The organism is Klebsiella sp. 2019SCSN059, from assembly GCF_021739525.1.
In the GTDB taxonomy this organism is placed as follows: domain Bacteria; phylum Pseudomonadota; class Gammaproteobacteria; order Enterobacterales; family Enterobacteriaceae; genus Klebsiella; species Klebsiella quasipneumoniae.
In genome coordinates, this window is record NZ_JAKKOM010000015.1 from 1 (window position 1) to 57,671 (window position 57,671).

A 57,671-nucleotide genomic window follows, 5' to 3' on the forward strand; every position below is an offset into this window, starting at 1 on the left:
AGCGGCGCGTAGCGCCTTATCCGGGCTACCCGACGGTCTGGAACCGTAGCCCTGCTAAGCGTAGCGCGAGCAGGGAATACCCCGGATAGCGGCGCGTAGCGCCTTATCCGGGCTACCCGACGGTCTGGAACCGTAGCCCTGCTAAGCGTAGCGCGAGCAGGGAAGCCGGTATCTATGCTACAACTTCTTACGCAATAACCGCAGCGCGTTAGCCGTTACCAGTACGGTGGCGCCGGTATCCGCCAGCACCGCCAGCCACAGGCCGGTCAGGCCGAGCAGGGTGGTGACAAGGAAAATCCCCTTCAGCCCTAAGGCAATCGCGATGTTCTGGCGAATATTCGCGTGGGTCGCCCGCGCCAGGGAGATCATCTGCGCCAGGCCGGTCAGACGGTTGTGGGTCAGCGCGGCGTCGGCGGTCTCCAGCGCCACGTCGGTGCCGCTGCCCATGGCGATGCCGATGGTCGCCGCCTTCATCGCCGGGGCGTCGTTGATGCCGTCCCCGACCATCGCCAGCGGCGCATCGGCATTCAGCGCCATCACCGCTTCGACTTTGTCCGCCGGCAGCAGGCCGGCGCGGAATTCCAGACCCAGTTCGCTGGCGATGGCCGCCGCGGCGCGCGGGTTATCCCCGGTAAGGATCACCCCCTGCACCCCCAGCTGGTGTAAGGCATCCACTGCCTGACGCGCGTCGTCGCGCAGGGTGTCGCGCAGCGCCAGGATGCCGAGAAGCGTCTCGCCGCGCATGACCAGCACCACCGTTTGACCGGCGCTCTCCAGCTGCTGGATCTGCGCCTCATGCTCTGACGGGGCGGCTTTGCTGGCCGCGCAGATTACGATACGGCTGCCGTTGACCTCGGCTTCAATACCGGAGCCGGCCAGCGCCCGCTGGCCGCTGGCCTGCGGAATACTCAGCTGACGCCGCTGCGCTTCGCGGACGATAGCCTGCGCCAGCGGATGGCTGGAGCCTTGCTCAACCGCCGCCGCCAGCGCCAGCAGCGTGTTATCGTCATTCTCAGCCGTGGCGATGACCGTGGTCACCTGCGGCTGGCCGACGGTCAGGGTGCCGGTTTTGTCGAACGCCACCTGGCGCACCTGGCCCAGCTGTTCCAGCGCCGCGCCGCCTTTAATTAACGCTCCGCGTCGGGCGGCGACCGCCAGGCCGGAAGTGATGGCTGCCGGGGTGGAGATAACCAGCGCGCACGGGCAGCCGATCAGCAGCAGCGTCAGCCCTTTATAAATCCACGGCAGCCAGGCGCTGGCGAAGAGCAGGGGCGGGACAATGGCGACCAACAGGGCCACCACCATAATGGCCGGAGTGTAGATCCGGCTGAAGCGATCGATAAAACGCTCGATCGGCGCCCGACGCTCCTCCGCCTCTTCAATCAGCTTCAGGATGCGGTCGATGGCGCTGTCGCCCGGTTCGGAGATCACGGTCAGCTGCACCAGGCGGTCGACGCTGGTGGCGCCCGCCGCTACCCGTTCTCCGGCCAGGCGCTCCACCGGCACCGACTCGCCGGTCAGAGCGCTTTCATCAAAGCTGGCAAATGGCGACAGCAGCTGACCATCCGCCGGCAGACGCCCGCCGGCGGCCACTTCGATCACATCCCCGGGGCGCAGATCGCGCTGGGCGACGGTTTCCCGCACGCCGTTGCGCAGGCGAATGGCGGTGTCGGGCTTCAGCGCCATCAGCGCGCTCACCCCCTGCCGCGCGCGGCTGGCGGCCCAGCCTTCGAGACGCTCGCCGATCAGGAACAGCAGCAGGACCATCGCCGCCTCTGCGGTGGCGCCGATAAACAGCGCCCCGATGGCGGCGACGCTCATCAGCGTTTCAATGGCGAACCAGCTCCCGCTCTTGATCAGGCGCAGCGCCTGGCGGGCAACCGGCCACAGGCCGACCAGGGTGGTGGCAATAAAGGCTAACTGACCGGCAGGGTGGTTGGCCTGCTCCATCCCCCAGCTCAGGGCCATCATCATGATCAGCGTCAGCAACGGTAAATTGTCGCGCAGCCGCGAGCCCTGAGTTTTCTCTGACGCGGGGGCATCGGCATCGCGCAGCGTATAGCCTGCCTGACGTACCGCCTGCTCAACCTGAGCCCGAACGTCGCCCTCGGCGTTAACCAATAATTTTTCAGTGGCGAACAGCACCTGAACCTGACTGACGCCGGGCACCTGACGAACCGCCGTTTCCACCTTGCGGGCGCAGGCGGCGCAGTCCATGCCTGCAACCTGCCAGCTGTAGCGGACGTCGCTGAGCGCTTCGGCGGCAGGCGCGGTCTCTGCGGCGCAGGCGTGGTCTGTGCAGCAGCTTTCCGCCGGGGCGGGCGCTGGCCGCATGGTGAATGACGAGAATTGTGGGACTTTTTTATCCTGCGCGTCTGGAGTCGACATGGCACCCTCCGGTAAATGATAATTTTCTCATTAGCCGTAGGATACACTCTGGAGTCGACTCCAGAGTCAAGGACTAAATTACAGGTACAGCGCGCGCACGATGAGGAAGTGGCCGGCAAAGTAAAACGCGGCTGCAATGGCGTTATCGGCGCGGAAACGGCGGCGATAGTGGCTCACCAGCCACACGGCATTGCTCAGCAGCAGCAGAGCGGCGCCGGCGAATCCGGACAGCGCGGTGTTGGTAGGGCGGGCAAACCACAGCTCACCGGCCAGCCAGACCATCACCAGCGTCATGCCGATAAAGGTCAGCACCGGCATTTTCATCTCTTCCAGCCGGCTCCAGATCACCGCCATCAGCAGGGCGCCGAATACCAGCAGCACCAGCGGCAGCGGCCAGAAGAACGACAGCGTCAGCTGGCTGGCGAACCAGATGGTATACAGCAGATGCGACAGGAAGAAGGCGCCCACCGCGTACATCATCCGCTGGCGCGGCAGCAGGGTCAGGGCGTCGCCGAGCAGTGAGGCGCACAGGCCGGCCAGCACCAGGTAGCTGATGGCATTGAACATCGGCGCCTGCCAGGCCAGCAACAGCAACAGAATCAGGGTGACAGGTTTAAATACCCAGCGTCGCCAGGCCGGCCCGCGATAGGATGCATCGACATAAAGCCATGCGGAGAAACAGACAGCAATAAATGACCAAAGCATAGTAAGTCCCTGTATCTGTTATCATAAGGAAAGTTACGGATGCGTGAAGCTACCACTCAGTGTAGTGGTTTGGCGCAGCAGATGACAATGTTATTCCAGTCGCAGTATGCTGATTCCTGATATTTTTTATGGGTAACCTTAATGAGTAAAATGCCGCTCTTTTTTGTTCTGGTCGTCGCGGTGATTGTGGTGGCGGCTTCGTTTCGCTATGTGCAGCAGCGCCGCGAAAAACTGGCGAACGACGCCGCGCCGGTGTTGCAAAAGCGGGTGATCGTCAGCAATAAGCGGGAAAAAGTGATTAACGATCGGCGTTCGCGGCAGCAGACGGTGACGCCTGCGGGCAGCGAGATGCGCTATGAAGCGAGCTTTCGCCCTGAGAACGGCGGGCTGGAGGTGGTGTTTCGCCTTGACGCGCCGCAGTATCATGCGCTGAGCGTCGGCGATCGCGGGATGTTGAGTTATAAGGGCACAGCGTTCGTGGCGTTCACGCCCGATCCCTGAGCCCTTGTCAGGACTATTTCTTCAGCGTCGCCTTCAGTTTTTTCTGCCAGGCGACGAGCTCAAACACGCCGAAGATAAAAATGCGGATTTGCTCAAAGCGGCCCAGCGGCGGGGCATCCTTCGGCTGCGTCGCCTTGAGCAGCGTCAGCTGCAGACCGTGCATCAGGATCATAAAAATCAGCGCGACGTTGACGAAGATATTCAGCGGCTTCGGGAAGGGCTGAAACAGATTCAATAACAGAAAGGCCCAGACGCACAGCATCAGCAGGCGGCCTAAATTAATCAGCATGGTTCTCTCCTTGGGCCTCACGTTGGTAAAGACGGTACGCGACCTGTCCGGCCACTTTTTCACGATACAGATGCCAGTTCGCCGGTACCGGCGGTAAACCGTTTTCGACTTCGCTTTCGACGTACACCAGGGCCTCGTCGGCCAGCCAGCCCTGCGTTTCCAGCAGGCGCAGCGTCTCCTCCAGCAGCCCCTGACGGAACGGTGGGTCGACAAACACAATCTGATGCGGCGTGCCCGGTTGGCTCAGGAAGCTGAGGGTGTTAGTCGCGATCACCTTGCCGCGATCCGCTTTCAGGGTGGCCAGGTTTTTTTGCAACTGCTGAGCGACGCCGCGCTCCATCTCCAGTAGCGTGGTGCTGGCCGCATAGCGGGACAGCGCCTCAAGCCCCAGCGCGCCGCTGCCGGCAAAGCAGTCGAGGCAGTGCGCGTCAACGATGGACGGCGCCAGCCAGTTAAAAAGGGTTTCGCGAACCCGGTCGGTGGTCGGCCGCAGGCCCGGGCTCTCCGGCACCGGTAATTTACGGCCGCGCCATTGCCCGCCGATGATGCGGATCTGGCCGTTGCCCGCGTGGTTTGGTTTTTTCATCTCTCTGCTCAAGTCTCAACTTCCGGCCTGCTATTCTAGCGATCGACGGCGGTTGACGAAACCTTAATCCGGGGGCGGTGCTGCGAGTTAAGTTAAGTGATAGACTATCCAACTAATTTCATCATTTTTTCAGCTTCTGATGAAGCTGCGCCATGAATAAACAGCGAGGAGTGTGGTCGCAAATGGCAAAAGAGAAAAAACGTGGCTTCTTTTCCTGGCTGGGCTTTGGACAGAAAGAGCAGGCACAGGAAACCGAGACTGAACAAAAAGTAGAAGAACAACAAGCGGTTGCCCAGGAGACGCCGGCGGCGGAAACCCCTGCTGAGCCGAGCGCGCCGAAAGCGGACCCGGAGGCGTTTGCCGAAGAGGTCGTCGAAGTCACCGAGACGGTGGTCGAAAGCGAAAAGGCCCACCTCGCGGAGCCTGCCAGCGCGCCGGAAGAAGAGGCGGCGCCAGCGCCTGCTTTGGTTGAAGAGGCGCCGGTCGTCGCGCCGGAGCCTGCGGTCAGCGAACCGCTGAAGGCGGAGGAACAGCCGGCAGTGGTTGAGTCGCTGGTGGAGGACGTTATCGCCGAACCGGTGGCGGCGGAGGCCGTGGCTGAGCAGCCTGTAGAGGATGTCGTCGCCCAACCTCAGGAGACGGAAGCGCCGGAAGAGGACGCGCCGTTAAGCGATGAAGAGCTGGAAGCGCAGGCGCTGGCGGCCGAGGCGGCGGAAGAGGCGGCGGTGGTGGTGCCGGCGCCAGAGGAAGAGGCGCCGGTGGAAGCGCTGGTCCAGGAGCAGGAAAAACCGACGAAAGAAGGCTTTTTCGCCCGCCTTAAGCGTAGCCTGCTGAAAACCAAACAAAATCTCGGTTCCGGATTTATCAGCCTGTTCCGCGGTAAGAAGATCGACGACGATCTGTTTGAAGAGCTGGAAGAGCAACTGCTGATCGCCGACGTCGGGGTGGAAACCACCCGCAAGATCATTACTCATCTCACCGAGGGCGCCAGCCGTAAGCAGCTGCGCGATGCGGAAGCGCTGTACGGCCTGCTGAAAGAAGAAATGGGCGATATCCTCGCCAAAGTGGATGAGCCGCTGAATGTTGAAGGCAAAACGCCATTTGTTATTCTGATGGTCGGCGTGAACGGGGTGGGGAAAACCACCACCATCGGTAAGCTGGCGCGTCAGTTTGAGCAGCAGGGCAAATCGGTGATGCTGGCGGCGGGGGATACCTTCCGTGCGGCGGCGGTGGAACAGCTGCAGGTCTGGGGCCAGCGTAACAATATCCCGGTGATCGCCCAGCACACCGGCGCCGATTCCGCCTCGGTGATTTTCGACGCCATTCAGGCGGCGAAGGCGCGCCATGTTGATGTGCTGATTGCCGATACCGCCGGGCGTCTGCAGAATAAATCGCACCTGATGGAAGAGCTGAAGAAGATCGTCCGGGTGATGAAAAAGCTGGACGTCGACGCGCCGCATGAGGTGATGTTAACCATCGACGCCAGCACCGGGCAGAATGCCATTAGCCAGGCCAAACTGTTCCATGAAGCGGTAGGTTTGACCGGGATCACCCTGACCAAGCTGGATGGCACCGCCAAAGGCGGCGTGATCTTCTCGGTGGCCGACCAGTTCGGCATTCCGATTCGCTATATTGGCGTCGGCGAGCGTATTGAGGATCTGCGTCCGTTTAATGCGGGCGACTTTATTGAGGCACTTTTTGCCCGAGAGGATTAAGAATGATTCGCTTTGAACAAGTCAGCAAAGCCTATCTCGGTGGGAGACAAGCGCTGCAGGGGGTGAACTTCCACCTGCAGCCGGGCGAGATGGCGTTTCTGACCGGCCACTCCGGCGCAGGGAAAAGTACCCTGCTGAAGCTTATCTGTGGTATCGAACGGCCCAGCGCCGGGAAAATCTTCTTCAGCGGTCATGAAATCAGCCGCCTGAAGAGCCGTGAGGTGCCGTTCCTGCGCCGCCAGATCGGCATGATTTTCCAGGACCACCATTTGCTGATGGATCGTACCGTGTATGACAACGTGGCGATCCCGCTGATTATCGCCGGCGCCAGCGGCGATGACATACGTCGCCGGGTCTCGGCGGCGCTGGATAAGGTCGGGCTGCTGGACAAAGCGAAGAACTTTCCGATTCAGCTCTCCGGCGGCGAGCAGCAGCGCGTGGGGATCGCTCGCGCGGTGGTCAACAAGCCGGCGGTGCTGCTGGCGGATGAACCGACCGGTAACCTCGACGAGGCGCTCTCGGAGGGGATTTTACGTCTGTTTGAAGAGTTTAACCGCGTCGGGGTGACGGTACTGATGGCCACGCACGATCTGGGGCTTATCTCCAGCCGTCCGTACCGCGTGCTGACGCTCAGCGACGGCCATCTGCATGGAGGCATTCGGGGTGAATAAGCGCGACGCAATGAACCAAATCCGCCAGTTCGGCAGCAAGTTCGATCGCCTGCGCAACGCGGCGGGCGGCGGCGGCGGCGGGCGCAATGCGCCAAAACGGCCGAAAGCGGCGCCTAACCCGGCCTCGCGTAAGAGTAACGTGTTCAACGAGCAGGTGCGCTACGCCTGGCACGGCGCGCTCCAGGATTTAAAAAGCACGCCGCTGGCGACCTTCCTGACGGTGATGGTTATCGCCATCTCGTTGACCCTGCCAAGCGTCTGCTACATGGTCTACAAAAACGTCAGCAGCGCGGCGTCACAGTACTATCCCTCGCCGCAGATCACCGTGTATCTGGAAAAAACGCTGGATGACGATGCCGCGGCGCGGGTGGTCGGCCAGCTGCAGGCGGAGCAGGGCGTCGACAAGGTGAACTATTTGTCACGTGACGAGGCATTGGGTGAATTCCGTAACTGGTCCGGCTTTGGCGGCGCCCTGGATATGCTGGAAGAGAACCCGCTGCCGGCGGTCGCCATCGTGGTGCCGAAGCTGGATTTCCAGAGCACGGAAGCGCTGAACACCCTGCGCGAGCGGGTATCGCGGATCCAGGGGGTCGATGAAGTACGGATGGACGACAGCTGGTTTGCCCGCCTCTCCTCGCTCACCGGGCTGGTGGGCCGCGTGTCGGCGATGATCGGCGTGCTGATGGTGGCGGCGGTGTTCCTGGTGATCGGCAACAGCGTGCGCCTGAGCATCTTCGCCCGCCGCGATACCATTAACGTGCAGAAACTGATCGGCGCCACCGACGGCTTTATCCTGCGTCCGTTCCTCTACGGCGGGGCGATGCTGGGCTTCTCCGGCGCGTTTTTATCGCTGATCCTGTCGGAGATTCTGGTGATGCGCCTCTCGTCGGCAGTGACCGAGGTGGCGAAGGTGTTCGGCACCCAGTTTGAGCTGAGCGGCTTAGGCTTTGACGAGTGTCTGCTGATGCTGATCGTCTGCTCGATGATCGGGTGGGTGGCCGCCTGGCTGGCGACAGTGCAACATTTACGTCACTTTACTCCCGATTAAAAAAAGCGTGATATAATCTTTCCCTGCTGCAATGAGTTCCTGTTCGCAGGGAAAGATACCGCAAGCTTGTTCTCCTTTTCCTGCCCTCACTTTTTCATCGTGGTGTCACATTTTGTGCGTAATTTATTCACACCGTTGCAGGGAACTTGTGGATAAAATCACTGTCTGATACTAATGTGAGTGATATTCTCGTTGCTCATGAATGCTGGCATGCTTGTTGCCTGATGGGGACAAGACCACGTCAGAAGATATCAATTGAGAGGATTTGAATGACCAAAGAAATGCAAACTTTAGCTTTAGCCCCCGTTGGTAACCTGGAATCGTACATCCGGGCCGCTAACACTTGGCCGATGCTGTCGGCTGATGAAGAGCGGGAGCTTGCTGAAAAGCTGCATTACCAGGGCGATCTGGAAGCAGCGAAAAAGCTGATTCTGTCTCACCTGCGCTTTGTTGTTCACATTGCTCGTAACTACTCGGGCTATGGCCTGCCGCAGGCGGATCTGATCCAGGAAGGCAATATCGGCCTGATGAAAGCCGTGCGTCGCTTCAACCCGGAAGTGGGTGTGCGCCTGGTCTCCTTCGCCGTGCACTGGATTAAAGCCGAAATTCACGAATACGTGCTGCGCAACTGGCGTATCGTGAAGGTCGCTACCACCAAAGCACAGCGTAAGCTGTTCTTTAACCTGCGTAAAACCAAACAGCGTCTGGGTTGGTTCAACCAGGATGAAGTGGAAATGGTGGCCCGTGAGCTGGGCGTGTCGAGCAAAGACGTCCGCGAGATGGAATCCCGTATGGCGGCCCAGGACATGACGTTCGACATGTCGTCGGACGATGAATCCGACAGCCAGCCGATGGCGCCGGTTCTTTATCTGCAGGACAAAACGTCAAACTTTGCCGACGGCATCGAAGACGACAACTGGGAAGAGCAGGCGGCGAATAAGCTGACTGACGCGATGCAGGGCCTGGACGAGCGTAGCCAGGATATCATCCGCGCCCGCTGGCTGGACGAAGACAACAAGTCCACGCTGCAGGAGCTGGCTGACCGCTACGGCGTCTCCGCAGAGCGCGTGCGTCAGCTGGAAAAGAACGCCATGAAAAAACTGCGTGCCGCGATCGAAGCCTGATACGCCACCCCTGCCTGACGCCAGGCACCCCGATAACGCCCCGCCTCAGGTTGGGGCGTTTTGTTTTTCTGCGCCATCCATGGGCAGCAGTACCTCTGGACAGTGCGTCCGCAGGCAGCCTATCAGCACGCTGAACGCCGGCGCCATCTGCTCCTCGGGCTGGCTGGCAAATCCCATCAATAATCCTTTCTTACGCGCCGCCGTCAGGTAGTAGCGCGAGAGCGGCCGCACCAGAATGTGGCGCGCATTGGCCTCGCGGGCGATCGCCACATCGTCCGCCTCCTCCGGTAAATTGAGGATCAAATGCAGTCCGGCATTATCGCTGAAGTCCGACAGGGCGTCGGGCATACAGTGCCGCTGAATCAGCTCGGTTAAAAAGGCGCGACGACGGCTGTAGAGCAGCCGCATGCGGCGGATATGCGCCGAGTAGTGACCAGCGGTAATAAACTCCGCCAGCGCCATCTGGATCAGCGAATGGCCGCCGCGATAAAGCTCGGCGTGGGCGTGCTTCAGATCGCTGACCAGCGGGCGGGGGATCACCACATAGCCCAGGCGCAGGCCGGGATAGAGCGTCTTGCTGAAGGTGCCGATATAGACCACCGGCGCATCGGCCACCAGCCCCTGCAGGGCGGGGATGGGCTGGCCGGAAAAGCGAAACTCGCTGTCATAATCATCTTCGACGATCCAGCTGCCCTGCTGGCGGGCGAGCGCCAGCAGCCGCTGACGGCGTTCAAGGCTCATCACTGCGCCCAGCGGATACTGGTGAGAAGGGGTGACGAAGATGAGTCGCGGCGCATCGTCAACCGTTTCCGGCGGGCACAGCCCATTGGCATCGACGGTGATGGGGGCCGCCCGGACGTCGTTCATCGCCAGCACATGGCGAATGCCCCAGTAGGAAGGTTCCTCCACCCACGCCAGATCGCCGTTGTCGCACAGCATGCGAGTGACCAGGTCAATCGCCTGGTGGATCCCCTCGGTGATAAGAATTTGATCTGCCTGACAGTGGACGCCGCGCGATACCCGCAGATAATCCACCAGCGCCTGCTGTAGCTCCGGGGTACCGCCGTTGCAGCTGTAGCTGAGCCGCTCCGGCTTTGGCCGACGGCTGATGCGGGCCTGGATCTTGCTGAACAGCGGATGGGGAAAGGCGTTAACGTCCGGTACGCCGGGAATAAACGCTCCCCACTGGCGTGGGCTGGCGCTGACCTGGCCGAGCAGGTGCTGGCCGCGGCGTGAAAGGTGCGCCGTCGAAGTCGCGATACTGCTGTTTTCCCGCTTCCCCTTAGCGGTCAATGAACTTTCAGGCGCGGTTTGGGCAACGAATGTTCCGCTTCCCCGACGGGAAACCACATATCCTTCCGCCAGTAATTGTTCATAAGTTGTTAATATGGTGTTTCTTGATACGCCGAGTTCTCCCGCCAGGTCCCGCGACGGCGGCAGGCGGCTTTGCGGCGCCAGCGAACCGTCAAGGATCGCGCGGCGAAGCGCGTTGTATAAGCGTTTGTGCAGAAGAGGGTCGCGCTCTTCCTGCAGACGGACCAGCACCAGGTCACCCACCAGCGAACGCAATTGGATCCCTCAGATATTCAAAATTGGTACTCGATTATAGGGCCAACTCCTGTGTAAATAAACGACATCGTTTCTAATTTGTTGCGATAACGTGACATACACGACAGGAGATTCGCAGGTGAAAAGCTCAGAACTGAATCAACGTCGCCAGCAGGCGACGCCGCGCGGCGTAGGCGTAATGTGTAACTACTTTGTCGAGAAGGCGGAGAACGCCACGCTGTGGGATATCGAAGGCAATGAGGTGATCGATTTCGCCGCCGGTATCGCCGTGTTAAATACCGGTCACCGTCATCCGAAGGTGGTTGCCGCGGTCGCTGACCAGCTGCAGGCGTTCACCCACACCGCCTATCAGATTGTGCCGTACGAAAGCTATGTCACGCTGGCGGAACGTATCAACGATCTGGCGCCGATTGACGGGCCGGCAAAAACGGCCTTCTTCACCACCGGCGCGGAAGCGGTCGAGAACGCGGTGAAAATTGCCCGCGCTTACACCGGCCGTCCGGGGCTGATTACTTTCGGCGGCGGCTTCCACGGCCGTACCTTTATGACCATGGCGCTCACCGGTAAGGTCGCGCCCTACAAAATCGGCTTCGGGCCCTTCCCGGGCTCGGTGTATCACGGTGTCTACCCGAATGCGGCGCACGGTGTCTCCACCGCGGATGCGCTGAAAAGCCTGGAGCGCATTTTCAAAGCGGATATTGCGCCGGACCAGGTCGCGGCCATCATCCTCGAGCCGATCCAGGGAGAAGGCGGCTTTAACGTCGCGCCAGCCGATTTCATGCAGGCGCTGCGCGATCTGTGCGATACCCACGGCATTCTGCTGATCGCCGATGAAGTGCAGACCGGTTTCGCCCGTACCGGCAAGCTGTTCGCCATGCAGCACTATGATGTGAAACCGGATCTGATGACGATGGCGAAAAGCCTCGCCGGCGGTTTCCCGCTGTCGGGCGTCGTTGGTCGCGCCGAGGTGATGGATGCCCCAGCGCCAGGCGGCCTGGGTGGAACCTATGCCGGTAACCCGCTGGCGGTAGCCGCGGCGCACGCGGTGCTGGATGTGATTGCTGAAGAGCAGCTGTGCCAGCGCGCTGAACAGCTGGGTAGCCATCTGCAGGAAGTGCTCAACCAGGCGCGCGCCACCTGTCCGGCGATTGTTGATGTCCGCGGTCGGGGGTCGATGGTGGCGGTGGAGTTTAACGATCCGCAAACTGGCGAGCCGTCGCCGGAGTTTACCCGCCAGGTGCAACAGAAAGCGCAGGAGAACGGCCTGCTGCTGCTGAGCTGCGGCGTCTACGGCAACGTGATCCGCTTCCTCTATCCGTTGACGATTCCGGACGCCCAGTTCTCGAAAGCGCTGGATATTCTGGCGCGCGTACTGAAGAGCTAACGTCTCCCCGGTGGGCTGCGGCGGCAGGGAAGCCGAACAGAAACAGGAAGCCGCAGCCGGCTGTTCATGCTCAGCGTGAGTGGTTTATCACCCTGATATCACCTTTTTTCCGGCGGAGAAAACCGCCGGAGTAAAACGGAAAGTATTATGTCTGAAAACTCCACCTTTTCTCCCGCCCTCACCGGCCGGGAACGTACGGCTGTCCCTGCAAAATCTCTGAGCTTCGTCGAAGGGGTATCGATGATTGTCGGTACCAATATCGGCGCGGGTGTCCTCTCCATCGCCTATGCGTCAAGCAAAGCGGGCTTCTTACCGCTGCTGTTCTGGCTGGTGCTGGTGGGCAGCCTGACCACGGTGACCATGCTCTATGTCGCGGAATCTACGCTCCGCACGCGTAAACATCTGCAGCTCAGCGGATTATCAAAGCGCTACGTCGGCGGCTTTGGCGCGCTGATGATGTTCCTCTCCGTCTGCGTCAACAGCGTCGGCGCATTGACGGCTTATATGACCGGCAGCGGCAAGCTGCTCTACTCCCTGTTTGGCATTTCGCCGGCGCTGGGCAGCGTGCTGTTTTTCGTCCCGGCGGCAGGGGTGCTTTATCTGGGGCTGAAGGCGATCGGCCGCGGCGAGAAATTTATCAGCATCGGTATGGTGGTGATGATCTCGGTGCTGGTGATTGCCACGCTGTTGAAAGAGACCACCCGCGTGGGCTATCTGCTCGACGGCAACTGGCTGTATATGGTTCCGGTCTTCAACGTCGTGGCGTTCTGCTTCTCGGCACAGTATATCGTCCCGGAAATGGCGCGAGGCTTCGCCGACAAACCGGAAAAATTGCCTAAAGCCATTATGGTCGGTATGGCGCTGACCTTTACCCTGCTGGCGCTGGTGCCGCTGTCGGTGATCTCGCTTAATGGCCTGGACAATATTTCGGATGTGGCCACCATCTCCTGGGGCAGGGCGCTTGGCGAATGGGCCTTCTTCTCCGCCAACCTGTTTGCGCTGTGCGCGATGCTGACCTCCTACTGGGGACTGGGCGGCAGCTTCCTGACCAATATCTTCGATCAGTTCCGCCTGGGGAATGATGAACAGCCTGCCCGCCGCTTGATGGTGCTGCTGGTGGTGGCGATCCCGCCGTTCGTGCTGGCCTACAGCGGTATGGTCTCTTTCGTCAACGCGCTCTATTTTGCCGGGGTGTTCAGCGGCGTTATTTTATCGATTATGCCGATCCTGATGCTCAAGGGCGCCCGCCAGCGTGGCGACCTGACGCCGGGCTGGACCTGTCCGGCCTGGATGACCCATCCGCTTATCCAATGCTTCATTGTGTTGTTGTATCTTTGCAGCGCCGTCTACGCGGTAGCGTCCGCGGTAGGCTACCTGCCCGCTGGCTGGTAATTAGGGCCTGTTTTGCACCGCGTCCGGTTCATGCTGGCGCGGTTTTTTTATTTGTCACTTATCTGTTACATAGCCCGCAATTTAGTCGTTTCAAATTCCTCAGAATGACGGTATGTTTAGCATAGTGTGCTGCAAAAGCGCGAGCAGCCCCCGGTTGGTTAGCTATCATATGCTTTTCCTATCGATATAAACAAAATAATGCGCTAACAAACAACATCACAACAAATGCAAAAACCATAATAATGGGGAGCCTCAGGATGAATATGAAGGGTAAAGCGTTACTGGCAGGATGTATTGCCTTAGTTATGAGCAGCGCGGCGCTGGCGGAAGATATCAAAATCGCGGTAGTCGGGGCGATGTCCGGCCCGGTGGCCCAGTACGGCGATCAGGAGTTTACCGGCGCCGAGCAGGCGGTAGCGGATATCAACGCGAAGGGCGGCATTAAGGGCAATAAGCTGCAGATCGTAAAATATGATGACGCTTGCGACCCGAAACAGGCGGTAGCGGTTGCCAACAAAGTGGTCAACGACGGGATCAAATACGTTATCGGCCACCTGTGCTCCTCTTCCACTCAGCCGGCGTCTGACATCTATGAAGACGAAGGCATTCTGATGATCACCCCCGCTGCGACCGCGCCTGAGCTGACCGCGCGCGGCTATAAGCTGATCCTGCGCACCACCGGGCTGGACTCCGACCAGGGACCAACCGCGGCGAAATACATTCTCGACAAAGTGAAGCCGCAGCGTATCGCAGTCGTGCATGACAAACAGCAGTACGGCGAAGGTTTGGCCCGTGCGGTGCAGGATGGCCTGAAAAAAGGCGGGGCGAACGTGGTCTTCTTCGACGGGATCACCGCTGGTGAGAAAGATTTCTCCACTCTGGTGGCGCGCCTGAAGAAAGAGAATATCGACTTCGTCTACTACGGCGGTTACCACCCGGAAATGGGCCAGATCCTGCGTCAGGCCCGCGCTGCCGGTCTGAAAACCCAGTTTATGGGCCCGGAAGGCGTAGCGAACGTCTCCCTGTCTAATATCGCCGGCGAGTCGGCGGAAGGCCTGCTGGTGACCAAGCCGAAGAACTACGACCAGGTGCCGGCGAACAAACCGATCGTGGATGCGATCAAGGCGAAGAAACAGGATCCGAGCGGCGCCTTCGTCTGGACCACCTACGCGGCGCTGCAGTCGCTGCAGGCGGGCCTGAATCAGTCTGACGATCCGGCGGAAATCGCTAAATACCTGAAAGGGGCGACGGTAGACACCGTGATGGGCCCGCTGTCGTGGGATCAGAAAGGCGACCTGAAAGGCTTCGAGTTCGGTGTCTTTACCTGGCATGCTAACGGTACGGCGACCGACGCCAAATAATTTAACCGGCGCCTTTCACGCTGCAAATGCGTTGTCTGCGCCCCTCAACCCCGGTCACTTACTGATGTAAGCTCCCGGGGATTTCGGGTCTTGACGCCTTTTTGCAACGCGAAATGCTGGGTTAAATGGGTGGGCGCCTTTCACGCTGCAAATGCGTTGTCTGCGCCCCTCAACCCCGGTCACTTACTGATGTAAGCTCCCGGGGATTTCGGGTCTTGACGCCTTTTTGCAACGCGAAATGCTGGGTTAAATGGGTGGGCGCCTTTCACGCTGCTAATGCGTTGTCTGCGCCCCTCAACCCCGGTCACTTACTGATGTAAGCTCCCGGGGATGTCGGGTCTTGACGCCTTTTTGCAACGCGAAATGCTGGGTTAAATGGGTGGGCGCCTTTCACGCTGCAAATGCGTTGTCTGCGCCCCTCAACCCCGGTCACTTACTGATGTAAGCTCCCGGGGATTTCGGGTCTTGACGCCTTTTTGCAACGCGAAATGCTGGGTTAAATGGGTGGGCGCCTTTCACGCTGCAAATGCGTTGTCTGCGCCCCTCAACCCCGGTTATTTACTGATGTAAGCCAGGTAACCCGGCTAAGCGAAGCGCCGCCGGGTTCTTCCTTGGCCATGCTCCGCTTATTGGGGCTACGGCTTAATGCTTTTCCCAACCGGTCTGCTGGGCGCTAAAGCCGAGCGCCTGCATAAAGGCCGCCATCACGCCGCGGTCTTCCACCCCGCGGTCGGCGATGCGCCAGCTATTGATCGCCGGGTTATCACGCAATGTCTCTTCCACTAAATATTGCCCGACGCCGCGGCGGCGGGTCACTTCACGCACGCACAGATCGCTGAGCTCACCTTCGACGCCGCGCAGGGTAACGCGCACAGCGCCCAACAGGCGCTCGTTAAAGCGGGCGGCATAGAGACGATGGTTTTCATCCAGGGTCAGCGTCGACAGATCCTGCGACGGCCAGATTTTCCCCAGATCAATGCGATCCTGATCGCTGAAGTGCTGTAAACGGATAATAGTCAGTTTCATGGGCGGCAAGTCCAGTGCAAAACAGAGGCGCCAGTGTACCCAAAATTGCTGTCTGGCGGAGCGCTGTTTTTTGCGCATACATCAGGGGATTCGTTTTCCTGGCGTTGTTGGGGTAGCGCAATCCGTCATGGATCGAAAAATAAGCAGGATTTTAACCTAATGTGCAGCGTTTTATTCCGCCTTATGTATCGTTATTTTATGCTGCCGCATGGACTTTTTTTTGTTTATCTTCAGCAAAATACAGAATATTATCTTTGCTTAATCGACTGAAAAATAGAGATTTTAATCTGTTTTTTAGTGAAAAGCTGCGCTAAACCATTAAACTCAATGGTAAAAATGGCGTTGTTTAATAAAAGCACAGAATGCTTTTTAACCATAAAAATACAAAACATTTACACCACATCACGAACGGGGTTCTGCAGCATGAAAAGGAACGCGAAAACCATCGTCGCGGGCATTGTCGCATTAGCGATGTCGCACGCGGCGATGGCCAAGGATATTAAGGTCGCCGTGGTCGGCGCGATGTCGGGTCCGGTGGCCCAGTGGGGCGACATGGAGTTCAACGGCGCGCGTCAGGCGATTAAAGACATCAACGCCAGCGGCGGTATTAAGGGCGACAAGCTGGTGGCCGTCGAATATGACGACGCCTGCGATCCGAAGCAAGCGGTCGCGGTGGCCAACAAAATCGTCAACGACGGTATTCAGTACGTTATCGGCCACCTGTGCTCCTCTTCCACCCAGCCGGCTTCCGATATCTATGAGGATGAAGGCATCCTGATGATCTCCCCGGGAGCGACCAACCCGGAGCTGACCCAGCGCGGCTATCAGTACATCATGCGTACCGCCGGCCTCGACTCCTCGCAGGGGCCGACCGCGGCGAAATATATCGTCGAGAACGTCAAACCGCAGCGTATCGCCATCATTCATGACAAGCAGCAGTACGGCGAAGGGCTGGCGCGTTCGGTGCAGGACAACCTGAAAAAAGCCGGGGCCAACATCGTCTTCTTTGACGGCATCACCGCGGGCGAGAAAGATTTCTCCGCGCTGCTGGCGCGCCTGAAGAAAGAGAACATCGACTTCGTCTACTACGGCGGTTACTACCCGGAAATGGGGCAGATGCTGCGCCAGGCGCGCTCCGTGGGGCTGAAAACCGTGTTTATGGGGCCGGAAGGGGTCGGCAACGCCTCGCTGTCCAATATCGCGGGCGCCGCGGCGGAAGGGATGCTGGTGACGATGCCAAAACGCTACGATCAGGACCCTGCCAACAGCGCCATCGTCAACGCGCTGAAAGCGGAGAAGAAAGATCCGAGCGGGCCGTATGTCTGGATCACTTACGCCGCGGTTCAGTCGCTGGCGCAGGCGATGGACAGAACCGGCAGCCAGCAGCCGCTGGATTTAATCAAAGATTTGAAAGCGCACGGGGCGAAAACCGTGATTGGGCCGCTGACCTGGGATGAAAAAGGCGATCTGAAGGGATTTGAGTTTGGTGTCTTCCAGTGGCACGCCGACGGCTCTTCGAGCGCGGCGAAATAAGCGCTGAAGATGAGTTATCCCTCCGCCCGCGAGCCGCGGGCGGTTTGAAAAAGGTTACCTTATGTCCGAGCAGTTTCTCTATTTTCTGCAGCAGATGTTTAACGGCGTCACGCTGGGCAGTACCTACGCGCTGATCGCCATCGGCTATACGATGGTGTACGGCATTATCGGCATGATCAACTTCGCCCATGGCGAGGTCTACATGATTGGCAGCTATGTCTCCTTCATGATCATCGCCGCGCTGATGATGATGGGTATCGACACCAGCTGGCTGCTGGTCGCCGCCGGCTTCGTGGGCGCCATTGTGATTGCCAGCGCCTACGGCTGGAGCATTGAGCGCGTGGCCTATCGGCCGGTGCGTAATTCCAAGCGTCTGATTGCGCTGATCTCCGCTATCGGGATGTCTATCTTCCTGCAGAACTACGTCAGCCTGACCCAGGGCTCCCGCGACGTGGCGCTGCCGAGCCTGTTTAACGGCCAGTGGGTCGTCGGCCACAGCGACAGCTTCTCCGCGACGATCACCACCATGCAGCTGGTGATCTGGGTGGTGACCTTTATCGCCATGCTGGCCCTGACGCTGTTCATTCGCTACTCGCGGATGGGGCGCGCCTGCCGCGCCTGTGCCGAAGACCTGAAAATGGCGAGCCTGCTCGGCATTAACACCGATCGCGTCATTGCCCTGACCTTTGTCATCGGCGCAGCGATGGCGGCGGTGGCGGGCGTGCTGCTGGGTCAGTTCTACGGCGTGATTAACCCCTACATCGGCTTTATGGCCGGGATGAAGGCCTTCACCGCCGCCGTGCTCGGCGGTATCGGCAGTATCCCCGGCGCGATGATCGGCGGCCTGATCCTGGGTATTGCCGAGGCGCTCTCTTCTGCCTATCTCAGCACCGAATATAAGGACGTGGTTTCCTTTGCGCTGCTGATTCTGGTGCTGTTAGTGATGCCGACCGGCATTCTGGGCCGCCCGGAGGTGGAAAAAGTATGAAACCGATGCAAATTGCAATGGCGCTGCTCTCTGCTGCGATGTTCTTCATTCTGGCGGGCGTCTTTATGGGCGTGCAGCTGGAGCTGAACGGCACCAAACTGGTGGTGGATACCGCCGCCGATATTCGTTGGCAGTGGATCTTCATCGGCACCGCGGTGGTCTTTTTCTTCCAGCTGCTGCGGCCGCTGTTTCAGAAAGCGGTTAAGAACGTCTCCGGGCCGAAGTTTATTATGCCGGCGATTGACGGCTCGACGGTGAAGCAGAAGTTGTTCCTGATAGCCCTGCTGGTGATTGCCGTGGCCTGGCCGTTTATGGTGTCGCGCGGTACGGTGGATATCGCCACCCTGACGATGATCTATATCATTCTCGGCCTTGGGCTGAACGTGGTGGTCGGCCTTTCCGGCCTGCTGGTCCTGGGCTACGGCGGGTTCTACGCCATCGGCGCGTATACCTTCGCGCTGCTGAACCACTATTACGGTCTCGGCTTCTGGACCTGTCTGCCGCTGGCCGGCCTGGTCTCCGCGGCGGCTGGCTTCCTGCTTGGCTTCCCGGTGCTGCGTCTGCGCGGCGACTACCTGGCGATCGTGACCTTAGGCTTCGGCGAGATCGTGCGTATTCTGCTGCTCAACAATACCGAAATCACCGGCGGGCCAAACGGCATCAGCCAGATCCCGAAACCGACCTTCTTTGGCCTCGAATTCAGCCGCAGCGCCCGCGAAGGCGGCTGGGATACCTTCAGCAACTTCTTCGGCGTCAAATACGATCCCTCCGACCGGGTCATTTTCCTCTATCTGGTGGCGCTGCTGCTGGTGGTGCTGAGCCTGTTCGTTATCAACCGCCTGCTGCGGATGCCGCTGGGTCGGGCGTGGGAAGCGCTGCGTGAAGATGAGATCGCCTGTCGTTCGCTGGGCCTGAGCCCGACGCGCATCAAGCTGACCGCCTTTACCATCAGCGCCGCGTTTGCCGGCTTCGCCGGGACGCTGTTCGCCGCGCGCCAGGGCTTCGTCAGCCCGGAATCCTTTACCTTCGCCGAGTCCGCCTTTGTACTGGCGATCGTCGTGCTGGGCGGGATGGGCTCGCAGTTTGCGGTGATCCTGGCGGCTATTCTGCTGGTGGTGTCGCGTGAGCTGATGCGTGACTTTAACGAATACAGCATGTTAATGCTCGGCGGTCTGATGGTGCTGATGATGATCTGGCGTCCGCAGGGGCTTCTGCCAATGACGCGCGTGCAGTTGAAGCTGAAAAACGGTCAGGCGAAAGGAGAGCAGGCATGAGTCAGCCATTATTATCCGTCAGCGGCCTGATGATGCGTTTCGGCGGTCTGCTGGCCGTCAACAATGTGTCGCTGGAGCTCAAAGAGCGCGAGATCGTCTCGCTGATCGGCCCCAACGGCGCCGGGAAGACCACCGTCTTTAACTGCCTGACCGGTTTTTACAAGCCCACCGGCGGCACCATTCTGCTGCGCGACCAGCATCTGGAAGGGCTGCCGGGCCAGCAGATTGCCCGGATGGGCGTGGTGCGGACCTTCCAGCACGTGCGCCTGTTCCGCGAAATGACGGTCATTGAAAACCTGCTGGTGGCGCAACATCAGCAGCTGAAAACCGGGCTCTTCTCCGGCCTGCTGAAAACGCCGGCCTTCCGTCGGGCGCAGAGCGAAGCGCTGGACCGCGCGGCCACCTGGCTTGAGCGTATCGGCCTGCTGGAGCACGCTAACCGGCAGGCCAGCAACCTGGCCTATGGCGACCAGCGCCGGCTGGAGATTGCCCGCTGCATGGTCACCCAGCCGGAAATTCTGATGCTCGATGAACCGGCGGCGGGGCTGAACCCGAAAGAGACCAAAGAGCTGGACGAGCTTATCGCCGAGCTGCGTAACCATCACAACACCACCATCCTGCTTATCGAACACGATATGAAGCTGGTGATGGGCATTTCCGATCGCATCTACGTCGTGAACCAGGGGACACCGCTGGCCAACGGGACGCCGGAAGAGATTCGTAATAACCCGGACGTGATCCGCGCATACCTTGGTGAGGCATAAGATGGAAAACGCGATGTTAACTTTTGACAACGTCAGCGCCCACTACGGCAAGATTCAGGCGCTGCACAACGTCAGCCTGCATATCAAACAGGGCGAGATCGTCACGCTTATCGGCGCCAACGGCGCGGGGAAAACCACCCTGCTCGGCACGCTGTGCGGCGATCCGCGCGCCTCCAGCGGGCGTATTGTCTTTGACGGTAAGGATATTACCGACTGGCAGACGGCGAAGATCATGCGCGAGGCGGTGGCGATCGTCCCGGAAGGGCGGCGCGTCTTTTCGCGAATGACGGTGGAAGAGAACCTGGCGATGGGCGGTTTTTTTGCCGACCGCGATCAGTTCCAGACCCGCATCAAATGGGTGTATGAGCTGTTTCCGCGTCTGCACGAGCGCCGTATCCAGCGCGCCGGCACCATGTCCGGCGGCGAACAGCAGATGCTGGCCATCGGCCGCGCCCTGATGAGCCAGCCGCGTCTGCTGCTGCTGGATGAACCGTCGCTGGGGCTGGCGCCGATCATCATTCAGCAGATCTTCGATACCATCGAGCAGCTGCGCGAGCAGGGGATGACTATCTTCCTGGTTGAGCAGAACGCCAACCAGGCGCTGAAGCTGGCCGATCGCGGCTACGTGCTGGAGAACGGCCACGTGGTGCTGGAGGATACCGGCGACGCGCTGCTGGCCAACGAGGCGGTGCGCAGCGCCTATCTCGGTGGTTAATTCATCGCAACCCGGCGTCATTCACTTCGCCGGTTTGTAGCCCGGGTGAGGCGCTTGCGCCGACCCCGGGAGCCGATCGCACAACTATTATCCGTGTCTCAGCTCCCACTTTACTTCCCCCGTCCTTTCATCGGCTTGTCATCTCTCTGACCCGTTACTATCTTTTTTTTGTAATAAAAAAGTTATTTTTCTGTAATTCGAACATGTCATGTTACCCCGCGAGCATAAAACGCGTGAAATCGCGCATCCGGCACAACAAGAGAGATAACCGATGATATCGTTACGACATACAGCTTTAGGACTGGCGCTGAGCCTGGCTTTTGCCGGTCAGGCCCTGGCGGTTACCACCATCCCGTTCTGGCACTCAATGGAAGGCGAACTGGGTAAAGAAGTGGATTCTCTGGCGCAACGCTTTAACGCGGCCAATCCTGATTACAAAATCGTTCCGGTATACAAGGGCAACTATGAACAGAGCCTGAGCGCCGGTATCGCCGCCTTCCGTACCGGCAATGCGCCGGCGATCCTGCAGGTGTATGAAGTGGGTACCGCCACCATGATGGCGTCAAAAGCCATTAAGCCGGTCTACCAGGTGTTCAGCGAGGCGGGCATCACGTTTGATGAATCGCAGTTTGTGCCGACGGTCGCCGGGTATTACACCGATTCGAAAACCGGCCATCTGCTCTCCCAGCCGTTTAACAGCTCCACGCCGGTGCTGTACTACAACAAAGACGCCTTCAAAAAAGCCGGTTTAGATCCAGAGCAGCCGCCGAAGACCTGGCAGGATCTGGCGGCCTACACCGCGAAGCTGAAAGCCGCCGGAATGAAGTGCGGCTACGCCAGCGGCTGGCAGGGCTGGATCCAGATTGAGAACTTCAGCGCCTGGCACGGCCTGCCGGTGGCGACGAAAAACAATGGCTTTGACGGCACCGACGCGGTTCTTGAGTTCAACAAGCCGGAGCAGGTGAAGCATATCGCGCTGCTCGAAGAGATGAACAAGAAGGGCGATTTCAGCTACTTCGGGCGTAAAGACGAGTCCACCGAAAAGTTCTATAACGGCGATTGCGCCATTACCACTGCCTCGTCCGGCTCGCTGGCCGATATCCGCCAGTACGCCAAATTTAACTACGGCGTCGGCATGATGCCTTACGATGCCGACGTGAAAGGCGCGCCGCAGAACGCCATCATCGGCGGGGCCAGCCTGTGGGTGATGCAGGGTAAAGACAAAGAGACCTACACCGGCGTGGCGAAGTTCCTCGACTTCCTGACCAAACCGGAAAATGCCGCCGAATGGCACCAGAAAACCGGCTATCTGCCGATCACCACCGCGGCCTACGATCTGACCCGCCAGCAGGGCTTCTATGATAAGAACCCGGGCGCCGATATCGCCACGCGCCAGATGCTGAACAAGCCGCCGTTGCCGTTCACCAAAGGCCTGCGTCTGGGCAACATGCCGCAAATCCGCACCATCGTCGATGAAGAGCTGGAGAGCGTGTGGACCGGCAAGAAAACCCCGCAACAGGCGCTGGATTCCGCCGTTCAGCGTGGGAATCAGCTGCTGCGCCGCTTCGAACAAGCGACCAAATCGTAATCTGTAACTTGCCCGGTGGCGCTGCGCTTACCGGGCCTACGATGTGCCTTATGTAGGCCGGGTAGGGCGTAGCCGCCACCCGGCATTGTTCAGGAACCCAATCTCAATGTCATCATCCCGTCCGGTATTCCGCTCGCGCTGGCTGCCCTATGTCCTGGTCGCGCCGCAGCTGATTATCACGCTGATTTTCTTTATCTGGCCCGCGGGCGAAGCGCTGTGGTATTCGCTGCAAAGCGTCGATCCGTTTGGCCTGTCCAGCCAGTTTGTCGGCCTGGATAACTTCGTGGCGCTGTTCCATGACACGTACTATCTGGACTCGTTCTGGACCACTATCAAATTCAGCGCCCTGGTGACCGTCAGCGGCCTGCTTATTTCGCTCTTTTTCGCTGCGCTGGTCGACTACGTGGTGCGCGGCAGCCGCTTCTATCAGACCCTGATGCTGCTGCCGTATGCCGTGGCCCCCGCGGTGGCGGCGGTGCTGTGGATCTTCCTCTTTAACCCCGGGCGCGGGCTGATCACCCATTTCCTCGGCGAGCTGGGCTACGACTGGAACCACGCGCAGAACAGCGGCCAGGCGATGTTCCTGGTGGTCTTCGCCTCGGTATGGAAGCAGATAAGCTACAACTTCCTGTTTTTCTTCGCCGCGCTGCAGTCGATCCCGCGTTCGCTGGTTGAGGCTGCCGCTATCGACGGCGCCGGGCCAATCCGCCGCTTCTTCAGGCTGGCGCTGCCGCTGATTGCGCCGGTGAGTTTCTTCCTGCTGGTGGTCAACCTGGTTTACGCCTTCTTCGACACCTTCCCGGTGATCGATGCCGCCACCGCCGGCGGCCCGGTGCAGGCGACCACCACCCTGATTTACAAAATCTATCGCGAAGGTTTCGCCGGGCTCGATCTTTCCGCTTCCGCCGCGCAGTCGGTGGTGCTGATGTTCCTCGTCATTATCCTGACGGTGGTGCAGTTCCGTTACGTTGAAAGTAAGGTGCGTTACCAATGATTGAGAACCGTCGCGGGCTGACGATTTTCAGCCACACCATGCTGATTCTGGGCATCGCCGTCATTTTATTCCCGCTGTACGTCGCCTTCGTGGCGGCGACGCTGGATAACCAATCGGTGTTCGAAACGCCGATGACGCTGATCCCCGGCGGACATCTGCTGGAGAACATGAAGACCATCTGGGTGAACGGCGTTGGCGTCAACAGCGCGCCGTTCTGGCTGATGATGCTCAACAGCTTCATCATGGCGTTCGCCATTACGGTGGGCAAAATCGTCGTGTCGATGCTGTCGGCGTTCGCCATCGTCTGGTTCCGCTTTCCGCTGCGTAACCTGTTCTTCTGGATGATCTTTATCACGCTAATGCTGCCGGTCGAGGTGCGTATTTTCCCGACGGTGGAAGTGATCGCCAATCTCAACATGCTCGACAGCTACGCCGGGCTTACGCTGCCGCTAATGGCCTCGGCCACCGCCACCTTCCTGTTCCGCCAGTTCTTTATGACCCTGCCGGACGAGCTGATTGAAGCAGCGCGTATCGATGGCGCTTCGCCGATGCGCTTCTTTCGCGACATCGTGCTGCCGCTGTCGAAAACCAACCTCGCGGCGCTGTTCGTCATCACTTTTATCTACGGCTGGAACCAGTATTTGTGGCCGTTGCTGATTATTCAGGATGTGAATCTTGGCACCGCCGTCGCCGGCATCAAAGGCATGATCGCCACCGGCGAAGGCACTACCCAGTGGAATCAGGTGATGGCGGCGATGCTGCTGACCCTGATCCCGCCGGTTGTCATCGTTTTAGCCATGCAGCGCGCATTTGTGCGTGGCCTGGTCGATAGTGAGAAATAAAATGGCTGGTTTAAAACTACAGGCAGTAAGCAAAAGCTGGGATGGCAAAACCCAGGTGATTCAACCGCTGACGCTGGACGTGGCGGACGGGGAATTTATCGTCATGGTCGGCCCGTCGGGCTGCGGGAAATCAACGCTGCTGCGGATGGTCGCCGGACTGGAGCGGGTGACCAGCGGCGATATCTGGATCGACCGCAAGCGGGTCACCGAGATGGAGCCGAAGGATCGCGGCATCGCCATGGTGTTCCAGAACTATGCCCTTTATCCGCATATGAGCGTGGAAGAGAACATGGCGTGGGGGCTGAAGATCCGCGGCATGGGTAAGGGATTGATCGCCGAGCGGGTGCAGGAGGCGGCGCGTATTCTAGAGCTGGACGGCCTGCTCAAGCGCCGCCCGCGCGAGCTCTCCGGCGGCCAGCGCCAGCGCGTGGCGATGGGCCGCGCCATCGTGCGTGACCCGGCGGTATTCCTCTTCGACGAACCGTTGTCAAACCTCGACGCCAAGCTGCGCGTGCAGATGCGTCTTGAGCTGCAACAGCTGCATCGCCGCCTGAAAACCACCTCGCTGTACGTTACCCATGACCAGGTGGAGGCGATGACCCTCGCCCAGCGGGTGATGGTGATGAATAAAGGCGTTGCCGAGCAGATCGGCACCCCGGTGGAAGTGTATGAGAAGCCGGCCAGCCGCTTTGTGGCGAGCTTTATCGGCAGCCCGGCCATGAACCTGCTGGAAGGGCGCATCAGCGATGACGGCGGTCGCTTTGAGCTGGCGGGCGGCATCCAGCTGCCGACGAATCATGAGCACCGGCGCCACGCCGGGCGTAAAATGACCCTCGGTATCCGCCCGGAGCATTTTATCTTAAGCTCGCAGGCGCAAGGCGGCATTCCGCTGCTGATGGACTCCCTGGAAATTTTAGGCGCCGATAACCTTGCCCACGGGCGCTGGGGCGAACAGAAGCTGGTGGTCAGGCTGCCGCACCAGCAGCGCCCGGCGGCAGGCAGCACGCTATGGCTGCATCTGCCTTTGGAACATCTGCACCTCTTTGATGGTGAAACAGGACAACGCGCATGAGTAACTGGCCTTATCCCCGTATCGTCGCCCATCGCGGCGGCGGTAAACTGGCGCCGGAGAACACCCTGGCGGCTATCGACGTCGGCGCTCGCTACGGGCACACGATGATTGAATTTGACGCCAAGCTGTCAAAGGACGGGCAGATCTTTCTGCTGCATGACGATAATCTCGAACGCACCAGCAACGGCTGGGGCGTGGCGGGGGAGCTGCCATGGGACGATCTGCTGAAGGTTGATGCCGGTAGCTGGTTCAGCCGTGAATTTAAGGGCGAGCCGCTGCCGCTGCTCTCCCAGGTGGCGGAGCGCTGCCGCCGTCACGGCATGATGGCGAATATAGAAATTAAACCGACCACCGGCCTTGGGCCGCAGACCGGCAACGTGGTGGCCCTGGCGGCGCGGGAGCTGTGGGCGGGAATGGCCGCGCCGCTGCTGTCGTCGTTTGAAATCGATGCCCTGGAAGCGGCGCAGGAAGCCGCCCCCGAGCTACCGCGTGGGCTGCTGCTGGATGAGTGGCGTGAGGACTGGCGGGAGTTGACCACCCGGCTGGGCTGCGTCTCCATTCACCTTAACCACAAGCTGCTGGACGCCGGGCGGGTGGCAAGCCTGAAACAGGCCGGCCTGCATATCCTGGTGTATACCGTTAACAAACCCCAGCGCGCCGCCGAGCTGCTGCGCTGGGGCGTAGACTGCATCTGCACCGATGCCATTGACGTCATCGGGCCCCATTTCCAGCCTTAATAACCGCTGCGCGGCGGCTGGCCTTTACGGGTTGGTCTGCCGCAGCATCCCTCCGTTGTTGTTCGGCAGCACCTGCTGCGGCGGATTGAGATTCCCGCCCTGCGCCGCGCGCTGCTGATTGGTCTGCAGCTGGGTTTGCAGATGCTGCTGCTGGGAGCGAGTCTGATTGTTCAGATTCTGCTTCAGCATGCTCTGTTGCTGCTGTTGCTGCACCTTCATCTCATTTTGCATGCGCTGCTGGCTGGGGACCACGTAACCCGGCTGGTTGGGGTTGTTATCAATATTGATTGGCTGGGCTAAAACGCCGAGCGGCATCAGCGCCGCCAGAAATAACATCGCTTTCATGGTTTTCTCCTCCCGTGCGTGGGATCACTTAAGTGTACCTCGAATCCGCCATAACAATGATTTTTTAGGAGTTATCAACCAGGCTTAAGCGGGGAATGAAACCTACCTATCAGGAGTAAGACAATGATAAAAACAACAATCTGGCGTCAGGTGGTCATCGCTGCGTTGCTGGCGGGCGGTAGTTTTACCGTCGCCGCCAGTCCACCGCCGCCGCCGCCGGTCTCTTATGGCGTAGAGGAGGATGTATTCCACCCGGTGCGCGCCCGGCAGGGCATGGTGGCCTCGGTGGATGCGCTGGCCACCCGCGTCGGGGTGGATATTCTGCGCCAGGGCGGCAACGCCGTCGATGCGGCGGTGGCGGTTGGCTACGCGCTGGCGGTCACTCATCCGCAGGCGGGGAATATCGGCGGCGGCGGTTTTATGATGCTGCGGACGAAAGACGGCAAGACTACGGCGATCGATTTCCGCGAAATGGCGCCAGAGCAGGCCACCCGCGACATGTTCCTCGACGACCAGGGTAACCCGGACAGTAAAAAATCGCTCACCTCGCATCTGGCCTCTGGCACGCCAGGCAGCGTGGCGGGCTTCTCTCTTGCCCTGGAAAAATACGGCACCATGCCGCTGAACAAAGTGATCCGCCCGGCAATCAAGCTGGCGGAAGAGGGCTTTATTGTTAACGATGCGCTGGCGGACGATCTGAAGACCTACGGCAGCGAAGTGATCCCGCAGCACGAAAACAGTAAAGCGATCTTCTGGAAGAACGGCGAGCCGCTGAAGAAGGGCGACCGGCTGGTACAGAAGAACCTTGGGAAAAGCCTCGAGCTGATTGCCGAGCACGGTCCGGATGCCTTCTATAAAGGCGCTATTGCCGACCAGATCGCGGACGAGATGAAAAAGCACGGCGGGCTTATCACCAAAGCCGACCTCGCTAACTATAAGGCCGTGGAGCGCACGCCGATTAGCGGCGAATATCGCGGGTATGAGATCTACTCTATGCCGCCGCCCTCCTCCGGCGGGATCCACATCGTGCAGATCCTCAATATCCTCGAAAACTTCGATCTGCAGAAATATGGCTTTGGCAGCGCCGACGCTATGCAGGTGATGGCGGAGGCGGAGAAACACGCCTATGCCGACCGCTCTGAATATCTCGGCGACCCTGATTTCGTCAAAGTGCCGTGGCAGGCGCTGACCAGCAAAGCCTACGCCAAAGCGATTGCCGCCGAGATCGACGTCAATAAGGCGAAGCCTTCCAGCCAGATCCGCCCGGGCAAGCTGGCGCCCTATGAAAGCAACCAGACCACCCACTTCTCGGTGGTCGATAAAGACGGCAATGCGGTGGCGGTGACCTATACGTTGAATACCACCTTCGGCACCGGCATTGTGGCGGGGGACTCCGGCATTCTGCTGAATAACCAGATGGATGATTTCTCGGCGAAGCCCGGCGTACCTAACGTCTATGGCCTGGTGGGCGGCGACGCCAATGCGGTGGAGCCGAAAAAACGCCCGCTGTCGTCGATGTCGCCGACCATTGTGGTGAAAGACGGCAAAACCTGGCTGGTGACCGGCAGCCCGGGCGGCAGCCGGATCATCACCACGGTGCTGCAGATGGTGGTCAATACCATCGATTTCGGGATGAACGTCGCAGAAGCCACCAACGCCCCGCGCTTCCATCATCAATGGCTGCCGGATGAGCTGCGGGTGGAGAAAGGCTTTAGCCCGGATACCCTGAAGCTGCTGGAGGCGAAAGGGCAGAAAGTGGCGCTGAAAGAGGCGATGGGCAGCACTCAGAGCATTATGGTGGGGCCGGACGGGATGCTGTATGGCGCCTCCGACCCGCGTTCGCCGGATGATTTAACGGCGGGGTATTGATATGTTGCCCGGTGGCGCTGCTGCGCTTACCGGGCCAACCACTGCACGAACGCAGGTCGGGTAAGGCGAAGCCGCCACCCGGCAACATGCTACTTCATTCTCGCCATATAATATGCATCCACATATTCACCGTTGCGCAGCGCGTAACGCTTGCCGGTGCCTTCGATCTCAAATCCGTGTTTTTTGTACACCGCAATCGCCGGCTTGTTATCAGCGAACACCGTCAGCTCAATGCGGTCAACGCGCAGCCAGTTATCGCACAGATCGATCATCTCGCGCATCAGCGCGCTGCCGATACCGCGCCCCTGATGGCCGGCGGCAACCGCCATGCCAAAGGTCGCCACGTGGCTGCGACGAGGGCGCGGTTCGACATGGAGCGACAGATGCCCGGTAACCCGATCGTCCAGCGTCGCCACCAGATGGAAGGTATGGGGTTTGGGCTGTAGCTTCTCCTGCCAGGCTTCCATGGCGGGGTAAGGGATCTGTAGCGTGTCATGATAGACCTCCGGGTGCGCCATCAGCATACGTAAAGGTTCAGCATCGCGCGGTTCGGCATGGCGTATCACTATGTCACTCATTCCCTTGTCCTCTTTTTGGTGGTTGATTCTCCTTCACCATCTCTGACGGCAGCCGGGGAGTCAATGCCGTTTTTTGCAAAAAAAAGATAGACAAGTGCGAATGAGAATGATTATTATTGTCCTGCATTCAGGAAGACCCTTGCGGAAAGCCTGAAAGCACGACATTGCTCACATTGCTTCCAGTATTACTTTAGCCAGCCGGGTGCTGGCTTTTTTTTTGCTGCTACCTCAGGCGCTTTGCGGCCTGGCGGACATCACGCCGTCTTCCGCAACCAGGCCGATGAGATGACTTTTGCTTTCCGCCGCGGCCAGCACCTCGGCGCTGCCGGTGAACTGGCCGCCCTTTTTAATCGCCAGCGAGCGATAGGCGAGGGTGCCATCCAGATTGCCGTGTTCCTCAATGGTGATGCTGTCGCCGCGGCACTGGCCCTGAACCTTGCCATCAATAATCAGCTCACGGCAGCTGATGTTGCCCTCGACCTGACCTTCACGCATCACCTTAATCAGATGTTCTTTCGCCTCAATGTTGCCGGTAAGCTGGCCGTGAATATAGACATGGCCGCTGGCGACAATATTGCCGACGAAATGCACCCCGCTGGCGATGACTGTAGTCTCTTGTTTTTTGCTGGCGACCGCCTGGGATTCTGGGTTGTTTGCCGGAGGCGTGGCCACTTCTGACGTCTGAGGTTCCGTTTTATTTTTCTTAATAAACATCGCGTTAATTTTGTTCCGTTGGCTATGGAGGAGAAAGGCGACCAGTGCGCAGGCGGCCGCCAGGCGCGCCGGCACGATCGCATCGACAGACCAGGCGATCAGCGCGAGAAGCCAGAAAAAAAGGGCGCCGTTTAAGGCGAGATACTGTTTGTCCATCCGTAGCGGCTGGCTACTCCTTTAGTCATCAGCAACGTCCTGGTTTGCCCTCCACTTATCCGCAGTTTCGCCATTGAGATCAAGAGATTTAACCGAAAAATGTCGATTTAATCTGTTGTTAATCAATGAGTTGTTAATGATTACGTATGGATGGTACGCGACCTGTTTTTTTGACGAATCTTCACGGAAAACGGACTGAGAGGATGAAGTCATGTCCCGGCTTGCGCTATGGTTGAAGGTAGCTCATTAACTAAGGACAGCGTTATGACTCTGCACTGCGCATTTATTGGCTTCGGCAAAAGCACCACCCGCTACCATCTTCCTTACGTGTTACACCGCCAGGACCGCTGGCAGGTGGCGCACATCTATCGCCGTCGGGCGAAGCCCGAGGAGCAGGCGCCGCAGTATTCCCACATCCATTTCACCAGCGATCTCGATGAAGTATTAAACGACCCGCAGGTCAGGCTGGTGGTGGTCTGCACCCATGCCGACAGCCATTTTGACTATGCGAAAAAGGCGCTGGAGGCGGGGAAAAACGTGCTGGTGGAAAAGCCGTTCACCCCGACGCTGGAGGAAGCCAAGACCCTGTTTGCGCTGGCGAACAGCAAAGGCCTGACGGTGACGCCCTACCAGAACCGCCGCTTCGACTCCTGCTTCCTGACCACTAAAAAGGTGATTGAGAGCGGCAAACTTGGCGAACTGGTGGAGATCGAAAGCCATTTTGACAACTACCGTCCGCTGGCGGAGACCAACCCCGGCGGCCCGCAAAACGGCGAGTTCTATGGCCTTGGCGTGCATACCCTGGACCAGATTATTTCGCTGTTCGGCCGCCCGGACCATGTCGCTTACGATCTGCGCTCGCTGCGCAACAAAGCTAACCCGGATGATACCTTTGAGGCCCAGCTGTTCTACGGCGATCTGAAGGCCATCGTTAAGACCAGCCACCTGGTGCAGATCGACTACCCGAAATTCATCGTCCACGGCCATAAAGGCTCGTTTGTGAAATATGGTATCGACCAGCAGGAGACCAGCCTGAAAGCCAATATCATGCCGGGCGAGCCGGGCTTTGGCGCGGACGACAGCGTCGGCGAGCTGGTGTATGTCAACGAGGCGGGGGAGACGGTGCGCGAAGCGGTCCCGCTGGAGAGCGGCGACTATGGTCGGGTCTACGACGCGCTGTACGACACCCTCGTCAACGGCCAGCCAAATTACGTCAAGGAATCTGACGTTCTTACCAATATGGAGATCCTGCAGCGCGGCTTTGAGCAGCCCTCACCGGCCACCATTACTCTGGTGAAATAAGCCCAGTCGGCTCCTCTGCGCTTGTTCATATTTTTTGAACAGAGGAGTCAATTTTCACCCTCTATGATCGTCGGCGAAATGGGTCCACACTGACTCCATCGAAAACATATGGGGGTGCAACATGATCTACTTACGCAAAGCGAACGAACGTGGCCACGCTAACCATGGCTGGCTGGATTCCTGGCATACTTTCTCTTTCGCCAACTACTACGACCCGAACTTTATGGGCTTCTCCGCCCTGCGGGTGATTAACGACGACGTCATCGACGCCGGTCAGGGCTTCGGTACCCACCCGCATAAAGATATGGAGATCCTGACCTATGTACTGGAAGGGGCGGTGGAGCACCAGGACAGCATGGGCAACAAAGAGCAGGTGCCGGCGGGCGAGTTCCAGATCATGAGCGCGGGTACCGGGGTGCGTCACTCTGAGTACAACCCGAGCAAAACCGATCGTCTGCGTTTGTACCAGATCTGGATTATTCCGGAAGAAACCGGCATTACCCCGCGCTACGAGCAGCGCCGCTTCGACGCCGCCCAGGGCAAACAGCTGGTGCTGTCGCCGGATGCACGGGATGGCTCGCTGAAGGTCTATCAGGATATGGAGCTGTATCGCTGGGCGCTGCTGAAAGATGAGCAGTCGGTTCACCAGATTGCCGCGGAACGTCGCGTCTGGATCCAGGTCGTCAAAGGCGAAGTGACCATCAACGGTACCAAAGCCACTACCAGCGATGGTTTGGCTATCTGGGACGAGCAGGCGATTTCGGTTCATGCCGACAGCGATAGCGAAATCCTACTGTTCGATCTGCCGCCGGTTTGATCGTTATCTGAGGTCGTCTATACCCAAAATAATTCGAGTTGCAGAAAGGCGGCGACGCAGAGAATCCCCAGGAGCTTACTTAAGTAAGTGACTGGGGGTGAGCGAGGAAAGCCAACGCGCATGCAACTCGAAGTATGATAGGTATAAATAAATTGCGTAGCCTTCCCTCATGTTAGGGAAGGTTGCGCTTTGTCCGTGATAAACTGAGAAAATGTTCCCCGTTGATCACAGTCAGGACGATGAAAAAGAAAAGACCCGTACTTCAGGATGTAGCCGATCTTGTCGGCGTGACCAAAATGACGGTCAGTCGCTATTTACGCAACCCGGAGCAGGTCTCCGAAGCGCTGCGTGGCAAGATTGCCGTTGCCCTCGATGAACTGGGTTATATTCCCAATCGCGCCCCTGACATTCTCTCCAACGCCACCAGCCGCGCCATTGGCGTGCTGCTGCCATCGTTAACCAACCAGGTGTTCTCGGAAGTGCTGCGCGGGATTGAAAGCGTCACTGACGCCTTCGGCTATCAAACCATGCTGGCGCACTACGGCTACAAGCCGGAAATGGAAGAGAAACGCCTCGAATCGATGCTCTCCTGGAACATTGACGGCCTGATCCTCACCGAACGCACCCATACGCCCCGCACCCTGAAGATGATTGAAGTCGCCGGCATTCCGGTGGTGGAGCTAATGGACAGCCAGTCACCGTGCCTCGATATCGCGGTCGGTTTCGATAACTTCGAAGCGGCGCGGCAGATGACGGCGGCGATTATCGCCCGCGGCCACCGCCACGTTGCTTATCTCGGCGCGCGTCTTGATGAACGTACTATCATCAAACAGAAGGGGTACGAGCAGGCGATGCTCGATGCGGGCATGACGCCCTACAGCGTGATGGTGGAGCAGTCCTCGTCCTATTCATCCGGGATTGAGCTGATGCGCCAGGCGCGCCGCGAATACCCGCAGCTTGACGGCATCTTTTGCACCAACGATGACCTCGCGGTCGGCGCGGCCTTTGAGTGCCAGCGCCTGGGGCTGAAGATCCCGGACGACATGGCGATAGCCGGTTTCCACGGCCACGATATCGGCCAGGTGATGGAGCCGCGGCTGGCCAGCGTCCTGACCCCGCGCGAGCGGATGGGGCGCATTGGCGCCGAACGTCTGCTGGCGCGCATTCGTGGCGAAGCGATTACCCCTAAGATGTTAGATTTAGGTTTCACATTGTCACCGGGCGGATCAATTTAAACTGACAAGTTTGAAGTAGATCACACATATTCACATCTGGCACGAATGGATATTGCTTCTCCACAGGTCCGGCATGACAATGTTACCGATAACAGTTACCCGTAACAATTAACCGATACGCCGCCTTCGCGCTCAATGAGTCAGCCCCGGCGCGGCGTACCTGTCCGGTGGGAGGATGCTTTGAGCACGACTAATCATGATCACCACGTCTACGTTCTGATGGGCGTTTCCGGCAGCGGGAAATCCGCTGTCGCCAGCGAAGTGGCGCATCAGCTGCATGCCGCGTTTCTCGACGGCGACTTTCTGCATCCGCGCAGCAATATCACCAAGATGGCCTCCGGTGAGCCGCTCAACGATGACGACCGTACCCCGTGGCTGCAGGCGCTAAATGACGCCGCGTTTGCCATGCAGCGTACCAATAAGGTGTCGCTGATCGTCTGTTCGGCGCTGAAGAAGAGCTATCGCGACATTCTGCGCAAGGGCAACCCGAACCTCTCCTTCATCTACCTGAAAGGCGACTTCGAGGTGATCGAAAACCGTCTGAAGGCGCGTAAAGGGCACTTCTTCAAAACCCAAATGTTGGTGACGCAGTTTGAAACGCTGCAGGAACCAGGCGCCGACGAGAGCGATGTGCTTATCGTCGATATCGACCAGCCGCTGGAAGGCGTGGTGGCCAGCACCATTGAGGTGATCAACAAAGGCAGTCACTAGTGAGTACTTTAACGCTTGTTTTAACAGCAGTCGGCTCGGTATTGCTGCTGCTGTTTTTAGTCATGAAGGCGCGGATGCACGCCTTCGTGGCTTTGATGGTGGTTTCTATTGGCGCAGGTCTCTTCTCCGGCATGCCGCTGGATAAAATCGCGGCGACGATGGAGAAGGGGATGGGCGGTACGCTGGGCTTCCTGGCGATCGTCGTCGCGCTGGGCGCGATGTTCGGGAAGATCCTGCATGAAACGGGGGCGGTCGATCAGATTGCCGTCAAGATGCTCAAATCCTTCGGCCACAATCGCGCGCACTATGCGATTGGTCTCGCCGGCCTCATCTGCGCGCTGCCGCTGTTTTTCGAAGTGGCGATCGTGCTACTGATCAGCGTCGCCTTCTCGATGGCGCGCCATACCGGCACTAACCTCGTGAAGCTGGTGATCCCGCTGTTTGCCGGGGTGGCCGCCGCCGCGGCGTTCCTGCTGCCGGGACCGGCGCCGATGCTGCTGGCGTCGCAAATGCACGCCGACTTTGGCTGGATGATCCTGATTGGCCTGTGCGCGGCCATTCCGGGAATGATTATCGCCGGGCCGCTGTGGGGCAACTTCATCAGCCGCTACGTTGAGCTGCATATTCCTGACGACGTGACGGAGCCGCATCTCGGCGAAGGCAAAATGCCCTCCTTCGGCTTCAGCCTGTCGCTGATCCTGCTGCCGCTGGTGCTGGTAGGCCTGAAAACCATCGCCGCGCGCTTTGTGCCGGTGGGGTCGACCGCTTACGAATGGTTTGAATTTATCGGTCACCCATTCACCGCGATCCTGGTAGCCTGCCTGGTGGCGATCTACGGCCTGGCGGTACGTCAGGGGATGGCGAAAGACCGGGTGATGGAGATCTGCGGTCATGCACTGCAGCCGGCGGGCATTATCCTGTTGGTGATCGGGGCAGGCGGCGTCTTCAAGCAGGTGCTGGTTGACTCCGGCGTCGGCCCGGCGCTGGGTGAAGCGCTGACCGGTATGGGGCTGCCGATCGCCATTACCTGCTTCGTGCTGGCGGCGGCGGTGCGTATCATCCAGGGCTCCGCCACCGTGGCGTGCCTGACGGCGGTCGGCCTGGTGATGCCGGTGATTGAGCAGCTGAACTACAGCGGCGCGCAGATGGCGGCATTGTCTATCTGTATCGCCGGCGGCTCGATTGTCGTGAGCCATGTGAACGACGCCGGCTTCTGGCTGTTCGGTAAATTTACCGGCGCCACCGAAGCCCAGACGCTGAAAACCTGGACGATGATGGAAACCATCCTCGGCACCACCGGGGCGATTGTCGGCATGATTGCCTTCCAGCTGCTGAGCTAAGTCTGTTCGCCACCCGCTCGCGGGTGGCCAAAAGCCAGGGTAACGCCGTTTACCCTGGCTTCCCGGCGATAAGCCGCGCTTTTTCCCTCTTTTCTCTTCCCGCTCCTCGCCCTTATTAGCGCTACGACGATGCTCGTATCCTTCGGCAAGCCTTGCTGCACCTGGGTTTGTTGCCTCTTTTTGGCAAGGGGAAAATCAGCGGATTTCGCGCTTAATCCATAATCAGGATCAATAAAATCGCGACGGAAAATGTTCCATTCCCTGGGTGATTTCCCCGATAATCATTGCGCTTTGACGACGACCAGCGACGGTGGACAATGTGCAAGATAAGTTGCTTTTCTGATTGTTCAGCAATCATTGATTAATTTCACTTGCGACTTTAGCTGCATTTTGTAAGGTGAGGGATAATCCAGTTGGAAACTGGTCAGGCACAAACAGCACACACCTCGCAGGAATACGTTATGAAAAATGTTGGTTTTATCGGCTGGCGCGGAATGGTCGGCTCTGTTCTCATGCAACGCATGGTTGAAGAGCGCGATTTCGACGCCATTCGCCCGGTGTTCTTCTCTACCTCCCAGCTGGGACAGCCAGCGCCGTCTTTCGGCGGTAGCACCGGTGGCACGCTTCAGGATGCGTTCGATCTGGACGCGCTGAAGGCACTGGACATTATTGTCACGTGCCAGGGCGGCGATTACACCAACGAGATTTACCCGAAGCTGCGCGAAAGCGGCTGGCAGGGTTACTGGATTGACGCCGCCTCTTCGCTGCGCATGAAGGACGATGCGATCATTATCCTCGACCCGGTTAACCAGGACGTGATCACCGCCGGCCTGAACAACGGCGTAAAAACCTTTGTCGGCGGCAACTGTACCGTCAGCCTGATGCTGATGTCCCTCGGCGGCCTGTTTGCCCAGGATCTGGTGGAGTGGGTCAGCGTGGCGACATACCAGGCGGCTTCCGGCGGCGGCGCGCGTCATATGCGCGAACTGCTGAGCCAGATGGGCCAGCTGCACAACCACGTCGCGGCAGAGCTGGCGGACCCGGCTTCCGCCATTCTGGATATCGAGCGCAAAGTGACGTCGCTGACCCGCAGCGGCGAGCTGCCGGTGGATAACTTCGGCGTACCGCTGGCGGGCAGCCTGATCCCGTGGATCGACAAACAGCTGGATAACGGCCAGAGCCGCGAAGAGTGGAAAGGCCAGGCGGAGACCAACAAGATCCTCGCCACCTCGTCCGTTATCCCGGTAGACGGCCTGTGCGTCCGCGTCGGCGCGCTGCGCTGCCACAGCCAGGCGTTCACCATTAAGCTGAAAAAAGATGTCTCTATTCCGACCGTTGAGGAGCTGCTGGCCGCGCACAACCCGTGGGCCAAAGTGGTACCGAACGATCGCGACATTACCATGCGCGAGCTGACCCCAGCCGCGGTGACTGGCACCCTGACCACCCCGGTAGGTCGCCTGCGTAAACTGAATATGGGGCCGGAGTATCTGTCGGCCTTTACCGTTGGCGACCAGCTGCTGTGGGGCGCCGCGGAGCCGCTGCGCCGGATGCTTCGCCAGCTGGCGTAAGCGCAGGATGAACAGAAAGGGGGTCTTCGAGCCCCCTTTTTTTTTGCGTAATACAAGGAGTAAACGCGGATGTTAGATTTTTCCCCACGGAGGTAACTCAGCCTTGGCTATGCTTTAAGTAAGGAATTCCTTACCTGAAGGTGGGACGGAGCAGAAGGATGCAGAAAGCGCTGCGCCGTTCAGGTCAAAAAAAGTCGCCAGTTACAGGAATGAGCGACACTTACAACAGGATGAAAGCATGTCTAATCATATCGATAGAGACGTGATTAATGCGCTAATCGCCGGTCATTTCGCGGACCCTTTTTCCGTGCTCGGCATGCACCGTACCGACGCCGGGCTGGAAGTGCGCGCATTATTACCCGATGCCACCGATGTGTGGGTTATTGAACCGAAAACCGGACGCAAAGTCGGCAAGCTCGAATGCCTCGACTCGCGTGGTTTCTTCAGCGGCGTTCTGCCGCGGCGTAAAAACGCCTTTCGCTATCAGCTGGCCGTCACCTGGCACGGGCAGCAGAATCTGATTGATGACCCTTATCGCTTTGGTCCGCTGCTGCAGGATCTTGACGTCTGGCTGCTGTCGGAAGGGACCCACCTGCGCCCTTACGAAACGCTGGGCGCGCACGCCGCCACCATGGACGGCGTCACCGGCACCCGTTTCTCGGTATGGGCGCCGAACGCCCGTCGCGTCTCAGTGGTGGGGCAGTTTAACTACTGGGACGGCCGGCGCCACCCGATGCGATTCCGCAAAGAGTCCGGCATCTGGGAACTGTTCGTCCCGGGCGCGCACAATGGCCAGCTGTATAAATTCGAGCTGATTGACGCCCACGGCCATCTGCGGGTCAAAGCTGACCCTTACGCCTTTGAATCGCAAATGCGTCCGGAAAGCGCCTCGCTTATCTGTGACCTGCCGCCTAAAGTCGAACAGCCGGCGGACCGCAAAGCGGCGAACCAGTTCGATGCCCCTGTCTCTATCTATGAAGTGCATCTTGGCTCATGGCGTCGCCATACCGACAATAATTTCTGGCTGAGCTACCGCGAGCTGGCCGACCAGCTGGTGCCCTACGCGAAATGGATGGGCTTCACCCATCTCGAGCTGCTGCCGGTTAACGAGCACCCGTTCGACGGCAGCTGGGGCTATCAACCCACCGGCCTCTATGCGCCGACCCGCCGGTTCGGCACCCGCGATGATTTCCGTTACTTTATCAACGCCGCGCACGCCGCCGGGCTAAACGTCATTCTGGACTGGGTGCCTGGCCACTTCCCGGCGGATGATTTTGCCCTTGCCTCTTTCGATGGCACCGCCCTGTATGAGCACAGCGATCCGCGCGAGGGGTATCACCAGGACTGGAATACCCTGATCTACAACTACGGACGCCGCGAAGTCAGCAACTTCCTGGTGGGAAATGCGCTGTACTGGATCGAACGCTTCGGCATCGATGCTCTGCGCGTCGACGCGGTGGCTTCGATGATCTATCGCGACTATAGCCGCAAGGCGGGGGAGTGGATCCCCAATGAATACGGTGGCCGGGAAAATCTGGAAGCCATTGAGTTTCTGCGCAACACCAACCGCATCCTTGGCGAACAGACGCCGGGCGCGGTCACCATGGCGGAAGAGTCCACCGATTTCGCCGGGGTAACCCGTCCGCCAGCCGGCGGCGGCCTCGGTTTCTGGTTCAAATGGAACCTTGGCTGGATGCACGACACCCTGGATTACATGAAACTCGATCCGGTGCACCGCCGCTTCCATCACGACAAAATGACCTTCGGCATGCTCTACAACTACACCGAGAACTTTGTGCTGCCGCTCTCCCACGATGAAGTGGTGCACGGCAAAAAATCGATTCTCGACCGCATGCCGGGGGACGCCTGGCAGAAGTTCGCCAACCTGCGCGCCTACTACGGCTGGCTGTTCGCCTTCCCCGGGAAAAAGCTGCTGTTTATGGGCAATGAGTTCGCCCAGGGCCGCGAGTGGAACCACGACGGCAGCCTCGACTGGCATCTGCTGGAGGGCGGCGACAACTGGCACCACGGCGTCCAGCGGCTGGTGCGCGACCTGAACCATACCTATCGCCACCATAAGGCGCTGCACGAGCTGGACTTTGACCCGTACGGCTTCGAATGGCTGGTGGTGGACGACCACGAGCGCTCAGTGTTTGTCTTTGTGCGCCGCGACCGGGCGGGGAACGAGATTATCGTCGCCAGCAACTTCACGCCGGTGCCGCGCCACGACTACCGCTTCGGCATCAACCAGCCGGGCCGCTGGCGCGAGGCGTTGAATACCGACTCAATGCACTATCACGGCAGCAACCAGGGCAACGGCGGGGTGGTGGAAAGCGATGCCATCCCCAGCCACGGTCGCGAACATTCGCTGTCCCTGACCCTGCCGCCGCTGGCGACGATCTGGCTGGTCCGGGAGGCGCAATGACCAACCTCGCGGCAGGCAAGCCTGCGCCGTTGGGCGCCAGCTATGACGGCAAGGGGGTGAACTTCGCCCTCTTCTCCGCCCACGCGGAGCGGGTGGAGCTGTGCGTGTTCGACGAGCAGGGCAACGAGCAACGCTTCGATCTCCCGGCGCGCAGCGGCGACATCTGGCACGGCTGGCTGGCTGCCGTCGGGCCGGGCCTGCGCTACGGCTACCGGGTGCATGGCCCCTGGGATCCGGCGCAGGGACACCGCTTTAACCCGGCCAAGCTGCTGCTCGATCCCTGCGCTCACCGGGTTGAGGGCGATCTGCCGGACGACGAGCGCCTGCACGGCGGAATGTGGCAGCCGGATCATCGCGATAGCGCCGCGATAGCGCCAAAATCGCAGGTAGTGGATCTGCGTTACGACTGGCTGGGCGATAAACCGCCGCGTACCCCGTGGGGGGAAACGGTGATTTATGAAGCGCACGTGAAAGGGCTCACCCTGCTTAATCCGCAGCTGCCGGAAGCCATTCGCGGAACGTATAAGGCGCTGGGCCACCCGGTGATGATCGCTTACTTCAAATCGCTGGGCATCAGCGCCCTTGAACTGTTGCCGGTGGCGCAGTTCGCCAGCGAGCCGCGACTGCAGCGGATGGGGTTGAGCAACTACTGGGGCTACAACCCGCTGGCCTGGTTCGCGCTGGATCCGCGCTATGCCAGCGACCCGACGCGCGCCCTGGATGAGTTTCGCGATGCGGTTAAGGCGCTGCACGCCGCCGGTATCGAGGTGATTCTGGATATCGTGCTCAACCATAGCGCGGAAATCGATCTTGAAGGTCCCACCGTCTCCCTGCGCGGAATCGACAACCGTAGCTATTATTGGGTAAGGGAAGATGGCGATTATCACAACTGGACCGGGTGCGGGAATACGCTCAATCTCAGCCACCCGGGGGTAGTGGAACTGGCGCGCCAGTGTTTGCGCTTCTGGGTGGATGAGTGCCATGTCGACGGTTTTCGCTTCGATCTCGCCTCAGTGATGGGACGGACGCCGGAATTCCGCCAGGATGCGCCGCTGTTCGAGGCTATCCGCCACGACAGCGTGCTGTCGCAGGTGAAACTGATCGCCGAACCCTGGGATATCGGCCCGGGGGGCTACCAGGTGGGCAATTTTCCCCCGCTGTTCGCCGAGTGGAACGACCATTTTCGCGATAGCGCCCGCCGCTTCTGGCTGCAGCAAAACGTCTCCCTGGGGGATTTCGCGCAACGCTTCGCGGCCTCCAGCGATCTCTTTGCCCGTGATGGCAAGCCGCCATCGGCGACGGTCAATCTGGTGACGGCCCACGATGGCTTCACGCTGCGCGACTGCGTTTGTTTCAATCAGAAACACAATGAGGCGAACGGGGAGGAGAATCGCGATGGGACTAACAATAACTACAGCAACAATCATGGTATAGAAGGATTAGAAGCTAATTTTGCGGTGATTGAACGGCGACGCGCCAGCGTGCATGCGCTGCTGACGACGCTGCTGCTGGCTCAGGGGACGCCGATGCTGCTGGCGGGCGATGAGCAGGGCCACAGCCAGCACGGCAACAATAATGCCTACTGTCAGGACAACGCCCTGACCTGGCTCGACTGGCGCCAGGCGAACCCGGGATTAACCGCCTTTACCGCGGCGCTGATCCACCTGCGCCGGCGCATTCCGGCGCTCACCCGCAACCGCTGGTGGCAGGAGGGGGATGGCAGCGTCCGCTGGCTTAATCGCCATGCCCAGCCGCTGACTGCCGGGGAGTGGCAGCAGGGGGCAGCGTGTATGCAGATCCAGTTGTCGGATCGCTGGCTGCTCACGCTGAACGCCACCGCAGAGGTGGTCGATATGGTTTTACCCGAGGGGGAATGGCGCGCCGTTCCTCCATTCGCCGGAGAGGATAATCCGGTCATCATGGCTGTCTGGCATGGGCCCGCGCACGGAGTGTGCGTATTTCAAAGGTCGTAAGCCCTGAAGCTTCCGGTTGAACCCGTGGCGGCGGCGCGGCGGGATGAGCAGGAAAGCGGGGGTGTAAAAAGGAGTTAATCATGGTTAGGCTTGAAAAAAACGATCCGCTGATGCTGGCGCGTCAATTACCTATCAAATCCGTGGCGTTGATCCTCGCGGGCGGCCGTGGCACCCGGCTTAAGGATCTCACCATTAAGCGTGCGAAACCTGCCGTTCACTTCGGCGGCAAGTTCCGTATTATCGATTTCGCATTATCTAACTGCATTAACTCAGGGATCCGCCGTATCGGCGTTATTACCCAGTATCAGTCGCATACGCTGGTACAGCACATCCAGCGCGGCTGGTCGTTCTTCAGCGAAGAGATGAACGAGTTTGTCGATCTGCTGCCGGCCCAACAGCGCGTACACGGCGAAAACTGGTATCGCGGCACGGCGGACGCGGTGACGCAGAACCTGGACATCATCAGCCGCTACAAGGCCGAGTACGTGGTGATCCTCGCGGGCGACCATATTTATAAGCAGGACTACTCGCGCATGCTGATCGACCATGTCGAAAAAGGGGCGCGTTGCACCGTGGCCTGCATGCCGGTGCCCATTGAAGAGGCATCCGCCTTCGGCGTCATGGCGGTCGACGAAAACGAAAAAATCATTGAGTTTGTCGAGAAACCCGCCAACCCGCCGGCGATGCCGACCGACCCGACCAAATCGCTGGCCAGCATGGGCATTTATGTCTTCGACGCCGCCTATCTTTATGAGCTGCTGGAGGAAGACGATCGCAACGAGAACTCCAGCCATGATTTCGGCAAAGACATCATTCCGAAGATCACCGAAGCTGGCATGGCTTATGCACATCCTTTCCCGCTCTCCTGCGTGCAGTCCGACCCGAACGCCGAGCCGTACTGGCGCGACGTGGGGACGCTGGAGGCCTACTGGAAGGCCAACCTCGATCTGGCGTCAGTCACGCCGGAGCTGGATATGTACGACCAGAACTGGCCGATCCGTACCCATATGGAATCGCTGCCGCCGGCGAAGTTCGTGCAGGACCGTTCCGGAAGCCACGGCATGACCCTGAACTCGCTGGTCTCCGGGGGCTGCATTATCTCCGGGTCGGTGGTGGTGCAGTCGGTGCTGTTCCCGCGCGTGCGGGTGAACTCATTCTGTAACATTGATTCGGCAGTCTTGTTGCCAGATGTCTGGGTGGGGCGCTCATGCCGCCTGCGTCGCTGCGTGATTGACCGCGCCTGCGTCATCCCGGAAGGAATGGTGATTGGTGAGAACGCGGAAGAGGATGCACGCCGCTTCTATCGCTCAGAGGAAGGTATCGTGCTGGTGACCCGCGACATGCTGCGGAAATTGGGGCACAAACAGGAGCGCTAATGCAGGTCTTACATGTATGTTCTGAGATGTTCCCGCTGTTAAAGACGGGCGGTCTGGCGGACGTCATCGGCGCGCTGCCGGCGGCGCAAATCGCGGAGGGTATCGATACGCGCGTGCTGTTGCCGGCGTTTCCCGATATCCGCCGCGGCGTGGTGGATGCCCAGGTGGTGACCCGCCGGGATACGTTCGCCGGGCGGATCACGCTGCTGTACGGCCACTTTAACGGCGTGGGGATCTATCTGATAGACGCCCCGCATCTCTATGACCGGCCGGGGAGCCCTTACCACGATACCAACCAGCACGCTTATACCGACAACGTTCTGCGCTTTGCGCTGCTGGGCTGGGTGGGAAGCGAAATGGCCAGCGGACTGGATCCGTTCTGGCGCCCGGATGTGGTCCATGCCCACGACTGGCACGCCGGCCTGACGCCGGCCTACCTGGCGGCGCGCGGGCGTCCGGCTAAATCGGTCTTTACCGTGCACAACCTGGCGTACCAGGGGATGTTTTACTCCTGGCATATGAATGATATCGAGCTGCCGTGGTCGTTTTACAACATGCATGGCCTCGAGTTTAACGGCCAGATCTCGTTTCTGAAGGCCGGTCTTTACTACGCCGACCATATTACGGCGGTGAGCCCGACCTATGCGCGCGAGATCACCGAGCCGCAGTACGCCTACGGCATGGAGGGGCTGCTGCGTCAGCGCCATCATGAAGGGCGGCTGTCGGGAATTCTCAACGGCGTTGACGACGGTATCTGGAGCCCGCAAAACGACCTCCTGCTGCCGATGCGCTACGATCGCGACACGCTGGAGGAGAAGGCGGAGAACAAGCGTCAGCTGCAGATCGCCATGGGCCTGAAGGTCGATGATAAAGCGCCGCTGTTTGCCGTCGTCAGCCGTCTCACCAGCCAGAAAGGGCTCGATCTGGTGCTTGAAGCGCTGCCGGGCCTGCTTGAGCAGGGCGGCCAGCTGGCGCTGTTGGGCGCCGGCGACCCGGTGCTGCAGGAAGGGTTCCTCGCCGCCGCTGCCGAACACCCGGGCAAGGTGGGGGTGCAGATTGGCTATCATGAGGCCTTCTCCCACCGCATTATGGGGGGCGCCGACGTCATTCTGGTCCCGAGCCGCTTTGAACCCTGCGGCCTGACCCAGCTGTACGGTCTGAAGTACGGTACGCTGCCGCTGGTGCGCCGCACCGGCGGGCTGGCGGACACGGTCTCTGACAGTTCGCTGGAGAACCTTGCCGATGGTCTGGCGACAGGTTTTGTCTTTGAGGACAGCAATGCGCTGTCATTGCTGCGCGCTATACGTCGCGCCTTTGTCCTCTGGTCGCGCCCATCGCTCTGGCGCTATGTGCAGCGTCAGGCGATGAATATGGATTTTAGCTGGCAGGTTGCCGCGAACTCCTATCGCGAACTTTATCAACGCTTGATGTAATCACTGGAGTCATTGTTATGAATGTACCCTTTAGCTATGCATCACCGACGCTGAGCGTTGAGGCGTTAAAACATTCTATTGCCTATAAGCTGATGTTTATCATCGGTAAAGATCCGGCCATCGCCAACAAGCATGAATGGCTTAACGCCACGCTGTTTGCCGTTCGCGATCGCATGGTGGAGCGCTGGCTGCGCTCCAACCGCGCGCAGCTCTCGCAGGAAGTGCGCCAGGTATACTATCTGTCGATGGAGTTCCTGATCGGCCGTACCCTCTCGAATGCCTTGTTGTCGCTCGGCATCTATGACGATGTGAGCAGCGCGCTGGCGGAGATGGGGCTCGATCTCGAAGAGCTGATCGATGAAGAGAACGACCCTGGGCTTGGCAACGGCGGTCTGGGTCGCCTGGCGGCCTGCTTCCTTGACTCCCTGGCGGCGCTGGGTCTGCCGGGACGTGGCTACGGGATCCGCTACGACTACGGGATGTTTAAACAGAATATCGTCGATGGCCGGCAAAAAGAGTCCCCTGACTACTGGCTGGAGTACGGTAACCCGTGGGAGTTTGAGCGCCACAACACCCGCTATAAAGTGCGCTTCGGCGGCCGCATTCAGCAGGAGGGGAAGAAAACCCGCTGGATAGAGACGGAAGAGATCATTGCCGAAGCCTACGATCAGATTATCCCCGGCTTTGACACCGACGCCACCAACACGCTGCGTCTGTGGAGCGCGCAGGCCAGTAGCGAAATTAACCTCGGTAAGTTTAACCAGGGCGACTACTTCGCCGCGGTAGAGGATAAGAACCACTCCGAAAACGTCTCCCGCGTCCTCTATCCGGACGACTCGACCTACTCCGGCCGCGAGCTGCGCCTGCGCCAGGAGTATTTCCTCGTCTCGGCCACGGTGCAGGATATTCTGAACCGCCACTATCTGTTGCATAAGACCTATGACAACCTGGCGGACAAGATAGCCATCCACCTGAATGACACCCACCCGGTGCTGTCGATACCGGAGCTGATGCGCCTGCTTATCGACGAGCATAAATTCAGCTGGGACGAGGCGTTCGAGGTGACCTGTCAGGTCTTCTCCTATACCAACCATACCCTGATGAGCGAAGCGCTCGAGACCTGGCCGGTGGATATGCTGGGCAAAATTCTCCCGCGCCATCTGCAGATTATCTTTGAGATTAACGACTACTTCCTCAAGACCCTGCAGGAGCAGTATCCCAACGATACCGCGCTGCTCAGCCGGACCTCGATTATCGACGAGTCAAACGGCCGTCGCGTGCGGATGGCCTGGCTGGCGGTGGTGGTCAGCCACAAGGTCAATGGGGTGTCGGAGCTACATTCCCGATTGATGGTGGAGTCGCTGTTTGCCGAATTCGCCAAAATTTTCCCGATGCGCTTTATCAACGTGACCAACGGCGTCACGCCGCGCCGCTGGCTGGCGCTGGCCAACCCGCCGCTGTCGAAAGTGCTGGATGAGCATATCGGCCGCACCTGGCGGACCGATCTGAGCCAGCTTGACGAGCTGAAGCAGCATATCGACTATCCGACGGTCAATCAGGCAGTGCGTCAGGCTAAACTGGAAAACAAACAGCGGCTGGCCAGCTATATTGCGCAGCAGCTTAATGTGGTGGTGAATCCGAAGGCGCTGTTTGATGTGCAGATCAAACGCATTCACGAGTACAAACGCCAGCTGATGAATGTGCTGCACGTCATTACCCGCTATAACCGGATCAAAGCCGATCCGCAGGCGGAGTGGGTGCCGCGGGTGAACATTTTCGCCGGTAAGGCGGCTTCAGCCTACTACATGGCCAAGCATATTATTCACCTGATCAACGATGTGGCGGCGGTGATCAATAACGATCCGCAGATTGGCGACAAGCTGAAGGTCGTTTTTATCCCCAACTACAGCGTCAGCCTGGCGCAGCTGATCATTCCGGCGGCAGACCTGTCGGAACAGATCTCGCTCGCAGGCACGGAAGCCTCCGGCACCAGTAATATGAAGTTTGCCCTTAACGGCGCGCTGACGATCGGCACCCTCGACGGGGCGAACGTGGAGATGCAGGAGCACGTGGGCGAAGAGAATATCTTTATCTTCGGCAACACCGCGGAAGAGGTGGAGGAGCTGCGTCGCAGCGGCTATAAACCTCGCGAATATTACGAGCAGGATGAAGAGCTTCACCAGGCGCTGACGCAGATCGGTACCGGCGTTTTCAGCCCGGCGGAACCGGGGCGCTACCGCGACCTGCTGGATTCGCTGATTAACTTTGGCGACCACTACCAGGTGCTGGCGGACTATCGTAGCTATGTGGACTGCCAGGATCGCGTCGACGAGCTGTATCAACATCCGGAAGAGTGGGCCTACAAGGCGATGCTGAATATTGCCAATATGGGCTACTTCTCTTCCGACCGGACGATCCAGGAGTACGCGAAATACATCTGGCATATCGACCCGGTAAGGCTGTAAGCCAGTCAACGCAACACAACGGGGCCATTTGGCCCCGTTGTTTCATTATTGCGGTTGGATCCGGCCTCAGGCGTTTGCGCAGGCCCGCGCAGCCGGGCGCGTTAAGACGCTAACGACAGCTCAGACTTTCCCGCATGCTGCGCCAGCCATTCGCTGATGCGCGCCTGCTGCTCGCCATTCAGCCACATGCCCTGTTTGGTTCGACGCCAGATGGCGTCATCCAGGCTGCGCACCCATTCATGCTCAACCAGATACTTCAGCTCGGCTTCATAAAACTCATGGCCGAAATCTTCCCCCAGATCGCTCAGGGCGCTTGCTTCCTTGAGGATCCACTCGCTGTTGCTCCCGTAGGTGCGGGCATAATGGCGGGCCAGTGACTCACTGATGAACGGGAAGCGACGGCGCAGTTTTGCCGCGTAGTCGTCGCGGTCGCCGCCGATATCGCCGCCGGGGAGCACCGCGGTTTTGGTCCATGCCGGGCCGATCCCTTTGTAATAGGGGGTCAGTTTTTCCAGCGCATGCTCGGCCAGTTTGCGATAGGTGGTCAGCTTCCCGCCGAAGACGGAGAGCAGCGGCGCCTGGCCGTTCTCATCGTGAATATCCAGCGTGTAGTCGCGGGTGATCGCCTGCGGTGAATCCGACTCGTCATCGCACAGCGGACGGACGCCGGAGTAGGTCCAGACGATATCGTCCCGGCTGAGGGTCTTTTTAAAGTGCGCGTTATAGACGTTCAGCAGGTAATTAATCTCGTTATCATCAATGGCCACCGCTTTCGGATCGCCCTTATACTCGACGTCCGTCGTGCCGATGATGGAGAACTCATCCATCCACGGGATAACAAACACAATACGTTTATCTTCGTTTTGCAGAATGTAGGCCTGCTTCTGGGTATGCACCCGCGGCACCACGATGTGGCTGCCCTTGATCAGGCGGATACCGTAAGGCGAGCGGAGATGCATCCCTTCGTCGAAGAACTGTTTGACCCATGGACCGGTGGCATTGACCAGACCGCGCGCCTTCCAGGTAAACTTCTCGCCGCTATCGATATCTTCCGCTTCCACCACCCACAGGCCGTTCTCCCGTTTTGCCGAGATGGCGCGAGTGCGGGTCCGCACCTCGCCGCCTTTGCGGACGACCATCTGCGCGTTGGCCAGCACCAGGCGGGCATCGTCGACCCAGCAGTCGGAATATTCGAAACCGCGCACAATTTCCGGCTTAAGTACCGATTCTGCGCCAAAACGCAAGCCGGTGGATCCCGGCAGACTGGTGCGTTTGCCCAGATGATCGTACATAAACAAGCCGATGCGGATCATCCATGCCGGACGCAGATGCGGGCGATGCGGGAGACGAAAGCGCATCGGGAAGGCGATATGCGGGGCCATTTTTAACAGCACTTCGCGTTCGGCCAGCGCTTCGCTGACCAGGCGGAACTCATAGTGTTCGAGGTAGCGTAGCCCGCCGTGGATCAGTTTGGAACTGGCGCTGGAGGTGGCGCAGGCGAGATCGCGCGCTTCCAGCATCAGTACGGATAAACCACGCCCGGCGGCATCTGCCGCGATACCGGCACCGTTGATGCCTCCGCCTATCACAATCAGATCTTTGGTTTCCACGTTCTTACCCTCTCACACTTTCGTTTAAGCTCACAAATGCTCGATATCGCTCACTATAGCAAACAAACGCGCTTTTGGTAACATCAAAAAAACATTTTGGAGTGATGGGTGTAACATATTGGCGTTTCTTTACCGCCTGACGGTACACTACAGGGTAAAATTGGGCCGGCCACTGCCCGTCATGACGAGAAAGAGAAGAGAACCATGGAACAGTTTGAATGTATCAACGTTGAAGAAGCGCACCAGAAACTGCATCAGCAGACGGCGGTTTTGGTCGATATCCGCGATCCGCAAAGCTATGCGATGGGCCATACGCCGGGCGCGTTTCATCTGACCAACGATACCCTGGGCGCGTTTATGCGTGACAACGACTTTGACACGGCGGTGATGGTGATGTGCTATCACGGCAACAGCAGCAAGGGCGCCGCGCAGTATCTGCTGCAGCAGGGGTTTGATAAGGTCTACAGCGTTGACGGCGGGTTCGACGCCTGGCATCGCCATTTCCCGGCGGAAGTGGCGCACGGGACGTTTTAACGACTGGCAGGTATACTATCTCCCTTTGTGTGGAATAAGCGATTCGCTGCATGTTAATGATTACCTCTTTTGCCAACCCGCGCGTGGCCCAGGCGTTTGTCGATTATATGGCGACGCAGGGGATTATCCTGACTATCCAGCAGCACACCCAGAGCGACGTCTGGCTGGCTGATGAGAGTCAGGCCGGGCGCGTCAGGGCTGAGCTGGCGCGTTTTCTCGAAAACCCGGCGGACCCGCGCTATCTGGCGGCGAGCTGGCAGTCCGGTCAGACCAACAGCGGGTTGCGCTATCAGCGCTTTCCTTTCTTTGCCACGCTGCGGCATAACGCCGGCCCGTTCACCTGGGCGATTCTGCTGATCTGCATCGCGGTGTTCATCCTGCAAAATCTGCTGGGCGATCAGCCGGTGATGATTTGGCTGGCCTGGCCCTACGATCCTTCGCTGCAGTTCGAAGCCTGGCGCTATTTCAGCCATGCTTTCATGCATTTCTCGCTGATGCATATTCTCTTCAACCTGCTATGGTGGTGGTATCTCGGCGGCGCGGTGGAAAAGCGCATCGGCAGCGGCAAGCTGGTGGTGATCACCGTCATCAGCGCCCTGTTGAGCGGCTTTGTGCAGCACCAGTTTAGCGGCCCGTGGTTTGGCGGGCTGTCGGGCGTGGTTTACGCGCTGATGGGCTATGTCTGGCTGCGGGGCGAGCGCGATCCGCAGAGCGGTATTTATCTGCAGCGCGGGTTGATACTCTTCTCTTTAGTGTGGTTAATTGCTGGCTGGTTTGACGTTTTCGGCATGGCGATCGCCAACGGCGCGCACGTGGCTGGTCTGGCGACCGGCCTGGCGATGGCGTTTGTCGATACCTTGCATGGGCGAAAACGCGCATAAAGACTTACCGACAGGGGTCGGGTAGGCGACATTTTTCCAGGGATATTTCATGAAACAAACACAACGTCATGACGCCATTATCGAGCTGGTAAAAAAACAGGGTTACGTCAGCACGGAAGAGCTGGTTGAGCAGTTCGCGGTCAGCCCGCAGACCATCCGCCGCGACCTGAACGATTTAGCCGAACAGAAAATGATCCTCCGTCATCACGGCGGCGCGGCGCTGCCCTCCAGCTCGGTGAACACCTCCTGGCACGATCGCAAAGCGACCCAGACGGCGGAGAAAGAGCGTATCGCCCGGCGGGTGGCCAGCGAGATCCCGGACGGGGCGACGCTGTTTATCGATATCGGCACCACGCCGGAAGCGGTGGCGCACGCCCTGCTCGATCACAACGATTTGCGGATTGTGACCAATAACCTGAACGTCGCCAACACGCTGATGGTGAAAGAGGACTTCCGCATTATTCTCGCCGGCGGCGAACTGCGCAGCCGCGACGGCGGGATCATCGGGGAAGCCACCCTCGACTTTATCTCGCAGTTCCGTCTCGACTTCGGCATTCTCGGCATCAGCGGCGTCGACAGCGATGGCTCGCTGCTGGAGTTTGATTATCATGAAGTGCGCACCAAGCGCGCGATTATTGAGAATTCACGCCACGTGATGCTGGTGGTGGATCATACCAAGTTTGGCCGCAACGCGATGGTCAACATGGGCAGCATCAGCATGGTCGATGCGGTCTATACCGATGTGCTGCCGCCGGCGGGCGTGCTCAAGGTCATCACCGATAACAACCTCCAGCTCGAGCTGTGCTAAGCGACAACGGCGTCGTCAGACGCCGTATCCCATCATCTTAAGCAACTGCTGGGCATGCTGCACCGCGTCCTGACGGTGGGCGACGCCCAGTTTCTGATACAGGTTGCGAATATGGGTCTTGATGGTGGTGGCCGCCACGTCAAGCTCGCCGGCAATCTGCTCGTTGCTGTAGCCGGAATAGATTAAGCCAAGCACCTGCCATTCGCGCTGGGTCAGCGGGCTGGTGCGGATAAGCTCCGGCACCTCGGGGTGATTCAGCAGCCGCTCGACGAACCCTTCGTCAAAGTGGGCGAATTTGTGGCGATGATGCTGGTTGATGTCGCGCAGAATACGCTGGGCGCGATGCTGCTCCAGCTCCGGCAGGGTGTTCAGCTGGATCAGCTGGCGCAGCTGCTGGGCCATCGCCTCGCCTTCAATCACAAAGTGGTTGATAAAGCCGGTGCGGTTGGCGAGCGTCAGGGCTTCCAGCAGGGCTTTCTGCGCTTCGCTCTTGCGTCCTGCCTGCCAGTACAGCTGGTTGAGCAGCAGCAGGTTGCGGTTGAGATCGCTCATCAAACGCAGTGAACGCGCATTTTCGTTCAGCTCTTCCAGCACCATTTCCGCCGGTTCGAAATCGCCCAGCAGGATCTGCGCGCGGGCAATATTGCGCCACTGGCTCTGCAGGAAGTGGTTATTGGCGAATTCCGGCTTCGGCGTCTGGCGCAGCCAGTTGGCCGCCGCGGTTTTATCGCCGGTCATCTGCCAGTAGATCACCCGCACCTTGTCGGCGTTGGAGACCCAATCGCTGTGGTAGTGACCGTTACCGAGCAGGTTTTCCAGCCGGTTCAGGTGGCTACGGGCATTATCCAGATCGCCGCGCGCCAGCGAGCATTGCACCATCAGCGCCAGGCACTGCAGCTGCTGCTGCGGTTGATAAGTTGAGAGAACCGCCATCCCCTGGCGGGCGCAGGCTTCAGCCTCGTCGAGGCGCGCCCATGCCCACAGCAGCTGAGAGCGGATGCGCAGCAGGAACTCATGCATCGGCAGCTGCTCAAGATGCTGTTCGCGTACCAGATGGAAGGCTTTCTCCTGGCTCTCCCAGGCGGCCTGCAGGAAGCCCTGGGCGAACAGAATTTCGCTTTGCTGAATGATGCTCCACAGGGCGTAATGCCAGACGTCGTGACGGCGGGCCATCTGTTCGGTCTGCTGCATCACGGCGAGAGATTTGGTCAGTTTCCCCTTACAGTGGAGGACTTCGCCATGTACTGAGGTGGCGACGATGCGGCTGTAATAGTTGGCCAGCGGCAGCTCTTCCAGCGCCACCATCGACAGACGTTCCGCTTCGTCCTGGTCGCCGTCGTTAATCGCCACCTGCGCGCGCAGGGCGTTGAAGTCGCCATGCATCGCGGTATCCATTTCGACGCTCATCTCCTGCTCGGCGCGCGCCAGCAGGGTATTGACTTCGCTGTAGCGATGCTGGCTCTGCATCAGCCAGGCCTGCAGCAGGATCAGGCGCGGATTTTCCAGCAGATTTGACCAGGGCAGCGCCGACAGCGACTGCTCCAGCAGACCCAGTTCGCTATGGTTGAACATGCCCCAGGCGTGATTGAGCAAGATATCGCGCAGCATTTTGGCATCGCCGGCCGCCAGCGCATGGTGGATGGCCTCGCTGGGGAAGCCTTGCGCCATCCAGCTCTCCGCCGCGGCGCGGTGGATCTCCGGCAGTTCAACCGCCAGCTCCCACTGACAGCGCTGGCGCAGGAAACTGCCAAACAGCGGGTGATAGCGGAACCATTCGCCGGAATCATCCATCCGCTGCAGGAACAGCCCCTGACGTTCGATCTCCTCCAGCTGCATCTGGCCATTCTCTTCGCCGGTGACGCGCACGATTAACGCGTCGTTCATTGAGCGCAGCAGAGAGCTCTTCAGCAAAAAGTTGCGCGTGCGGGCGTCGACGTTATCCAGCACTTCATCCACCAGATAATCCGACAGATGGCTGGCGTTAATCCCGGCGAGGCGACGGGCGGAGTGTTGGGCGGAGGAGTTATTCTGGCGGGCGGAGAGGGCGATGAGCTGCAGCGCGGTGGCCCACCCGGCGACGTCGTCGCACAGCCGACTGCTGTCGTCGGCTTCGATAGGCGACGTCAGACGACAGTCGAAAAATTGTTTCGCTTCCTGGTGGGTAAAGGCCAGCTGCTGGCTGCCAATCTCCAGCAGCTGATCGCGGACGCGCAGGTTGGCAATGCCCAGCTGCGGCAGGTTCCGCGACAGGACCACGAGGGTCATATTCTCCGGCTGATGGCGCAGGAAAAAGCGCATCGCGTCATGGATCACCGGATTATTGATCAGGTGATAATCATCAATGACGAGGTACAGCGGGCGCTGCCAGTCGGCGAGTTCAATAAACAGCTGCGCAAAAAGAGAGGAGAGGCTGGCGTACTGGCGCTTTTGCACCATCGCTTCACTGGCCGCGCAGTGGTTGCCGGTGGCCTGCTGGATCGCCGCGATCAGATAGCTGGCAAAACGCTCCTGCTGGTTGTCGCCTTCGTCCAGCGAAAACCACCCAAGATCGTTTTTACCTGCGGCCCACTGAGAAATGAGCGTTGTTTTACCGTACCCGGCAGGACTGGTGATCAGCACGAGACGATAATTGTTCGCGCCGGAAAGTTTCGCCAGTAAACGCTCACGAACCACGGTGTGTTCAAGGCGAACCGGACGACTTAATTTGGACGGAATCAACATAGTTCTACATTTCGCTGTGCAAGAGAGAGGTTGCGATTTTTTTTGCGCTTCGTAATTAATATCTAATAAGGTCGGTGATTATGAAATTTATTGCAAGTTATGTCCGAAGTTTATGCTCTTGAATTTGCTCTATGTCACAAATTTCGACATTGGTTGCGAATGGGTAAAAATCGCAGGCAGGACTCGTCCTCAGCGGTTTTTAGCCGGCAGCTGGCGGAGCGGGGAGAGATTTATTTTATATCGGGAGTAGTTGTTTGTTTTTATTAAATTATTGTCAGTGATTTCTTAGAAGTAATCTTTTTTGCGGATTAATGTGATGAAATGTGCTTATTTTCCCGGAGGTCGCAATTCATTTTTTTAATAACCAGGCGAAAGGCGGGAAGCGTTTTGCCGCGTAGTGGCCTGTAACAAATTTTTACCCTGCACAGGTGACATCTCGACTGTCATACAGCGGTGATTTTTACAGCATATTTTGGCCTTCTCACCCACACTATAGTGGCCAGGATCACACTTTTCGCTCATCCCCGGTACTCCTCCCTGTCTAATCCCCGTCGGGATGAGGACGATGAATCGGGAGGTCGGCACACTAGCGCCATCGTTTTAGTAAAGGACCCGGATCTCATTATGTCACAGACTTCATTTAACAAAGCTCAGTTTCAGGCTGCACTGACGCGTCAGTGGCAGCGTTTTGGTTTACAGTCCGCTTCCGAGATGACGCAGCGTCAATGGTGGCGCGCCGTCAGCGGAGCGCTGGCGGAACTTCTGTCGGCGCAGCCGGTGGCAAAACCAGCCCAAGGACAACGTCACGTTAACTACATCTCGATGGAGTTTCTGATTGGTCGCCTGACCGGCAACAACCTGCTCAACCTGGGCTGGTACGAGGGCGTAAGCGACGCGCTGAAAGGCTATGACGTCAACCTCACCGATCTGCTGGAAGAAGAGACCGACCCGGCGCTGGGTAACGGCGGCCTGGGCCGTCTGGCAGCCTGCTTCCTCGACTCCATGGCGACCGTGGGGCAGTCGGCGACCGGCTACGGCCTCAATTACCAGTATGGTCTGTTCCGCCAATCCTTTGACGATGGCCAGCAGAAGGAAGCCCCGGACGACTGGGGTCGCAGCAGCTACCCGTGGTTCCGCCATAACGAGGCGCTGGATGTCCAGGTCGGCATCGGCGGCAAAGTCAGCAAAAACGGCGAATGGCAGCCGGCGTTCGTCATTACCGGCGAAGCCTGGGACCTGCCGGTGCTCGGCTATCGCAACAACGTCGCCCAGCCGCTGCGTCTGTGGCAGGCCAAACACGCCCATCCGTTTAACCTGACCAAATTCAACGACGGCGATTTCCTGCGCGCCGAGCAGCAGGGCATCGACGCGGAAAAACTGACTAAGGTGCTGTACCCGAACGACAACCATCAGGCCGGTAAAAAACTGCGCCTGATGCAGCAGTACTTCCAGTGCGCCTGCTCAGTGGCCGATATCCTGCGTCGTCATCATCTGGCAGGCCGCAAGCTGGCCGAGCTGGCGGATTACGAAGTGATCCAGCTGAACGATACGCACCCGACCATCGCCATCCCGGAACTGCTGCGCGTGCTGATCGACGAGCACCAGCTGAGCTGGGACGACGCCTGGGCGATCACCAGCAAAACCTTTGCTTACACCAACCATACCCTGATGCCGGAAGCGCTGGAGTGCTGGGATGAGAAGCTGGTGAAAGCGCTGCTGCCGCGCCATATGCAGATCATCAACGCGATTAACGACAAATTTAAACTGCTGGTGGACAAAACCTGGCCGGGCGATAAGCAGGTCTGGGCGAAACTGGCGGTAGTGCATGACAAGCAGGTGCGGATGGCCAACATGTGCGTGGTGGGCGGTTTTGCCGTCAACGGCGTGGCGGCGCTGCACTCGGACCTGGTGGTGAAAGATCTGTTCCCGGAATATAATCAGCTGTGGCCGAACAAATTCCATAACGTGACCAACGGCATCACGCCGCGCCGCTGGATCAAGCAGTGCAACCCGGCGCTGGCCGCGCTGCTGGATGAGACGCTGAAAAAAGAGTGGGCCAATGACCTCGACCAGCTGATCAATCTGGAAAAATACGCTGACGATGCGGCATTCCGTCAGACTTATCGCGATATCAAGCAGGCCAACAAAGTTCATCTGGCTGAGTTTGTGAAGCAACGTACCGGGATTGAGATCAACCCGCAGGCGATTTTCGACATTCAGATCAAACGTCTGCACGAGTACAAGCGTCAGCACCTCAACCTGCTGCATATCCTTGCGCTGTACAAAGAGATCCGCGAAAACCCGCAGGCCGACCGCGTTCCGCGCGTCTTCCTGTTCGGCGCGAAAGCGGCGCCGGGGTACTATCTGGCGAAAAACATTATTTTTGCCATCAACAAGGTAGCGGAAGCGATTAACAACGACCCGAAAGTCGGCGATAAGCTGAAAGTGGTCTTCCTGCCGGACTATTGTGTATCGGCTGCGGAAAAACTGATCCCGGCGGCGGATATCTCCGAGCAGATCTCCACCGCGGGCAAAGAAGCCTCTGGCACCGGCAACATGAAGCTGGCGCTGAACGGCGCGCTGACCGTCGGGACGCTGGATGGCGCCAACGTGGAAATCGCCGAGCAGGTCGGTGAAGAGAACATCTTTATCTTCGGCCACACGGTAGAAGAAGTGAAAGCCCTGAAAGCGAAAGGCTACGATCCGCTGAAATGGCGTAAAAAAGACAAACTGCTCGATGCAGTGCTTAAGGAGCTGGAGAACGGCACCTATAGCAACGGCGATAAGCATGCCTTCGACCAGATGCTGCATAGTCTGCTGCAGGGCGGCGACCCGTATCTGGTGCTGGCCGATTTCGAAGCCTACGTGGCGGCGCAAAAACGGGTAGATGAGCTGTATCGCGACCAGGAGGCCTGGACCCGCGCGACAATCCTCAACACTGCGCGCTGCGGCATGTTCAGCTCCGACCGCTCGATCCGCGATTATCAGCAACGTATCTGGCAGGCGAAACGCTAAAGGAAGGCCTATGGAGAGTAAACGCCTCGATAATGCCGCGCTGGCGGCGGGCATCAGCCCCAGCTATATCAATGCGCACGGCAAGCCGCAGTCTATCGCGGCTGTCACCAAACAGCGTCTGCTGGATGCGATGCATCGCTCAACCGCCGCCACGAAAGTGGCGGTTAACCCGCTGCCGAACGTGAAGATCTTCACCCACGGCAAAAAAATGTCGCTGCCGGTGGCAGGACGCGGTGAGTATCAGTGGATCCTGACCACTGAGGACGGTAAGCAGTATCAGGGTAAAACCCGCGGCGGCGAGACGCTGCCGCTGCCGGCCAGACTGCCGGAGGGGTATCACTCCCTGACGCTCACCCAGGAGGGGGAGCGCTGGCACTGCCGGACCATCGTCGCCCCGGCCCGCTGCTATGAGCCGCAGCCGCTGAAAGAGGGGAAAAAGCTGTGGGGCACCTGCGTGCAGCTGTATACCCTGCGTTCGGAGAAAAACTGGGGGATCGGCGATTTTGGCGATCTGCGCGCCATGCTCCCGGAAATCGCCCGCCGCGGCGGGTCGTTTATTGGCCTCAACCCGATCCATGCCCTCTATCCGGCGAACCCGGAGAGCGCCAGTCCGTATAGCCCGTCTTCACGGCGCTGGCTGAACGTCATCTACATCGACGTCAACGCGGTTGAAGATTTCCAGCGTAGCGAAGAGGCGCAGGCGTGGTGGCAGTCCGCTGCGACCCAGCAGGCCTTGCAGGCGGCGCGGCAAACGGATGATGTGGATTACACCGCCGTCACCACGCTGAAAATGACCGCGCTGCGTATGGCGTGGAAACGATTCTCCCGTCGTGAAGATGAACAGATGACGGCGTTCCGCGAGTTTGTTCTGCGCGAAGGGGAAAGCCTCTACTGGCAGGCCGCTTTCGATGCGCTGCACGCCTGGCAGGTTCAACAGGACCCGCTGCGCTGGGGCTGGCCGGCCTGGCCGAAGGCCTTTCAGGATATCGACAGCCCGGAGGTGAAAGCCTTCTGCGTCGAGCATGAGGACGATGTCAGTTTCTATCTCTGGCTGCAGTGGCTGGCCTGGAGCCAGTTTGCCGCCTGCTGGGAAACCAGCCAGCGCGACGGGATGCCGATCGGCCTCTACCGCGATCTGGCGGTGGGCGTCGCCGAAGGCGGGTCGGAGACCTGGTGCGACCGTGAGCTGTACTGTCTGAAAGCGTCCGTGGGCGCGCCGCCGGATATTCTGGGCCCGCTGGGCCAGAACTGGGGCCTGCCGCCGATGGATCCGCATATTATTGCCGCTCGCGCCTATGAGCCGTTTATCGACCTGCTGCGCGCCAATATGCAGAACTGCGGCGCGCTGCGTATCGATCACGTGATGTCGGTGCTGCGTCTGTGGTGGATCCCCTATGGTGAAACCGCCGACCATGGCGCTTACGTTCAGTATCCCGTCGACGATCTGCTGTCGCTTCTGGCGCTGGAAAGCCAGCGTCATCGCTGCATGGTGATCGGCGAAGATCTGGGCACGGTACCGGTGGAGATCG

The 57,671-nt window shown here is 59.1% G+C and carries 46 protein-coding genes and 1 pseudogene (1 of these 47 running past the window's edge); 35 read left to right on the forward strand and 12 right to left on the reverse strand.

Translation table 11 applies throughout. From position 1 onward, the window contains the following. Positions 1-177 precede the first annotated feature (177 nt). Positions 178-2,388, reverse strand: a complete 2,211-nt coding sequence (gene zntA / locus L2I46_RS16245) for a Zn(II)/Cd(II)/Pb(II) translocating P-type ATPase ZntA (protein WP_236948041.1) — start codon at positions 2,386-2,388, stop codon at positions 178-180. A gap of 78 nt (positions 2,389-2,466) precedes the next feature. Then, positions 2,467-3,093: a lysoplasmalogenase gene (locus tag L2I46_RS16250; RefSeq protein WP_101862285.1), complete on the reverse strand. Its 627-nt coding sequence runs from the start codon at positions 3,091-3,093 to the stop codon at positions 2,467-2,469. 150 nt (positions 3,094-3,243) lie between these two features. Here L2I46_RS16250 and L2I46_RS16255 point away from each other — a divergent pair, with 150 nt between their 5' ends. Next, positions 3,244-3,594: a DUF2500 domain-containing protein gene (locus L2I46_RS16255; protein WP_023291234.1), complete on the forward strand. Its 351-nt coding sequence runs from the start codon at positions 3,244-3,246 to the stop codon at positions 3,592-3,594. A gap of 13 nt (positions 3,595-3,607) precedes the next feature. Here the strand turns inward: L2I46_RS16255 and L2I46_RS16260 are convergent, their stop codons facing one another. Beyond that, entirely contained in the window at positions 3,608-3,883 is a 276-nt protein-coding gene (locus L2I46_RS16260; RefSeq protein WP_004202092.1) for a DUF1145 family protein, read from the reverse strand. Continuing rightward, a complete protein-coding gene (gene rsmD / locus L2I46_RS16265) occupies positions 3,873-4,469 on the reverse strand; it encodes a 16S rRNA (guanine(966)-N(2))-methyltransferase (protein WP_236948042.1) in 597 nt (198 codons plus the stop codon). Before rsmD ends, L2I46_RS16260 begins: the two co-directional genes overlap by 11 nt. A 182-nt stretch (positions 4,470-4,651) precedes the next feature. Here rsmD and ftsY point away from each other — a divergent pair, with 182 nt between their 5' ends. From ftsY to rpoH, 4 genes are all read left to right on the forward strand, one after another. After that, entirely contained in the window at positions 4,652-6,184 is a 1,533-nt protein-coding gene (ftsY, locus tag L2I46_RS16270; RefSeq protein WP_048298513.1) for a signal recognition particle-docking protein FtsY, read from the forward strand. 2 nt (positions 6,185-6,186) lie between these two features. Further along, positions 6,187-6,855 (forward strand): cell division ATP-binding protein FtsE, encoded by a 669-nt coding sequence (ftsE, locus tag L2I46_RS16275; protein ID WP_004202097.1) that lies wholly within the window; start codon positions 6,187-6,189, stop codon positions 6,853-6,855. Continuing rightward, positions 6,848-7,903, forward strand: a complete 1,056-nt coding sequence (ftsX, locus tag L2I46_RS16280; protein WP_085551453.1) for a permease-like cell division protein FtsX — start codon at positions 6,848-6,850, stop codon at positions 7,901-7,903. The genes ftsE and ftsX overlap by 8 nt, the downstream gene beginning before the upstream one ends. A 269-nt stretch (positions 7,904-8,172) precedes the next feature. After that, positions 8,173-9,027, forward strand: coding sequence for an RNA polymerase sigma factor RpoH (rpoH, locus tag L2I46_RS16285; RefSeq protein ID WP_002920815.1), 855 nt, complete (start codon positions 8,173-8,175; stop codon positions 9,025-9,027). A gap of 45 nt (positions 9,028-9,072) precedes the next feature. Here the strand turns inward: rpoH and pdxR are convergent, their stop codons facing one another. Further along, a complete protein-coding gene (pdxR, locus tag L2I46_RS16290) occupies positions 9,073-10,596 on the reverse strand; it encodes a MocR-like pyridoxine biosynthesis transcription factor PdxR (RefSeq protein ID WP_032454254.1) in 1,524 nt (507 codons plus the stop codon). 118 nt (positions 10,597-10,714) lie between these two features. Between pdxR and L2I46_RS16295 the strand changes: the two genes are divergently transcribed. The 3 genes from L2I46_RS16295 to livJ all read left to right on the forward strand — a co-directional run bounded on the left by L2I46_RS16295 (position 10,715) and on the right by livJ (position 14,733). After that, positions 10,715-11,980: a 4-aminobutyrate--2-oxoglutarate transaminase gene (locus L2I46_RS16295; protein ID WP_023291230.1), complete on the forward strand. Its 1,266-nt coding sequence runs from the start codon at positions 10,715-10,717 to the stop codon at positions 11,978-11,980. Positions 11,981-12,127: 147 nt separating this feature from the next. Next, positions 12,128-13,372 carry an aromatic amino acid transport family protein gene (locus tag L2I46_RS16300; protein ID WP_060589716.1) on the forward strand — a complete coding sequence of 415 codons (1,245 nt, stop codon included), beginning with the start codon at positions 12,128-12,130 and terminating at the stop codon, positions 13,370-13,372. Positions 13,373-13,629: 257 nt separating this feature from the next. Beyond that, a complete protein-coding gene (livJ, locus tag L2I46_RS16305) occupies positions 13,630-14,733 on the forward strand; it encodes a branched chain amino acid ABC transporter substrate-binding protein LivJ (protein ID WP_002920812.1) in 1,104 nt (367 codons plus the stop codon). 642 nt (positions 14,734-15,375) lie between these two features. Here the strand turns inward: livJ and panM are convergent. Beyond that, complete coding sequence (gene panM / locus L2I46_RS16310) at positions 15,376-15,759, reverse strand: aspartate 1-decarboxylase autocleavage activator PanM (protein WP_032454249.1); 384 nt, start codon at positions 15,757-15,759, stop codon at positions 15,376-15,378. Positions 15,760-16,182: 423 nt separating this feature from the next. Here panM and livK point away from each other — a divergent pair, with 423 nt between their 5' ends. The 10 genes from livK (at position 16,183) to ugpQ (ending at position 26,266) form a co-directional block, all read left to right on the forward strand. Next, positions 16,183-17,292, forward strand: a complete 1,110-nt coding sequence (gene livK / locus L2I46_RS16315) for a high-affinity branched-chain amino acid ABC transporter substrate-binding protein LivK (RefSeq protein ID WP_048298510.1) — start codon at positions 16,183-16,185, stop codon at positions 17,290-17,292. A gap of 61 nt (positions 17,293-17,353) precedes the next feature. After that, positions 17,354-18,280 (forward strand): high-affinity branched-chain amino acid ABC transporter permease LivH, encoded by a 927-nt coding sequence (gene livH / locus L2I46_RS16320; RefSeq protein WP_002920807.1) that lies wholly within the window; start codon positions 17,354-17,356, stop codon positions 18,278-18,280. After that, positions 18,277-19,554, forward strand: coding sequence for a branched chain amino acid ABC transporter permease LivM (livM, locus tag L2I46_RS16325; RefSeq protein WP_004202111.1), 1,278 nt, complete (start codon positions 18,277-18,279; stop codon positions 19,552-19,554). The genes livH and livM overlap by 4 nt, the downstream gene beginning before the upstream one ends. After that, on the forward strand, positions 19,551-20,318 hold the full coding sequence (gene livG, locus L2I46_RS16330) for a high-affinity branched-chain amino acid ABC transporter ATP-binding protein LivG (protein WP_023291227.1): 768 nt from the start codon (positions 19,551-19,553) through the stop codon (positions 20,316-20,318). The genes livM and livG overlap by 4 nt, the downstream gene beginning before the upstream one ends. A gap of 1 nt (position 20,319) precedes the next feature. Next, positions 20,320-21,033: a high-affinity branched-chain amino acid ABC transporter ATP-binding protein LivF gene (livF, locus tag L2I46_RS16335; RefSeq protein WP_004145133.1), complete on the forward strand. Its 714-nt coding sequence runs from the start codon at positions 20,320-20,322 to the stop codon at positions 21,031-21,033. Between the two features lie 271 nt (positions 21,034-21,304). Next, on the forward strand, positions 21,305-22,621 hold the full coding sequence (gene ugpB / locus L2I46_RS16340) for a sn-glycerol-3-phosphate ABC transporter substrate-binding protein UgpB (protein ID WP_032454248.1): 1,317 nt from the start codon (positions 21,305-21,307) through the stop codon (positions 22,619-22,621). A 106-nt stretch (positions 22,622-22,727) separates the two neighbouring features. Next, positions 22,728-23,615 (forward strand): sn-glycerol-3-phosphate ABC transporter permease UgpA, encoded by an 888-nt coding sequence (gene ugpA, locus L2I46_RS16345; protein ID WP_236948043.1) that lies wholly within the window; start codon positions 22,728-22,730, stop codon positions 23,613-23,615. Further along, positions 23,612-24,457 carry a sn-glycerol-3-phosphate ABC transporter permease UgpE gene (ugpE, locus tag L2I46_RS16350; protein WP_008806976.1) on the forward strand — a complete coding sequence of 282 codons (846 nt, stop codon included), beginning with the start codon at positions 23,612-23,614 and terminating at the stop codon, positions 24,455-24,457. The genes ugpA and ugpE overlap by 4 nt, the downstream gene beginning before the upstream one ends. 1 nt (position 24,458) lies before the next feature. Beyond that, the gene (locus L2I46_RS16355; protein WP_023291224.1) at positions 24,459-25,529 is read left to right on the forward strand and encodes a sn-glycerol-3-phosphate import ATP-binding protein UgpC; all 1,071 of its coding nucleotides are present in this window, start codon (positions 24,459-24,461) and stop codon (positions 25,527-25,529) included. After that, on the forward strand, positions 25,526-26,266 hold the full coding sequence (ugpQ, locus tag L2I46_RS16360) for a glycerophosphodiester phosphodiesterase (RefSeq protein ID WP_110238273.1): 741 nt from the start codon (positions 25,526-25,528) through the stop codon (positions 26,264-26,266). The genes L2I46_RS16355 and ugpQ overlap by 4 nt, the downstream gene beginning before the upstream one ends. Positions 26,267-26,290: 24 nt before the next feature. Here the strand turns inward: ugpQ and L2I46_RS16365 are convergent, their stop codons facing one another. After that, on the reverse strand, positions 26,291-26,611 hold the full coding sequence (locus L2I46_RS16365; RefSeq protein WP_102002951.1) for a DUF2756 family protein: 321 nt from the start codon (positions 26,609-26,611) through the stop codon (positions 26,291-26,293). A 123-nt stretch (positions 26,612-26,734) separates the two neighbouring features. Between L2I46_RS16365 and ggt the strand changes: the two genes are divergently transcribed. Next, positions 26,735-28,480: a gamma-glutamyltransferase gene (gene ggt / locus L2I46_RS16370; RefSeq protein WP_023291221.1), complete on the forward strand. Its 1,746-nt coding sequence runs from the start codon at positions 26,735-26,737 to the stop codon at positions 28,478-28,480. Between the two features lie 89 nt (positions 28,481-28,569). Here the strand turns inward: ggt and yhhY are convergent, their stop codons facing one another. Together yhhY and L2I46_RS16380 are read right to left on the reverse strand one after the other, a co-directional pair. Further along, positions 28,570-29,046 (reverse strand): N-acetyltransferase, encoded by a 477-nt coding sequence (gene yhhY, locus L2I46_RS16375; protein WP_072096665.1) that lies wholly within the window; start codon positions 29,044-29,046, stop codon positions 28,570-28,572. Between the two features lie 240 nt (positions 29,047-29,286). After that, a complete protein-coding gene (locus tag L2I46_RS16380; RefSeq protein ID WP_023291219.1) occupies positions 29,287-29,928 on the reverse strand; it encodes a bactofilin family protein in 642 nt (213 codons plus the stop codon). Between the two features lie 264 nt (positions 29,929-30,192). Between L2I46_RS16380 and L2I46_RS16385 the strand changes: the two genes are divergently transcribed. The 5 genes from L2I46_RS16385 to gntU all read left to right on the forward strand — a co-directional run bounded on the left by L2I46_RS16385 (position 30,193) and on the right by gntU (position 35,333). Beyond that, complete coding sequence (locus tag L2I46_RS16385) at positions 30,193-31,230, forward strand: oxidoreductase (protein ID WP_032454242.1); 1,038 nt, start codon at positions 30,193-30,195, stop codon at positions 31,228-31,230. 121 nt (positions 31,231-31,351) lie between these two features. After that, positions 31,352-32,047, forward strand: coding sequence for a pirin family protein (locus L2I46_RS16390; RefSeq protein WP_002920779.1), 696 nt, complete (start codon positions 31,352-31,354; stop codon positions 32,045-32,047). A gap of 239 nt (positions 32,048-32,286) precedes the next feature. Continuing rightward, positions 32,287-33,282, forward strand: a complete 996-nt coding sequence (gene gntR / locus L2I46_RS16395; RefSeq protein WP_023291217.1) for a gluconate operon transcriptional repressor GntR — start codon at positions 32,287-32,289, stop codon at positions 33,280-33,282. Between the two features lie 180 nt (positions 33,283-33,462). After that, on the forward strand, positions 33,463-33,993 hold the full coding sequence (gene gntK / locus L2I46_RS16400; protein ID WP_004202126.1) for a gluconokinase: 531 nt from the start codon (positions 33,463-33,465) through the stop codon (positions 33,991-33,993). Next, a complete protein-coding gene (gntU, locus tag L2I46_RS16405) occupies positions 33,993-35,333 on the forward strand; it encodes a gluconate transporter (protein ID WP_004202127.1) in 1,341 nt (446 codons plus the stop codon). The genes gntK and gntU overlap by 1 nt, the downstream gene beginning before the upstream one ends. Here the strand turns inward: gntU and L2I46_RS16410 are convergent. Beyond that, positions 35,330-35,691 (reverse strand): annotated as a pseudogene (locus tag L2I46_RS16410) (hypothetical protein). The gene gntU and the pseudogene L2I46_RS16410 overlap by 4 nt on opposite strands. A 103-nt stretch (positions 35,692-35,794) precedes the next feature. Between L2I46_RS16410 and asd the strand changes: the two are divergent. From asd to glgP, 6 genes are all read left to right on the forward strand, one after another. Next, on the forward strand, positions 35,795-36,901 hold the full coding sequence (asd, locus tag L2I46_RS16415) for an aspartate-semialdehyde dehydrogenase (protein ID WP_023291215.1): 1,107 nt from the start codon (positions 35,795-35,797) through the stop codon (positions 36,899-36,901). Between the two features lie 238 nt (positions 36,902-37,139). After that, entirely contained in the window at positions 37,140-39,326 is a 2,187-nt protein-coding gene (gene glgB / locus L2I46_RS16420; protein WP_023291214.1) for a 1,4-alpha-glucan branching enzyme, read from the forward strand. Further along, positions 39,323-41,299 (forward strand): glycogen debranching protein GlgX, encoded by a 1,977-nt coding sequence (gene glgX / locus L2I46_RS16425; RefSeq protein WP_048335467.1) that lies wholly within the window; start codon positions 39,323-39,325, stop codon positions 41,297-41,299. Before glgB ends, glgX begins: the two co-directional genes overlap by 4 nt. 80 nt (positions 41,300-41,379) lie before the next feature. Then, a complete protein-coding gene (glgC, locus tag L2I46_RS16430; RefSeq protein WP_002920566.1) occupies positions 41,380-42,675 on the forward strand; it encodes a glucose-1-phosphate adenylyltransferase in 1,296 nt (431 codons plus the stop codon). Next, a complete protein-coding gene (gene glgA, locus L2I46_RS16435) occupies positions 42,675-44,108 on the forward strand; it encodes a glycogen synthase GlgA (protein ID WP_004202133.1) in 1,434 nt (477 codons plus the stop codon). Before glgC ends, glgA begins: the two co-directional genes overlap by 1 nt. A gap of 17 nt (positions 44,109-44,125) precedes the next feature. After that, complete coding sequence (gene glgP, locus L2I46_RS16440; RefSeq protein WP_023291212.1) at positions 44,126-46,573, forward strand: glycogen phosphorylase; 2,448 nt, start codon at positions 44,126-44,128, stop codon at positions 46,571-46,573. Positions 46,574-46,674: 101 nt separating this feature from the next. Here the strand turns inward: glgP and glpD are convergent, their stop codons facing one another. After that, positions 46,675-48,183: a glycerol-3-phosphate dehydrogenase gene (gene glpD, locus L2I46_RS16445; RefSeq protein WP_060589705.1), complete on the reverse strand. Its 1,509-nt coding sequence runs from the start codon at positions 48,181-48,183 to the stop codon at positions 46,675-46,677. Between the two features lie 204 nt (positions 48,184-48,387). Here glpD and glpE point away from each other — a divergent pair, with 204 nt between their 5' ends. The 3 genes from glpE to L2I46_RS16460 are packed head-to-tail and all read left to right on the forward strand — an operon-like array spanning position 48,388 to position 50,406. After that, positions 48,388-48,717, forward strand: coding sequence for a thiosulfate sulfurtransferase GlpE (glpE, locus tag L2I46_RS16450; protein ID WP_023291211.1), 330 nt, complete (start codon positions 48,388-48,390; stop codon positions 48,715-48,717). 50 nt (positions 48,718-48,767) lie between these two features. Continuing rightward, a complete protein-coding gene (gene glpG, locus L2I46_RS16455; RefSeq protein WP_004151408.1) occupies positions 48,768-49,598 on the forward strand; it encodes a rhomboid family intramembrane serine protease GlpG in 831 nt (276 codons plus the stop codon). A gap of 49 nt (positions 49,599-49,647) precedes the next feature. Then, positions 49,648-50,406 (forward strand): DeoR/GlpR family transcriptional regulator, encoded by a 759-nt coding sequence (locus L2I46_RS16460; RefSeq protein ID WP_002920548.1) that lies wholly within the window; start codon positions 49,648-49,650, stop codon positions 50,404-50,406. A 15-nt stretch (positions 50,407-50,421) separates the two neighbouring features. Here L2I46_RS16460 and malT read toward each other — a convergent pair whose 3' ends face one another. Next, positions 50,422-53,127: an HTH-type transcriptional regulator MalT gene (malT, locus tag L2I46_RS16465; RefSeq protein ID WP_023291210.1), complete on the reverse strand. Its 2,706-nt coding sequence runs from the start codon at positions 53,125-53,127 to the stop codon at positions 50,422-50,424. 624 nt (positions 53,128-53,751) lie between these two features. Here malT and malP point away from each other — a divergent pair. Both malP and malQ read left to right on the forward strand, forming a co-directional pair. Then, positions 53,752-56,142, forward strand: coding sequence for a maltodextrin phosphorylase (gene malP / locus L2I46_RS16470; RefSeq protein ID WP_132134656.1), 2,391 nt, complete (start codon positions 53,752-53,754; stop codon positions 56,140-56,142). 10 nt (positions 56,143-56,152) lie between these two features. Then, a protein-coding gene (gene malQ / locus L2I46_RS16475; protein WP_023291208.1) for a 4-alpha-glucanotransferase crosses the window boundary here: on the forward strand, positions 56,153-57,671 show its 5' portion. The gene runs 575 nt beyond the window's last position; the window shows 1,519 of its 2,094 coding nt (coding positions 1-1,519); it begins with the start codon at positions 56,153-56,155; its stop codon lies off the right edge, out of view.

Bases quoted from the DNA above. Each gene is read 5' to 3' on its own strand.
- L2I46_RS16250 (WP_101862285.1), bottom strand. From the start codon at position 3,093: ATGCTTTGGTCATTTATTGCTGTCTGTTTCTCCGCATGGCTTTATGTC.
- glpG (WP_004151408.1), top strand. From the start codon at position 48,768: ATGTTAATGATTACCTCTTTTGCCAACCCGCGCGTGGCCCAGGCGTTT.
- ugpB (WP_032454248.1), top strand. From the start codon at position 21,305: ATGATATCGTTACGACATACAGCTTTAGGACTGGCGCTGAGCCTGGCT.
- rsmD (WP_236948042.1), bottom strand. From the start codon at position 4,469: ATGAAAAAACCAAACCACGCGGGCAACGGCCAGATCCGCATCATCGGC.
- livF (WP_004145133.1), top strand. From the start codon at position 20,320: ATGGAAAACGCGATGTTAACTTTTGACAACGTCAGCGCCCACTACGGC.
- L2I46_RS16260 (WP_004202092.1), bottom strand. From the start codon at position 3,883: ATGCTGATTAATTTAGGCCGCCTGCTGATGCTGTGCGTCTGGGCCTTT.
- ugpE (WP_008806976.1), top strand. From the start codon at position 23,612: ATGATTGAGAACCGTCGCGGGCTGACGATTTTCAGCCACACCATGCTG.
- L2I46_RS16300 (WP_060589716.1), top strand. From the start codon at position 12,128: ATGTCTGAAAACTCCACCTTTTCTCCCGCCCTCACCGGCCGGGAACGT.
- gntR (WP_023291217.1), top strand. From the start codon at position 32,287: ATGAAAAAGAAAAGACCCGTACTTCAGGATGTAGCCGATCTTGTCGGC.
- ggt (WP_023291221.1), top strand. From the start codon at position 26,735: ATGATAAAAACAACAATCTGGCGTCAGGTGGTCATCGCTGCGTTGCTG.
- ftsY (WP_048298513.1), top strand. From the start codon at position 4,652: ATGGCAAAAGAGAAAAAACGTGGCTTCTTTTCCTGGCTGGGCTTTGGA.
- livJ (WP_002920812.1), top strand. From the start codon at position 13,630: ATGAATATGAAGGGTAAAGCGTTACTGGCAGGATGTATTGCCTTAGTT.
- L2I46_RS16380 (WP_023291219.1), bottom strand. From the start codon at position 29,928: ATGGACAAACAGTATCTCGCCTTAAACGGCGCCCTTTTTTTCTGGCTT.
- glgC (WP_002920566.1), top strand. From the start codon at position 41,380: ATGGTTAGGCTTGAAAAAAACGATCCGCTGATGCTGGCGCGTCAATTA.
- zntA (WP_236948041.1), bottom strand. From the start codon at position 2,388: ATGTCGACTCCAGACGCGCAGGATAAAAAAGTCCCACAATTCTCGTCA.
- panM (WP_032454249.1), bottom strand. From the start codon at position 15,759: ATGAAACTGACTATTATCCGTTTACAGCACTTCAGCGATCAGGATCGC.
- livM (WP_004202111.1), top strand. From the start codon at position 18,277: ATGAAACCGATGCAAATTGCAATGGCGCTGCTCTCTGCTGCGATGTTC.
- L2I46_RS16460 (WP_002920548.1), top strand. From the start codon at position 49,648: ATGAAACAAACACAACGTCATGACGCCATTATCGAGCTGGTAAAAAAA.
- L2I46_RS16390 (WP_002920779.1), top strand. From the start codon at position 31,352: ATGATCTACTTACGCAAAGCGAACGAACGTGGCCACGCTAACCATGGC.
- livG (WP_023291227.1), top strand. From the start codon at position 19,551: ATGAGTCAGCCATTATTATCCGTCAGCGGCCTGATGATGCGTTTCGGC.
- glgP (WP_023291212.1), top strand. From the start codon at position 44,126: ATGAATGTACCCTTTAGCTATGCATCACCGACGCTGAGCGTTGAGGCG.
- glgA (WP_004202133.1), top strand. From the start codon at position 42,675: ATGCAGGTCTTACATGTATGTTCTGAGATGTTCCCGCTGTTAAAGACG.
- ftsE (WP_004202097.1), top strand. From the start codon at position 6,187: ATGATTCGCTTTGAACAAGTCAGCAAAGCCTATCTCGGTGGGAGACAA.
- ugpQ (WP_110238273.1), top strand. From the start codon at position 25,526: ATGAGTAACTGGCCTTATCCCCGTATCGTCGCCCATCGCGGCGGCGGT.
- livH (WP_002920807.1), top strand. From the start codon at position 17,354: ATGTCCGAGCAGTTTCTCTATTTTCTGCAGCAGATGTTTAACGGCGTC.
- glpE (WP_023291211.1), top strand. From the start codon at position 48,388: ATGGAACAGTTTGAATGTATCAACGTTGAAGAAGCGCACCAGAAACTG.
- L2I46_RS16385 (WP_032454242.1), top strand. From the start codon at position 30,193: ATGACTCTGCACTGCGCATTTATTGGCTTCGGCAAAAGCACCACCCGC.
- rpoH (WP_002920815.1), top strand. From the start codon at position 8,173: ATGACCAAAGAAATGCAAACTTTAGCTTTAGCCCCCGTTGGTAACCTG.
- malP (WP_132134656.1), top strand. From the start codon at position 53,752: ATGTCACAGACTTCATTTAACAAAGCTCAGTTTCAGGCTGCACTGACG.
- glgB (WP_023291214.1), top strand. From the start codon at position 37,140: ATGTCTAATCATATCGATAGAGACGTGATTAATGCGCTAATCGCCGGT.
- L2I46_RS16255 (WP_023291234.1), top strand. From the start codon at position 3,244: ATGCCGCTCTTTTTTGTTCTGGTCGTCGCGGTGATTGTGGTGGCGGCT.
- ugpA (WP_236948043.1), top strand. From the start codon at position 22,728: ATGTCATCATCCCGTCCGGTATTCCGCTCGCGCTGGCTGCCCTATGTC.
- L2I46_RS16365 (WP_102002951.1), bottom strand. From the start codon at position 26,611: ATGAAAGCGATGTTATTTCTGGCGGCGCTGATGCCGCTCGGCGTTTTA.
- glgX (WP_048335467.1), top strand. From the start codon at position 39,323: ATGACCAACCTCGCGGCAGGCAAGCCTGCGCCGTTGGGCGCCAGCTAT.
- L2I46_RS16355 (WP_023291224.1), top strand. From the start codon at position 24,459: ATGGCTGGTTTAAAACTACAGGCAGTAAGCAAAAGCTGGGATGGCAAA.
- malT (WP_023291210.1), bottom strand. From the start codon at position 53,127: ATGTTGATTCCGTCCAAATTAAGTCGTCCGGTTCGCCTTGAACACACC.
- asd (WP_023291215.1), top strand. From the start codon at position 35,795: ATGAAAAATGTTGGTTTTATCGGCTGGCGCGGAATGGTCGGCTCTGTT.
- livK (WP_048298510.1), top strand. From the start codon at position 16,183: ATGAAAAGGAACGCGAAAACCATCGTCGCGGGCATTGTCGCATTAGCG.